The organism is Desulfobulbus oralis (assembly GCF_002952055.1).
Classification (GTDB): domain Bacteria; phylum Desulfobacterota; class Desulfobulbia; order Desulfobulbales; family Desulfobulbaceae; genus Desulfobulbus; species Desulfobulbus oralis.
Map to the genome: position 1 here is coordinate 2,523,407 of NZ_CP021255.1, position 57,671 is coordinate 2,581,077.

The 57,671-nt window shown below is 59.5% G+C and carries 43 protein-coding genes and 4 pseudogenes (1 of these 47 cut by a window edge); 8 read left to right on the forward strand and 39 right to left on the reverse strand.

All coding sequences use genetic code 11. The features are described from left to right. The 24 genes from CAY53_RS11310 to CAY53_RS14165 all read right to left on the reverse strand — a co-directional run. On the reverse strand, positions 1 to 314 hold the start of the coding sequence (locus tag CAY53_RS11310) for an ABC transporter ATP-binding protein (RefSeq protein WP_104937183.1). 1,426 nt of this gene lie to the left of the window's left edge; 314 of the gene's 1,740 nt are visible here — the first part of the coding sequence; its start codon is at positions 312 to 314; its stop codon lies off the left edge, out of view. Then, a complete protein-coding gene (locus tag CAY53_RS11315; RefSeq protein ID WP_104937184.1) occupies positions 311 to 2,140 on the reverse strand; it encodes an ABC transporter ATP-binding protein in 1,830 nt (609 codons plus the stop codon). Before CAY53_RS11315 ends, CAY53_RS11310 begins: the two co-directional genes overlap by 4 nt. A gap of 630 nt (positions 2,141 to 2,770) precedes the next feature. After that, positions 2,771 to 3,736: a tRNA dihydrouridine synthase DusB gene (dusB, locus tag CAY53_RS11320; protein ID WP_104937185.1), complete on the reverse strand. Its 966-nt coding sequence runs from the start codon at positions 3,734 to 3,736 to the stop codon at positions 2,771 to 2,773. Between the two features lie 11 nt (positions 3,737 to 3,747). After that, positions 3,748 to 4,305, reverse strand: a complete 558-nt coding sequence (gene lptE / locus CAY53_RS11325) for an LPS assembly lipoprotein LptE (RefSeq protein ID WP_104937186.1) — start codon at positions 4,303 to 4,305, stop codon at positions 3,748 to 3,750. Between the two features lie 36 nt (positions 4,306 to 4,341). After that, positions 4,342 to 6,792 carry a leucine--tRNA ligase gene (gene leuS, locus CAY53_RS11330; protein WP_104937187.1) on the reverse strand — a complete coding sequence of 817 codons (2,451 nt, stop codon included), beginning with the start codon at positions 6,790 to 6,792 and terminating at the stop codon, positions 4,342 to 4,344. 32 nt (positions 6,793 to 6,824) lie between these two features. Beyond that, positions 6,825 to 8,252, reverse strand: coding sequence for a replicative DNA helicase (dnaB, locus tag CAY53_RS11335; protein WP_104937188.1), 1,428 nt, complete (start codon positions 8,250 to 8,252; stop codon positions 6,825 to 6,827). 103 nt (positions 8,253 to 8,355) lie between these two features. Continuing rightward, complete coding sequence (gene rplI / locus CAY53_RS11340; protein WP_104937189.1) at positions 8,356 to 8,823, reverse strand: 50S ribosomal protein L9; 468 nt, start codon at positions 8,821 to 8,823, stop codon at positions 8,356 to 8,358. Between the two features lie 15 nt (positions 8,824 to 8,838). After that, positions 8,839 to 9,078, reverse strand: coding sequence for a 30S ribosomal protein S18 (gene rpsR, locus CAY53_RS11345; RefSeq protein WP_104937190.1), 240 nt, complete (start codon positions 9,076 to 9,078; stop codon positions 8,839 to 8,841). Positions 9,079 to 9,102: 24 nt separating this feature from the next. Then, positions 9,103 to 9,600 carry a 30S ribosomal protein S6 gene (gene rpsF, locus CAY53_RS11350; RefSeq protein ID WP_104937191.1) on the reverse strand — a complete coding sequence of 166 codons (498 nt, stop codon included), beginning with the start codon at positions 9,598 to 9,600 and terminating at the stop codon, positions 9,103 to 9,105. Positions 9,601 to 9,742: 142 nt separating this feature from the next. After that, a complete protein-coding gene (locus tag CAY53_RS11355; protein WP_104937192.1) occupies positions 9,743 to 10,144 on the reverse strand; it encodes a MazG nucleotide pyrophosphohydrolase domain-containing protein in 402 nt (133 codons plus the stop codon). A gap of 2 nt (positions 10,145 to 10,146) precedes the next feature. Beyond that, a complete protein-coding gene (locus CAY53_RS11360) occupies positions 10,147 to 11,388 on the reverse strand; it encodes a bifunctional nucleoside/nucleotide kinase/histidine phosphatase family protein (protein ID WP_104937193.1) in 1,242 nt (413 codons plus the stop codon). Next, a complete protein-coding gene (gene aroB, locus CAY53_RS11365) occupies positions 11,385 to 12,521 on the reverse strand; it encodes a 3-dehydroquinate synthase (protein WP_104937194.1) in 1,137 nt (378 codons plus the stop codon). Before aroB ends, CAY53_RS11360 begins: the two co-directional genes overlap by 4 nt. Positions 12,522 to 12,676: 155 nt before the next feature. Next, positions 12,677 to 13,957, reverse strand: coding sequence for a sulfate adenylyltransferase (gene sat, locus CAY53_RS11370; RefSeq protein ID WP_104937195.1), 1,281 nt, complete (start codon positions 13,955 to 13,957; stop codon positions 12,677 to 12,679). A gap of 239 nt (positions 13,958 to 14,196) precedes the next feature. After that, the gene (locus tag CAY53_RS11375) at positions 14,197 to 20,280 is read right to left on the reverse strand and encodes a pilus assembly protein (RefSeq protein WP_104937196.1); all 6,084 of its coding nucleotides are present in this window, start codon (positions 20,278 to 20,280) and stop codon (positions 14,197 to 14,199) included. Positions 20,281 to 20,462: 182 nt separating this feature from the next. Further along, complete coding sequence (locus CAY53_RS11380; protein ID WP_104937197.1) at positions 20,463 to 21,113, reverse strand: pilus assembly PilX family protein; 651 nt, start codon at positions 21,111 to 21,113, stop codon at positions 20,463 to 20,465. A 9-nt stretch (positions 21,114 to 21,122) separates the two neighbouring features. Next, positions 21,123 to 21,638 (reverse strand): type IV pilus modification PilV family protein, encoded by a 516-nt coding sequence (locus CAY53_RS11385; protein WP_219842670.1) that lies wholly within the window; start codon positions 21,636 to 21,638, stop codon positions 21,123 to 21,125. After that, positions 21,635 to 22,441 (reverse strand): prepilin-type N-terminal cleavage/methylation domain-containing protein, encoded by an 807-nt coding sequence (locus CAY53_RS11390; protein WP_104937198.1) that lies wholly within the window; start codon positions 22,439 to 22,441, stop codon positions 21,635 to 21,637. Before CAY53_RS11390 ends, CAY53_RS11385 begins: the two co-directional genes overlap by 4 nt. Before the next feature lie 12 nt (positions 22,442 to 22,453). After that, a complete protein-coding gene (locus tag CAY53_RS13055) occupies positions 22,454 to 22,972 on the reverse strand; it encodes a GspH/FimT family pseudopilin (protein ID WP_181040297.1) in 519 nt (172 codons plus the stop codon). A gap of 307 nt (positions 22,973 to 23,279) precedes the next feature. After that, a complete protein-coding gene (locus CAY53_RS11400; protein ID WP_104937199.1) occupies positions 23,280 to 24,722 on the reverse strand; it encodes a sigma-54-dependent transcriptional regulator in 1,443 nt (480 codons plus the stop codon). Continuing rightward, complete coding sequence (locus tag CAY53_RS11405; protein WP_104937200.1) at positions 24,719 to 26,230, reverse strand: sensor histidine kinase; 1,512 nt, start codon at positions 26,228 to 26,230, stop codon at positions 24,719 to 24,721. Before CAY53_RS11405 ends, CAY53_RS11400 begins: the two co-directional genes overlap by 4 nt. Positions 26,231 to 26,266: 36 nt before the next feature. Continuing rightward, entirely contained in the window at positions 26,267 to 27,187 is a 921-nt protein-coding gene (locus tag CAY53_RS11410) for a hypothetical protein (RefSeq protein ID WP_104937201.1), read from the reverse strand. Between the two features lie 6 nt (positions 27,188 to 27,193). Further along, positions 27,194 to 27,997 carry an ABC transporter permease gene (locus tag CAY53_RS11415; protein ID WP_104937202.1) on the reverse strand — a complete coding sequence of 268 codons (804 nt, stop codon included), beginning with the start codon at positions 27,995 to 27,997 and terminating at the stop codon, positions 27,194 to 27,196. Next, positions 27,994 to 28,734, reverse strand: a complete 741-nt coding sequence (locus CAY53_RS11420; protein ID WP_104937203.1) for an ABC transporter ATP-binding protein — start codon at positions 28,732 to 28,734, stop codon at positions 27,994 to 27,996. Before CAY53_RS11420 ends, CAY53_RS11415 begins: the two co-directional genes overlap by 4 nt. Before the next feature lie 339 nt (positions 28,735 to 29,073). Then, positions 29,074 to 29,706 carry a type IV pilin protein gene (locus tag CAY53_RS14165; RefSeq protein ID WP_281261029.1) on the reverse strand — a complete coding sequence of 211 codons (633 nt, stop codon included), beginning with the start codon at positions 29,704 to 29,706 and terminating at the stop codon, positions 29,074 to 29,076. Positions 29,707 to 30,081: 375 nt separating this feature from the next. Between CAY53_RS14165 and CAY53_RS11430 the strand changes: the two are divergent. Beyond that, a pseudogene (locus tag CAY53_RS11430) lies at positions 30,082 to 30,423 on the forward strand (transposase); the annotation flags it as partial. 11 nt (positions 30,424 to 30,434) lie between these two features. Here the strand turns inward: CAY53_RS11430 and CAY53_RS11435 are convergent. Next, a pseudogene (locus tag CAY53_RS11435) lies at positions 30,435 to 31,580 on the reverse strand (IS4 family transposase). Positions 31,581 to 31,780: 200 nt separating this feature from the next. Then, a pseudogene (locus tag CAY53_RS11445) lies at positions 31,781 to 32,774 on the reverse strand (IS30 family transposase). Between the two features lie 133 nt (positions 32,775 to 32,907). On the opposite strand from CAY53_RS11445, the gene CAY53_RS11450 reads away from it, so the two are divergent. Beyond that, positions 32,908 to 33,674, forward strand: a protein-coding gene (locus CAY53_RS11450; protein WP_245874819.1) for an IS5 family transposase whose coding sequence is annotated in 2 segments (ribosomal slippage) — positions 32,908 to 33,241 and positions 33,241 to 33,674 — 768 coding nt in all. Because the reading frame shifts where the segments join, the coding sequence is not laid out codon by codon here. A gap of 22 nt (positions 33,675 to 33,696) precedes the next feature. Continuing rightward, positions 33,697 to 34,445, forward strand: a protein-coding gene (locus tag CAY53_RS11455; RefSeq protein WP_425430768.1) for an IS5 family transposase whose coding sequence is annotated in 2 segments (ribosomal slippage) — positions 33,697 to 34,054 and positions 34,054 to 34,445 — 750 coding nt in all. Because the reading frame shifts where the segments join, the coding sequence is not laid out codon by codon here. 606 nt (positions 34,446 to 35,051) lie between these two features. On the opposite strand, the pseudogene CAY53_RS13065 reads toward CAY53_RS11455, so the two are convergent. Together CAY53_RS13065 and amrS are read right to left on the reverse strand one after the other, a co-directional pair. Further along, positions 35,052 to 35,157 (reverse strand): annotated as a pseudogene (locus tag CAY53_RS13065) (prepilin-type N-terminal cleavage/methylation domain-containing protein); the annotation flags it as partial. A gap of 283 nt (positions 35,158 to 35,440) precedes the next feature. After that, entirely contained in the window at positions 35,441 to 36,445 is a 1,005-nt protein-coding gene (gene amrS, locus CAY53_RS11465; protein WP_104937207.1) for an AmmeMemoRadiSam system radical SAM enzyme, read from the reverse strand. Positions 36,446 to 36,572: 127 nt separating this feature from the next. On the opposite strand from amrS, the gene CAY53_RS11470 reads away from it, so the two are divergent. Then, positions 36,573 to 39,134: a glycogen/starch/alpha-glucan phosphorylase gene (locus CAY53_RS11470; protein WP_219842672.1), complete on the forward strand. Its 2,562-nt coding sequence runs from the start codon at positions 36,573 to 36,575 to the stop codon at positions 39,132 to 39,134. Between the two features lie 70 nt (positions 39,135 to 39,204). On the opposite strand, the gene CAY53_RS11475 is transcribed toward CAY53_RS11470, so the two are convergent. From CAY53_RS11475 to CAY53_RS11500, 6 genes are all read right to left on the reverse strand, one after another. Beyond that, positions 39,205 to 40,749 carry a sulfatase-like hydrolase/transferase gene (locus CAY53_RS11475; protein ID WP_104937209.1) on the reverse strand — a complete coding sequence of 515 codons (1,545 nt, stop codon included), beginning with the start codon at positions 40,747 to 40,749 and terminating at the stop codon, positions 39,205 to 39,207. 206 nt (positions 40,750 to 40,955) lie between these two features. Next, positions 40,956 to 42,491, reverse strand: a complete 1,536-nt coding sequence (locus CAY53_RS11480) for a class I SAM-dependent methyltransferase (protein WP_104937210.1) — start codon at positions 42,489 to 42,491, stop codon at positions 40,956 to 40,958. 39 nt (positions 42,492 to 42,530) lie between these two features. Then, entirely contained in the window at positions 42,531 to 43,076 is a 546-nt protein-coding gene (gene orn, locus CAY53_RS11485) for an oligoribonuclease (RefSeq protein WP_104937554.1), read from the reverse strand. Between the two features lie 57 nt (positions 43,077 to 43,133). Next, positions 43,134 to 44,114 (reverse strand): class II fructose-bisphosphate aldolase, encoded by a 981-nt coding sequence (locus CAY53_RS11490; protein ID WP_104937211.1) that lies wholly within the window; start codon positions 44,112 to 44,114, stop codon positions 43,134 to 43,136. Positions 44,115 to 44,223: 109 nt separating this feature from the next. Then, positions 44,224 to 45,816 (reverse strand): imidazole glycerol phosphate synthase subunit HisF, encoded by a 1,593-nt coding sequence (gene hisF / locus CAY53_RS11495; protein WP_104937212.1) that lies wholly within the window; start codon positions 45,814 to 45,816, stop codon positions 44,224 to 44,226. A gap of 9 nt (positions 45,817 to 45,825) precedes the next feature. Continuing rightward, complete coding sequence (locus CAY53_RS11500) at positions 45,826 to 46,920, reverse strand: hypothetical protein (RefSeq protein ID WP_104937213.1); 1,095 nt, start codon at positions 46,918 to 46,920, stop codon at positions 45,826 to 45,828. A gap of 192 nt (positions 46,921 to 47,112) precedes the next feature. Here CAY53_RS11500 and CAY53_RS11505 point away from each other — a divergent pair, with 192 nt between their 5' ends. From CAY53_RS11505 to der, 3 genes are read left to right on the forward strand one after another with little or no spacing between them, the layout of a single operon-like run. Further along, the gene (locus tag CAY53_RS11505) at positions 47,113 to 47,991 is read left to right on the forward strand and encodes a nucleotidyltransferase family protein (RefSeq protein WP_104937214.1); all 879 of its coding nucleotides are present in this window, start codon (positions 47,113 to 47,115) and stop codon (positions 47,989 to 47,991) included. Then, positions 47,988 to 48,977 carry an aminoglycoside phosphotransferase family protein gene (locus CAY53_RS11510; protein ID WP_104937215.1) on the forward strand — a complete coding sequence of 330 codons (990 nt, stop codon included), beginning with the start codon at positions 47,988 to 47,990 and terminating at the stop codon, positions 48,975 to 48,977. The genes CAY53_RS11505 and CAY53_RS11510 overlap by 4 nt, the downstream gene beginning before the upstream one ends. Then, a complete protein-coding gene (der, locus tag CAY53_RS11515) occupies positions 48,974 to 50,308 on the forward strand; it encodes a ribosome biogenesis GTPase Der (protein ID WP_104937216.1) in 1,335 nt (444 codons plus the stop codon). The genes CAY53_RS11510 and der overlap by 4 nt, the downstream gene beginning before the upstream one ends. Before the next feature lie 113 nt (positions 50,309 to 50,421). Here the strand turns inward: der and CAY53_RS11520 are convergent, their stop codons facing one another. From CAY53_RS11520 to CAY53_RS11540, 5 genes are all read right to left on the reverse strand, one after another. Next, the gene (locus CAY53_RS11520; RefSeq protein ID WP_104937217.1) at positions 50,422 to 51,225 is read right to left on the reverse strand and encodes an inositol monophosphatase family protein; all 804 of its coding nucleotides are present in this window, start codon (positions 51,223 to 51,225) and stop codon (positions 50,422 to 50,424) included. A gap of 48 nt (positions 51,226 to 51,273) precedes the next feature. Beyond that, positions 51,274 to 52,134: a 16S rRNA (cytidine(1402)-2'-O)-methyltransferase gene (gene rsmI / locus CAY53_RS11525; protein WP_104937218.1), complete on the reverse strand. Its 861-nt coding sequence runs from the start codon at positions 52,132 to 52,134 to the stop codon at positions 51,274 to 51,276. Positions 52,135 to 52,137: 3 nt separating this feature from the next. Next, positions 52,138 to 52,464 carry a ribosome assembly RNA-binding protein YhbY gene (yhbY, locus tag CAY53_RS11530; protein WP_104937219.1) on the reverse strand — a complete coding sequence of 109 codons (327 nt, stop codon included), beginning with the start codon at positions 52,462 to 52,464 and terminating at the stop codon, positions 52,138 to 52,140. A 15-nt stretch (positions 52,465 to 52,479) separates the two neighbouring features. Then, complete coding sequence (locus CAY53_RS11535) at positions 52,480 to 53,676, reverse strand: TraB/GumN family protein (protein ID WP_104937220.1); 1,197 nt, start codon at positions 53,674 to 53,676, stop codon at positions 52,480 to 52,482. A 131-nt stretch (positions 53,677 to 53,807) separates the two neighbouring features. Further along, positions 53,808 to 55,706, reverse strand: coding sequence for a LysM peptidoglycan-binding domain-containing protein (locus CAY53_RS11540; RefSeq protein WP_104937221.1), 1,899 nt, complete (start codon positions 55,704 to 55,706; stop codon positions 53,808 to 53,810). A gap of 412 nt (positions 55,707 to 56,118) precedes the next feature. Between CAY53_RS11540 and CAY53_RS11545 the strand changes: the two genes are divergently transcribed. After that, the gene (locus CAY53_RS11545; protein ID WP_219842673.1) at positions 56,119 to 57,393 is read left to right on the forward strand and encodes a transposase; all 1,275 of its coding nucleotides are present in this window, start codon (positions 56,119 to 56,121) and stop codon (positions 57,391 to 57,393) included. Positions 57,394 to 57,671: the final 278 nt, after the last annotated feature.

Below are 57,671 nucleotides of genomic sequence, written 5' to 3' on the forward strand. Positions count from 1 at the left end.
TTGCGCAGCTTCTCCGCCAGCTCGACCCGCCCCCGGGCCGAGGCGCTGTAGGCGTCCCGGTAACAGGCCCGGTAGGCTGGCACCTCCGCGGCATACATCACAATCAGCCAGCCAAACAGCAAGGCGCACAGCCCCCACAGCTTCGCCATATCCGGCGCGCCGCCGGCCGACCAGGCTGCGAACACGATATGCACCACCTCGATGGAGATGCCGAAGGGAACGATGTTCACCAGATAGGAGAGGATCGTGTACCAGAGCGATTTGCGCAGTTTTTTGGGATGCCCTGCCGTTACTGCCCGCAACATGTCCTTCATGCCGCCCCCTCCTTCGTACTCCTGCCGAGCCGCCAGCTCTCCGCCCCGACATAGGCCCGCCACATGCGGGCGTAGAGCCCGTCTGCCGCCAGCAGCTCGTCGTGCCGCCCCCGTTCCTCGAGGCGCCCCTCCTGCAGCACCAGGATCTGCTCGGCCCTTCGGATCGAGGAGAGCCGGTGTGCGATCACCAGCACCGTCTTGCCCTTGATGAGCGCCGTCAGGGCCCTCTGGATCTCGAACTCGTTCTCCGGATCGGCAAAGGCCGTCGCCTCGTCCAGCACCAGGATGGGCGCGTTCTTCAGGACGGCCCGGGCGATGCAGACGCGCTGCTCCTCCCCGCCGGACAGGTAGACGCCGCCCGAGCCGATGAGGGTGCCGTAGCCCTGGGGCAGGCGCTCGATGAACTCGTGGCACTGGGCGGCCCGTGCCGCGGCGATCACCTCGTCGTCCGTCGCCTCCGGCCGCCCGAGCCGGATGTTGTTCATCACGGAGTCGAAGAACAGGAAGTTGTCCTGGAACACGAACGACACCGTGTCCATCAGCGTCTCGTTCGGGATGTCCCAGACGTCCACGCCCCCGATGAGGATCTCTCCTTCCCCCTCCCCCAGGTCCCAGAAGCGTGGGATCAGGCTGGCGACGGTGGATTTGCCCCCGCCCGATGGGCCCACGAGGGCAGTCACCCTCCCCTCCTCCGCATGAAAGGAAACGGACGACAGGGCCTGGGCCCGCGTGGAGAGGGCGCTCGCGTTTTCCGGTCCCTCCGCCTCGTAGGAAAAGCTCACGTCCCGGAACTCCACGTCGAAGCGCTCCGGAATCCTGGGCCTTGCGGGCTCAGACACGGGCCTGCGTGCCATCACGGCCTCGATGCGTTCCACGCCCTCGTCGATCTGGCGGCTCTGCATGGCCAGCATCGTCAGACTCATCATGGGCGAGGCCGCACCCGGGGCCATCACCACGAAGAACAGGAAGCTCAGCGCCAGTGCCCGGCTTCCCGGATCGTTTTGAATCATCAGGAGTCCCACGGGCAGCAGGAAGGTGAAGAAGGAGCTGGCTACGACCTTGAACAGGATATAGCCGCGCTCATAGCGGTCGGTGAACTGGAGACAGAAAGCGCTATAGGCCTGGATGTCGTCGCAAAGACCCCGAAAGGACTGCACGGTGCGGCCGAAGACCTTGACCACCTGCATGCCCCGGACATACTGCACCGCCGAGGCGTTGACCCGCTCCAGCGAATCGTAGTACTGTTTGAGGGCGTCCTTGCCCTGCGCGCCAAACCACAGCGAAGCCTGCATGAAAAGCGCTGCGGCAAACGCGCCCAGGCAGGCCAGAGCCAGGGGGAAGCTGAGCCAGAGCAGCGCTCCGGCCAGAATCAGCGTCGTAGCCAGCGCGTCGACCAGTTCCGGAATGCGGTGGGCCACGAAGAGCTCGATGTCCTCGACGTTCTGCTCCATCGTCTTCTTGACCGCGCCGATGGTGGTGCCCGAGAGGAAGCCCAGCGGCAGCCTGCCGATGTGGCGGGCGAGGCCCATTCGGATGCCGTACAGAATCCGGAACGCAGCCACGTGCGAGACTATCAGGGACGCATAGCGAACGACGAAGCCCAGCACCATGGCCCCAAAGGCGATCAAAGCCTGGCGGCCGAAGAAAGCGGCGTTCTCCGGGCCAGCTCCCCGCGCCAAAAGCTCGCCCAGGATGCGGTACACGCTCAGGAAGGGCACCAGCATCAGCGCCGCGCTGAGTGCCGAGAGCACGCAGGAGAGCATCACCAGTCCTCGTCGTTCCCCGGCAATTGCCAGCAGCCGGGTCATGCCGCTCTTTTTTTTCATGGATGCCTCCCCGGAAAAACAGGAGCGGATCTGCCAGGCATCATGGCCAGATGCGCCTGACCTTCAAGCTGCGCAAGGGCAGACCCAATCCCTTTATAGGCAGTATGATGACAGCCGGAAAAAATTACAATACCAAAACATAATTTTTCTTGCCTAAAAATTTCCCCTGTTCTTTTCGCTGGTTTTTCCGGAAGGGGATACCTTTGCCGTGCTCCATTGGGATGGAGCGCCCTGCCCCTTCGCGTCGTCCGGGGCGTTTGGTGCAGGAAGCCCAGAAGCAGCCGCCTCTGCACAGGGGCTTTGCGGGACGGCTCCCTTGCGCCGGTCTGCGTGGAAAGCTTGTTCCATGCCGGGTGACTGCGGGACTTGGCAGGATCCTCCGGCTCTCTGTTCGCGGCTGCACTCGGTTCTGCCGGAACGCTGCCTTGTACAGTACGGCTCGCCGCTGACCCTGCACTGGAGGGAGGTAGTGCCGCCTGCGCAACAGATCGATTTTTGGGGGCTGTTTGCAAGGGCAAGAGGGTATCCTGCGCGGCGCTGACTGTGCAACGGGCTCTGAGGGCGCCCATCCGCATGGCCGGCTGCCCGCTCAGGGGTGGCAGCCGCTTCCTGAAACTGCCGTGGCGGGCCTTAGGCCAAGGAGTCCAGGCAACGGCCGATATCTCCGGTCGTGGTGCAGGTCAGCACCTTTTGCCGGGCCGTGGCCGCACCGTTCAGGCCGGCGAGAAAACGGCAGACCTGGTTCCGGATGCGAAAGAGAACCCGCTCCACCGGCAGATAGGCCTCACACAGGGCCAGATAGCGATGCAGGAGCGGCAGGCGGCCGGCAAGCGTCTGCGGCCGCTCCCGGCCGGCAAAGAGCCAGGGGTTGCCGAGCGCTCCCCGGCCCACCATGACCGCCGCACAGGCACTGGCCTGAAGTCGTTCCTGCGCGGTGGCGAAGCTGTCGATATCACCATTGCCAATGACCGGGATGCGCACTGCCTCCCGCACGGCCCGTACCAGGCTCCAGTCTGCCTGACCGCCAAAGGCCTGGGCCCAGGTACGGCCATGAATCGTCAGAAAGGCCGCGCCCGCATCTTCGGCCATGCGGGCGAATGAGACGGCGTTCAGATGCGCCGCGTCCCTGCCGCTGCGGAACTTGACCGAGACCGGCAGGGAACTGGCCGCGCACACCGCCTGGATGATGGCGGCCGCCCGTTCCGGCTCGCTCATCAACGCTGCGCCCGCCCCCCGCCTCGTGACTTTGCGCACCGGGCAGCCCATGTTCAGATCGATGCCATCCACCGGCAACTCGCAGATCCGGGCAGCGGCAGCGGCCATGATGTCGGGCTCGGCGCCGAAGAGCTGCACGACAAGGGGACGCTCTTCCGGAACGCTCTGCAGCATGGCCGCGCTTTTCTTCTGCCCCTGATGCAGACCGTGGGAGCTGACCATTTCGGAGAAGACCAGCCCTGCCCCCAGCTCACGGCACAGGAGCCGGAAAGGCAGGTCGGTATAACCGGCCAGCGGGGCCAGCACTAGTCGGCTTTGCAGGTGCAGCCTGCCCACAACAGGAAAGGGCGCCGGAGAGGCGCCCTGAAGGATACGGAACATGGTGCTGCGGCCTATTCGGCAAACTGGCCCTTGCCGGATGTGGGTTCCTTTGCCTGCTGGCGGCGAATACGGTGCAGCGTGCCCATGTAGATGTCTTCGGCAATATCGTCCACGATCTCGCGCAGGGCCAGCTCATCGCCCGCGGCACTGATTTTTTTCTCCGTATAGTCGGCGGTGTAGAGCTTGCTCGGCACCTCCCAGACGATCTTGCCGCTCTTCAGATCCTTCAGCACGTAGCGCACCACCAGCTTGACGTTGACGCCCGAGGCCCGGGAGACGCCATCCCAGGAAACGCTGGGCAGATCGATGCCCACGATTTCGCCGGCCAGGATATAGTCGGCTCCGCCCCGTTCCTTGGTGAGCTGCACGGCTTCCGATTTCTGGAACCAGCGCGCCAGGACCTGATAGATGCGGTTGTCCAGCCCCAGTTTGCTGGTGCGGTTTTCCCAGTCAGGCATATACACCACCTGCTCCGGCCCGTCATACACATGGGGGAAATAGTAGCCGCAACCGGCAAGGGCCAGCAGGGCAATCAAAAGCAGTGCACAAGCAAAGCGGCCTGATTTCATGGCGATTCCTGTAGGTATGGCACAAAGAGGACAGATTCAGCACACAATGTTAACGAGTTTCCCCGGAACAACAACAATTTTTTTCGGCCGCTTGCCGGCCAGAAACTGTACGATTTTTTCGTCTGCCAGAGCCATGGCCTGCACAGCCTCGTTGTCCGTGCCCTCGGCAACCAGCACCTTGCCGCGCAGCTTGCCGTTGACCTGGATGACAATGGTGATTTCGTCTTCTCTGGCCGCCTCGGCGCTGTAGTCGGGCCAGGCGCAGTCGGCCAGCCGGGTCCTGTGGCCGCTCGCCTCCCAGAGTTCCTCACAGATGTGGGGCGCCATCGGGAAGAGCAGCGTCAGCACGGTTTCCAGCGCCTGGCGCAGCACGGCGCTATCCAGCTTGCCCGCCTCTTCCGGTACGCCTATGGCATTGACCAGCTCCATCACCCCGGCAATGGCGGTGTTGAAGTGGAAATTGCTCTCTATGCTCTCCGTGACCCGGTGGATGGTCTGGTGGGTTTTGCGGTATACCTTGCGGGATGCCGGATCCAGCCCCTCGGGCGCCAGTTCCGCCGTGTTCGCGAGGCAGTCCGTGTTCAGCGCGATCAGGTGGTGGATTTTGGCCAGAAAACGGGCCGCACCTTCCACGCCCTGGGGGTTCCAGTCCAGATCCCGTTCCGGCGGGGCGGCGAACATGGAGAAGAGCCGCACCGTGTCGGCCCCGTACTGTTCGATCAGAATGCTCGGGTCTTCCACGTTGCCCCTGGACTTGGACATCTTGGCGCCATTCTTCAGCACCATGCCCTGGGTGAGCAGGTTGGTAAAGGGTTCGTCGATGCCTACATAGCCCAGATCGCGCAGCATCTTGGCGAAAAAGCGCGAGTAGAGCAGGTGCAGAATGGCGTGCTCCACGCCCCCGATGTACTGATCCACCGGCAGCCAGCCGGCCGCGGCCTCTTTGTTCACCAGGCCGCCCCGGTAGTCCGGGCACAGGTAGCGCATGTAGTACCAGGATGATTCGACAAAGGTATCCAGGGTATCGCTCTCCCGCCGGGCCGGGCCGCCACAGACCGGGCAGGCGGTGGCGAGAAAGCTTTCCTGCTGGTGCAGGGGCTGGTAGCTGTCCGGCAGGACCACCGGCAACTGCTCCTCGGGCACCGGCACAATGCCGCAGTGCGGGCAGTGCACCACCGGAATCGGCGCACCCCAGTAGCGCTGGCGGGAAACGCCCCAGTCACGCAGGCGATACGTCACCATGGGGCGGCCAAAGCCCTGCTGCTCGGCGTGCCTGATAATGGCCTGCTTGGCCTCTTCGGAATCCAGACCACTGAAGGCGCCGGAATTGACCAGGCGGCCTGCCACGGTGCTGGCCGCTGTCATCGTTTCCGGACTCAGGGGCTCGCCTTCCGCCTGGATCACGATGCGGATGGGCAGACCATAGGCGCGGGCAAAGTCGAAGTCGCGCTGGTCGTGGGCTGGCACGGCCATGACCGCGCCGGTACCGTATTCCATGAGCACGAAGTTGGCCGCATAGATGGGCACCTGCTCCCCGCTGAAGGGATTGATGCAGTAGCGCCCGGTAAAGACGCCCCGTTTTTCCGGCTCCTGATCCGGAGTGGCCCGCTGCTTGGCAATCATGGTCTCCTGGATGAAGGCCTGCACGGCCTCGTGCTGCGGCAGGCCCTGGCTCAGGGTTTTCAGCAGCGGGTGCTCCACGGCCAGGGACATGAAGGTGACACCGAAGATGGTATCCGGGCGGGTGGTAAAAATGCTGATCCTGTCCTCGCTGCCTGCCACCTGAAAGTCGCAGGAAAGTCCGGTGCTCCTGCCGATCCAGTTGCGCTGCATGGCCACTACCCGCTCCGGCCAACCGCTGAGCCGGTCGAGATCGGCCAGGAGCTCCCCGGCATAACGGGTGATGTTGAAAAACCAGCCCGGCATTTTCCTGGGCATGACCGGCTGGCCGCAGCGCCAGCAGGCGCCCTCTTCCACCTGCTCCCGGGCCAGCACGGTCTGACAGCTCTCGCACCAGTTGAGCGTGGTTTCCCTGCGGTAGACCAGGCCTTCTTTCAGCATCTTCAGGAAAAGCTGCTGTTCCCAGCGATAGTAGTCCGGCTCGCAGGTGGCCAGCTCCCGCCGCCAGTCGTAGCTCAGGCCAATGGCCCTGAGCTGGCCCCGCATGTAGGCGATGTTGTCCTGCGTCCAGGCCGCCGGGTGGGTGCCGTGTTTCATGGCCGCATTTTCCGCCGGCAGGCCGAAGGCGTCCCAGCCCATGGGATGCATGACCTGAAAACCCCGCATCCGCTTGTAGCGGGCGATCACATCGCCGATGGTGTAGTTGCGCACGTGACCCATGTGAATCCGGCCCGAGGGGTAGGGAAACATCTCGAGCACGTAATACTTCCTGCCGGTCGGAACGTCAGGCACCCGGTCGGGCTCCTCTGCCAGCCAGCGCTGCTGCCACTTGCGTTCTATGGCCTTGAAATCGTAGCGGTCGTTCATCTTGACTCCTGCAGACAAAAAAGTTCACCCCATCAGGGCATCATATCCGGCGCCCAGCCGGGGTCGGGCATGGCATCCGGTGGTGGCCCGGGTGGTTCGTCGGCCCGCGGGGTGAAGGGTTCAAAGGAGGCGTACTGCCCCAGAAAAGACAGCTTCACCGTGCCGGTGGGGCCATTGCGCTGCTTGCCGATGATGATTTCGGCAATGCCTCTGTTCTTGTTGGTCTCGGACTTGTTGTACACTTCATCCCGGTAGATGAACAGAATGAGGTCCGCGTCCTGTTCGATGGCGCCGGATTCGCGCAGGTCGGAGAGCTGGGGCCTGCGGTCGTCCCGGTGTTCCAGGCTGCGGTTGAGCTGGGAGAGCGCCAGCACCGGCACGTCCAGCTCCTTGGCCATGGCCTTGAGGGAACGGGAAATTTCCGAAATTTCCTGCACCCGGCTTTCGCTGCCGCCCCGGCCCTGCATCAGTTGCAGATAGTCCACCACGATCAGGCCCAGCTCGTGTTCGGACTTCAGCCGCCTGGACTTGGCCCGCATTTCGAGCGCGGTCAGCCCGGAAGTGTCATCGATATAGATCGGCGCTTCGGAGAGCTGGGCCGTGGCCCGCTGCAAACGGGGCCAGTCGCTGTCCTGCAGATTGCCGGTGCGCAGACGCTGGGCGTCGACTTTGCCCACCGAGCAGAGCATGCGCATGGCCAGCGCCTGGGCGGACATTTCCAGACTGAAGACCGCAACCGGCGCCTTTTTCAGCAGGGCCACGTTCTGCACGATGTTCATGGCCAGCGCCGTTTTGCCCATGGAAGGCCGGGCCGCGAGCACGATCATGTCGGCCGGCTGCAGGCCCGCGGTCATGCGGTCCAGATCGGCATAGCCGGTGGCTGTGCCGGTGATGCCGCCGCCCAGTTTTGCCCTTTCGCTGATGCGGTCGAAGGCGGCCGGCACAATCTCACCCACGACCTGGAAGGCCTGGTCGCTCTTGGCGTGGGCGATCTCGAAGATCGTACGCTCGGCGTCGTCGATGAGCGCGTCAATGTCGCCCGGCGCGTCGTAGCAACGGGCAGCCAGCTCCGTACTGGTGCGGATGAGCTGGCGCAGTACGGATTTTTGCCGGATCAGACGGGCGTGGTGCGTCAGCGTGCCGGTGAAGGGAATGACATTGGTCAGCGAGGCCAGATAGGCGGTTCCGCCGGCGTTTTCCAGCTTGTGCTGATCGGTCAGGAACGAGGCGACGCTGATCAGATCCTGGGGTTCGCGCCGTTCGAACAGGCCAAGCATGGCGGCGAAGATGATCCGGTGGGCCTCACGGTAGAAATCCTCGGCCTTGAGAATTTCCACCACCTGCAGGATAGCGTCGGGCTGGAGCAGGATGGTGCCCAGCACCGCCTGTTCGGCCTCCAGACTCTGGGGGGGGAGCATGCGGGGATCGGGGCGGGGAGCCACATCTTCAAAGGCAGGCATGATGCATTAGGCTGTTTCGGAGCGGCCTGAAAAAAAGATGCCTTTTCCGGGCAAGAAAAGGCATCTTTTGGCAGGCAATGTGCCGGGCAGCGCCCGGTGGACTTCAGTTCTCTTCCGGCGTGGCCGCCTCTTCGGGCACAACCTGTACCACAAGCTGGGCCGTGGTCTGGTAGCCGGTTCTGACCTGCACGCGGTATTCTCCCAGCACCTTGATGGGCTCGGCGAGCACGATGACCTTGCGATCGAGGCTCAGCCCCGCAGTGCCCAGCGCCTCGGCAATGTCTGCGGTGGTCACAGAGCCGAACAGCCGGTTCTCGTCGCCGGCGCGGCGCGGGATCACCACAAGCTGACCGTCCAGTTTTTCGGCCAGAGTTCTGGCCTCGGCCTGCTGGGCGGCCAGACGCGCGGCAATGGCCTGCTTTTCCTGCTCCAGCCGGGCCAGAGAGGCCTTGGTGACAGGTACGGCCTTGCCGGTCGGGAACAGGTAGTTTCTGGCATAGCCGGGCTTGACTTTGACGATTTCGCCTTCCCGGCCCAGCGTATCGATGGTTTCTTTCAGTATGATTTCCATATCGCCTCCTGCTGCTTAGGGCTCGACCGCACCCGTGTAGGGCAGCAGGGCCAGATGACGGGCCCGCTTGACCGCCTCGTTCAGTTGGCGCTGGTGCCTGGCGCAGGTGCCGTAGATGCGGCGGGGAATGATCTTGCCCCGCTCGGTCACCAGATTTTTCAGGCTGCGGATATCCTTGTAGTCAATGACCAGTTCCTTGTCGGTGCAAAAACGGCAAACCCGGCGACGGGTAAAAACTTTTCTCGGTGCTGCCATGATCGTCTCCTTGTCTGTTCCGGGTTATTCCGCTGCTACGGCTGCCTGGGCGGCATCGTCACCGTCGTCGTCCTGAGTGTCGGCCATCCGCCTGTCAGCGCTGCCCGATTCATCGCGGCGGCGCCCCCGGCTCTGGGCCTCTTCCTCGGCCTCTGCGGCATCGCGGGCAATGCGGGCGGCACGAGCCTTTTCCAGTCGCTGCCGTTCCGCCTCCATGCCGGCCTCGTCGATACTGTCGGCCAGTTTGACGGTGAGATAGCGGAGCACCCCGTCGTCAATGCGGAAAACACGCTCAACCTCCGCCACGGCCTCGGCTGGCGCGGCGTAGTTGAGATAAAAATAGTAGCCCTGGCTTTCTTTTTTGATCATATAGGCCAGCTTGCGCAGGCCGATGCGCTCCAGCGCAATCACCGCGCCGCCAAAGGTACCGGTCACAGTGCCGGTGCAGCGTTCAATGACTTCGGTAAAGCCGGCTTCGCCCAGATTCGGGCGCAGAACACAGGTCGTCTCGTAGTGACGCATCGTTCCTCCTCGTGGACTTTGGCCCCAGGCTTTGGGAGCAAGAAGGTTGGCTCGCTGCCGGCTCGCTGCCGGCAAATGAAATATGAGAGGAAGATTCTATTCTTTTTGCAAAGCCCGTGTCAAGCAAAAATCAGGCTGCCCCTCAACTGCCTCCTGCCTGCCCCCGCTTTTCGGCAGCCTTGATCTCGGCCCACTGCCGCTGCAGTTCCTCTTCGGTTCTGGCGGTGGCATGGCCAAAGACATGCGGGTGTCTCCTGACCATCTTGGCGTGCAGCTCCGCGCAGACCTCCTGCCAGGTGAAGGCATTCTGCTGTTCATAGAGGCGCACGATAAAGGCCAGCGTGAAGAGCAAATCACCGCTTTCTTCCCGAACCGCGGCCGGGTCGCCCGATTCAATGGCAGCGACCAGTTCCTGGCATTCATCCAGCAGGTATCTGCTCATGCTTCGGGCCGTCTGCCGCTGGTCCCAGGGGCAGCCGCCCTCGCCCCGGAGCCGGTCGATCAGCGCCATCAGGGCGCTGAGGCTTTCCGTATCCCCTTGCATGCTCACCACCCCACCCAGGAAGCCGGCGCGCTCCTGTAGGGCACCAGCTCGAAGCTGCGTTTGTACGGGTCTATGCGAATGTGGTAGTAGCGATCCTGGGGAATGTAGATATAGGGAATTTCCTCTTCCTGCCGTGACAGGAAACGGGAGAGGATCATGCGGTTCACGGCCCTGTGGCCCACGATCATGATGTTTTCGTCATAGTTGCCCAGATAAAAAACCTTTTTCAGGCCCCGCACGACCCGCTCGGCCATGGTGGCATAGCCCTCGCCGCCGGGATACACGTAGCGGTACTTGTCGGCGGCACGTCCCCTCGCCACTTCCGGCATTTTCTGGCGCGCCTCCTCATAGGTCAGCCCTTCGCAGACCCCGGCATGGATCTCGTTGAGCTCGGGCAGGGCGATGATGGAACAGGGCTCCTGCCGGGCAGCGATGGGCCGGGCGGTTTGCAGGGTACGGCGGTGGTTGCTGGTAAAGATGATGGGAATCCGCACGGTGGCAAAGTGCTCGGCCAGGGCTTCGGCCTGTTCTTCGCCCCTGGGTGTCAGGCTGGAGTCGCCGCCGATGCGGTTTTCGGTATTGTACACGGTCTCGCCATGGCGCACCAGAAAGAGGTTGCGCACCACCCGGGTGGTGATGATGTCGCGGATACGGTCGTAATAGGGCAAAACCTCGCTGATCTGCTCCTGCAGGATGCACGAATCAAAGGAATCGACCAGAATACGGTTGGGTTCGTCGGACAGCGGTTCGTAGATCTGCTCGTAGTAGGCAATACGCTGGCCAAAGTTTTCGAGCGCCTTCTCCCGGGGCAGATCCTGAAACTCGGGCAGCGCGGCCTTGCGTTCCAGATTGGCGGCCAGGGCCTCTTCGTCGGCGTTCAGGCATTCGACAAAGCACAGGGGAACAGGGGCAAAGGCGGCCATGATGCCGGCCCGGCGCTCCCTGGTGATATTCGTGGCATCGAGGATGGCCACCTGGCCCTCGCCGGCCAGAAAGGCCTGGGCCGCCTCGATGTTTTGGCGTGCGATCTCTTCCCGCATCTGCAGGCCGAAACTGTTGGCCGGCGAGAAAAAATCGGCCGTGCTGCAGCTCGCCCCGGATGCCATCTGACGGCGCAGCTTGCCGTTGTTGAACACCTGCACCCTGACCCCATCCTGCTCCAGGGTGCGGCCCAGTTTACGGGCCATGGTGGATTTTCCGCGGGCCGGCAGACCCACCATGGCGATCACCAGTTTTGCCTTCATGTTGCCTCCTGCGTACGGGAGCGCATGCGCTGAGATGGCCCATCGGGATGCCGCCGGAGGCCCAGAATCTGCAGAAACGCCCTGGCATCGACCTGATCCGTCACCGTCACCTTGCCCAGTGCGCTCGGCATCACCCAGAAAAGCCGCTGGCCGGCCATTTTTTTATCTGCCTGCACAAAAGCGGCAATGCGTTCCGCCGCAATCGTTTTGGGGATGGCCGTGGGCAGGCCGTAGGCGCTCAGCAGGCCGGCGATTTCCTCGCGGAGCGCCGGCTGGGCAAAGCCCGTGCGGACTGCCAGGTCGGCAACCGCCACCATGCCGATGGCCACGGCAAAGCCGTGCAGCAGGGTAAAGCCCGAGGCCGCCTCCACCGCATGACCAATGGTGTGGCCGAAGTTGAGTACCCGCCGGAGGCCGCTTTCCCGCTCGTCCGCCGCCACGACCCCTGCCTTCAGCGTGCAACAGAGCCTGATCACATGCCTCAGGCAGCCTGCGTCCAGCGCCAGGATCTGTTCGCGCCGCTCTGCCAGGTAGTGAAAAAAACCGGCATCCAGGCTGACGCCGTACTTGATGACTTCCCCCAGACCGGCCAGCAGCTCATCGTGGGGCAGGGTCTGCAGCAGCTCCGTGTCGATCAGCACCAGGCGGGGCTGGTAAAAGGCGCCCAGGATGTTCTTGCCCAGGGCGATATCCACCCCGGTCTTGCCGCCCACCGAACTGTCCACCTGGGCCAGCAGTGAGGTTGGCACCTGCACAAAGGGGATGCCGCGCATGTAGATGGCGGCCAGAAAACCGGCCATATCGCCGCTCACGCCACCGCCCAGGGCCAGGATGGCGTGGCTGCGGTCAAAGCCTTTCTGGAGCATATGGCCGGCCAGCGCTTCTATGGTCGCAAGGCGCTTGCCGGCCTCGCCCGCCGGAAAGGTGAAGAGCTCGCCGGAGAGCCCGGCCGCCTGCAAGGCGGCCAGCACTTTCCCGCCGTAGAGGGCTGCCACCTGATCGTCGCTGATGACAGCATAGCGCAGGGACTGGAGCCGGGCGCGCAGGTAGGCCCCCAGCCTGGGCAGAATGCCGCTGCCAATATGAATGGGATAGGCCCTCTCCTGAAGGCCCACGGTAAGCGTCTCTTCCATAGCTCCTCCCAATGCCTGCCGGATCAGGCCCTGGAGCCCAAACCGGCGCGCTGTTCCGCACGATGCGCAGGTCACGTCATCCGGTCTGGAAAGTACACAAAAAAAAGGGATTCCGCCAGATGGCGGAATCCCTTTTGTTCTCGGGACAGGAACACTTACTGCATCTTGTCGCCGGAAGCGGCATGCTGCATCTTGATCTCGACCTTCTCGGTCAGGCCTTCATAGTACTTGCGCAGAATGACCAGAACTTCGTCGCGGCCAAAGTGATCCGGCACTTCCAGACCTTCGGAGAGCATCTTGCGCAGCTTGGTGCCCGACAGGATGACCCGATCTTCCTTGGTATGCGGGCAGGTGCGCATGGAGGCCATGCCGTCGCATTTCTTGCAGTAGAAGGTCCAGTCGATCTTCAGCGGCTCGCAGAGCAGATCCTGACCCGGCTTGCCGGTTTTCGGAATGCGATCGAAGATTTCCTGCGCCTCGAACAGGCCGTAGAAGTCGCCGACTCCGGCATGGTCACGACCGATGATCATCTTGTTGACGCCGTAGTTCTGACGGAAGGTGGCGTGGAGCAGGGCCTCGCGCGGGCCGGCATAGCGCATGTCCAGAGGATAGCCGGCGCTGTACACGTTTTCCTTGACAAAATAGTGATCGATCAGGGTTTCAATGGCCTGGATGCGCACTTTGGCCGGGATGTCGCCTTTTTTCAGGTTGCCGATCAGGGAGTGAATCAGCACGCCGTCGCAGACCTCCACCGCAATCTTGGCCAGGAACTCGTGGGAACGGTGCATCGGGTTGCGGAGCTGCAGGGCGGCGACATTGGCCCAGCCGCGCTCGTCGAACATCTTGCGGGTCTCGGCAGGCCGCAGATACACGCCCGGATACTCTTTCGGGTACTCGCCTTCGGACAAAACCTTGACCGGGCCGGCCAGATTGACGTCCTTCTGGGCCATGACCATCTTGACGCCAGGATGATCTTCCAGGGCAACCTTCCAGAACTTGTCGTCAGCGGAATCTTCACCATGACCCTTGAAGACCTGCTCGCATTCCCATTTCTTGTCGGCCTCGGTCATTTCATACTTCTCTTCGACCTTCATGGTGGCGTAGGTCTCGCCTTCGCGAACCAGGGCGATCTCGTCGCCGACCTTGATGGCATCGGCGTCGGCTTTGGAGACATCCAGTGTAATGGGCACCGGCCAGAAGGTTCCGTCGTCCATCTGGAATTTTTCGCAAACGCCCTTCCAGTCGGCCTTGCCCATGAAGCCGGTCAGCGGGGAAAAACCGCCGATGCCCATCATGATCAGGTCGCCCTTGGCGCGCGGGCTGATCTCCACCTGCTTCAGACCCTTGGCCTTCTTCAGTTCGGCCTCGCGGGCGCTGCCCTCAAGCAATGCGCAAACCAGACCCTTTCCCCCGTGTGGTGCAACCAACTTGCTCATGTGATGTCCTCTCTAGTGGTGAGTTTGTGAGAGCCGCCTCCAGTGGCCCCAAAGGCAGCCGATAAACACAAATCGCATAATGGGGGGAGAGGCTAGTCTGAGCCGGAAATAAAGTCAAGCAGAAAAACCAATGGCATGCATCAGTCTTTCTGATGCATGCCATTGGTCAGCTTGCGCTGCGGGCAAAAAGGCGGCTTCGACAGAGCTGTGCCCCTGGCGGGTCGCTGCTCAGGACACCGCTAGTCCATATTGTCTTCCTCCCAGGAAATACGCCCGGAGCGTACTCCCTCCGTAGTCTTTGCCTTGACGGCCTCGATGCTGCCGGTTGAAAGTTGGGTGTTGACTGTAACCGTGTTGTTACCGCCATCCTTGCCGGCAGAGATCGATATGCCTCCTGCGCTACCCGAGCCCAGCAGTACAAAGGTTTTCGCCAAATAACGCACCACCCCGTGTACATTAACAGTCTTGGCACCCAATGTGAGTGTTTTCGGGTTGGCGGTGCCGGTACGGTAATCCAGACCGTACAGTGCGCTCTGGCCCAGACCTTTGCAGGGGTCACTACTTGGCTGAAAGACTGTGGAGAAGAGCACGCCGCCGGCCAGCGCCGAGCGGGTCAGATTTCTGGTACTTGGCGCCCCGGCTGCATGGCTGATCAGGCCTGGAATTTTGCGTTTCCATCCCGCCGCCTTGTTCACCGCTTCACCCAGCAGCTCGTTAAAGGTAGTCAGTGTGCCGGATGAACCCACGACTGTCGAAGTCAGTGCACCGTCGCTGTAGACATCGACCCCGGAAACATCCAGCAGATCGGCATCCAGTACCGGCAGCGCAGCGCCAGTGCTAGCCGCGTTGGCTTTGTCTTCCGCCGTGGCCAGCGGGTCCTTGATGCCATAGAGATAATGCTCGTCTGCCGTCAGCTTGTCCAGCATATTCCAGTAACGGCCTGTGCCGAAGTAGATCCACTTGTGGCGCTTCTTGTCGATGCCGGCCAAAGGCTGAGCAGATACGGGCAGGTTCGTTTTCAGGAAAGTGTTCAGCGTCCAGCCCGACATGTCGGCCCTGTTGTTGAAGTCCAGCTTCAGCAGTGCGCCGCTGTCCGCGCTGTTGTTGGTTGCATTCTTTTTGCTGGCGTCAGAGGCCACCACACCTATATAGGCTGCATCGCTCTTGAAATCGAGCTGCCAGTCCACGACCGAGGGATTGCCGACAAAGCTGTTGGCAATCCGGGTATCGCAAGCCAGTACCTTGAAGTCGGCTCCGTTCCTGATGGGCTGCACCGAACAGCCGTTGGGCACTGTCGAAGGCGTCACTCCGGTCTGCGTGCGGAGCTGACTCAAATCAAACAGATACACATGGGCATTCTGGCTGCTGGTATAGTCAATTCCGGTCGGCCCACTGCCCAGAAGCAGATACCAATCGTTGCAGGCCGAGCCGTTGCAGGTGGTGGCGCTGCCCCGATCCTGGAAAGCTACCGCTGCCGGATACATCGTGGTAAAGGTGGCGTCGGGCAGAGGGATCTCGCCCAGCAGGACCGGTGGCTTTTCCGGATTGGTCACGTCAAAGACTACATAGGCCGAATGGGTATAGTACGAGGGCGAAAAGCCGGTCAGCTCCATGCTGCCTCCGCCCCGCCCCATGCCCACGACCAGCAGCGTGCCCCAGCCATTAGGGTGATCCGTATCTTCGGAGAAAATCCGGGCGTCAAAGATACGCGGCTGGCCATCCACATACGAAACATGGGTAGTGTTGGCACCGTACTCAGGGGCTTTCAACCACTGCAGGTGCGGCAGCAGATTGCCCGGCGCATAGGCCCAGAGCTCGGCACCCAGCGGGTGCTCGACCGCTGCCGTGCCGTCAGGCGTAGTGCCGCTGACCGAATACTTCATCAACGTCTGTTCCTTATCAGTGCCTGCCTCAAGGGTCTCGGTCGTATAGAAACCACCGTTGAAGGCATGCAGCAGGCCGTCGTTCGCCCCTGCATAGACCACCGTACGCCGGTCCAGGTAACGGGTGCGGAAGGCGCGGTATGTCCTGTCACCGTAAATGATGTCAATATTTTCCCGCGGCGTACCGACAACCGCCGGTGAGGAGTGCATAACGTCGCCCAATCTCAGGATGTGGCTGGGGCTGGTACCGTCCGCCGCAGCTGGTATGGTTCTGGTTCTGGTGCCACTGATCTCCTCGCCGCGCACATAGTTGATAACGTCTTTGGCTTCCTGCAGATCAGCCACATCGAAGAACTTGAGCGCGTCTGAGGCGCTAGTCAGCAGTCCGGTTTCAAAAGGCAGGTACTCGCCGCTGTCCACCTTGCCGTTCCTGTTGCTGTCCACCCAGGTCATGATGTAACGGCCCGTTTTGGCGGTGGTATTCCATGTGCGGTTGGTGGTCACGGTCACGCCATCCAGGTAGAGCTGTTTCTCGGCGTTCCAGATGTAGCTGACATTCTCAGAATTGATGGGTATGGATTCATAGCTGGCAGCCTGCACCACATCGCCTGCCGCCAACCAGGCCAGTTTCGGCGTGACCGTAAACGTCTTGCTGCCCGAATTGGCCAGCGTCAGTGGCGTGTTGCTGGTCCCCGTCCTTCCTTGGCTCAGGTTGGTCACACTCCAGGAATCAATGTTTGTACCTGCCGTCCCCTGCATATTGTAGGAAGAAAAGCGCGCCATCGTGCATCCGGTCAGTTCTGAACCAGGTTCCGAGCTCACAACAATGTCGCTTTGGGATGTAAAGTTGTCCAAGGTGAGATCAATGCCTGAGATAGCGCCGCTGCCACTGCCAGCCAGGCATTCCACCTGCCAGGATTTGAACACACTGCCATTTGGGCCCACCCGCCGCTTGGTTTCCAAGGTGATGGTGGTCGGAGCAATGGTGCCAGCAGCAGTGATGTTACCATCTGCATCGTAGGTGGGTGCCACCTTCCAGTTGACCAGCCAGTCGCCCGCAGGTTCTAGGGTAATCGTCGCGCTCGCGCCACTGGTAAAAGCCAGGCTTGAGCTGGTGGTGCCCCGGCCCGCACCGGCTGCCGTGGTCACATACCACTCCGAGGCTGTGACCCCGGCCGGGCCTTTGCTCACGTCGTCGATGGTGATATTGGCCACGCCGGTTTCTGGGTTGTAATCCGTCACCGTGGCGCTCAAGCTGTAGGGTTCCAGGGTCAGTGTCCCTTCGTTGGCGTCATAGGTGATGTTACCTTCCATGGAGTTCGGCACCATCAGCACCTGACCGGTGCTGGCGTCAAAGGACTCGACCACGCCCTGCATGGAGTAGGACGTGAAGGCATCAGGAGTGGTACTGGCCAGAATTCTGCTTGTCAGTTTTTCGCCGTTATAGGTGGTCTCCACTATCTGGTCCACACAGTAGTCATCCAAGCGGCCATTGGGCACGCAGATGTCCGCCAGGTTTGTCGGGGTTTTCAGGCACAGCCCTGTGCTAGGATCAACGCCCAGTTGTCCTGCGATTGGTGTGCAGTCCTGCCGGTTGTGGCCGGCGCCATCCGACCACAGGGCCTGCACGGTGCCAAACCAACGCAGCTCCTGATCATTGCCCACACTTTTTCGGGGCTGATAGTGCGACTGGTAAATCGCGCCCTCACCGCTACTGCTGCTGGGCGCCACCGCCGCAGAGGTTCCTGAGGCGACCTGATCCAGCAAGGCGTCAAAAACTCGGGTCAACGAGTTTTCCAGCTCCTGCGGGTTGGTCGCGTAGAAATAGTTGTCCGGAATGCCATCGCTGCCAGTGCCACCGGTGGCGTTGTTCTGTGTATCCCACTTGCTGCTGTTGTCCGGCACCCGGCTGTCCTGCGGGTTGTTCTTATCATACTTGAATCCGCCGTACTTGGCCGCATACCATAAAGGTGACTCCAACTTTTTGGTCGCAGAGGTCCTCACTCTGTAGGTCTTGCGGGATGGGCCCTGCACAGAGCAGGTCGCAAAGGCTCCGTTTTTGGGGGTGCATTTACAACCGCCAATACCGTTTCCGGCACTGCAGTTTGGGTACCCGGCATCAACCCTTTCCTCGCGTACATACTGATTCATACCGCTGTGGGCATGGAAACCGTCCTCCGTGGTGCCACTGATGACATAGCCCAGGGCCATCTGGGGGCTGCCGGTCTGGCCATGCACCTGGGTGGTCATGGCAATGGTGCCGGCATCGGCATCGTACTCGTAGTTCATGGTGCCCCACATGTCCATGTCGTAGTCACCGCCCTGCTCGCTATCCTCCCAGTTGACATAGGTCTTACCCATTACCTTGTTGCCCACGATCTCCTCGGACACAATCTTGAAGTCCACAATAGCGCAGTTGCCCGTTCTCTCGCCGTAGATCATGCGGCAGGCTGGCATAATGGTAATGCCCGATTTACCGCTGGCACTACCGTGCAGCGGCTGGGGTACCTCCACAATGGGCAGGCCCGAGGCCAGGGCCACGCCGTAGGTGTTGACGTTCTGCTCATCCGGGATGTTTTGATTGACATCTGCCACGTGGGCGTAGTAGGCGAGACCTGCCAGGCGGTAGGAACCAAAGAGCCGCGGGGCCTCCGGGCAGAGACCACCGGCGCTGCCCAGTGAGGTCAGGGTTTTGGAGGTACAGAGCTGGTTGTTGTCGCCGACATCCGGGTTGCTGGGGTTGTAGGGCGTTTCCACGCTCCGCTGGCCAAAAAAGTAGTCAATATTGTACAGACCCTCGTGCGTGCCGACTTCATCGCTCATGGCGACCGTGTTTTTGTTGAAGGCCGACCCCCAAAGATCTGTGGGTTTGAAGGCAGTGCTACCCTCGGTATCCAGGTTGTCAGCGTCGTAGGAAAGCACGCTGGAGTTGAAGGCCAGAACATGCAACTGAGCGCAGTAGTCCTCCTGCGGCAGCCAGTTGCGGTCATAGCTTTCTGGCGCGGGCAAGCCTGGGATAACGCCTGCGTCCTTTGTCGTCGTATATTCGTTGATTACGCCTTTGTCACCCATGTAGCTGATGGCCTGGGCAAAAATTTCCGCAAAGGGGTTGCCCCAGTTGCGGCAGCGGCCATCCGCAGCAATCTCCCCCTTGGCGGTCAGCAAATAGGTACAGTTGTCCCCACTGCCGTAGGAGTTGCCGTAGTTGTAGAGAAAGCCCACTGGACGGTAAAGACTCCAGGCATTGATGATGCCCTCTCCGGTGCTCGGATTGCCCGGCCGGGTGCTGGCAAAGCTGGCCACCTTGGGAAAGGAGCCATCCGTATTGACATTCACTTCACTCTTCAGGCTCTTGATGTTGCGCACCAGCGTCCCGCCCTTGGTGTGCTTGTGATAGGAACCAGCGATCATGCCAAAGAAGATGCTGTCACTATCGCCGTAGCGCTGCAGGAGGCCAACGGGCTTGTAGTTGTCGTCACTGGTACCGTTCAGGCCGTCCAGACCGGGGTAGAGCTTGCACTTCTCCTTGGTACTGCCGGAGATCGCCGCCACCTCGTCACTGTCGATCAGATTGGGCACACAGGCCTGCACCCGCACGGTGTAATCGCCCTGCCCCAGTCTTTCCTCCCACTTCGGGGCATCGCGGTAGGCGTAAATGCCCGATCTTGACTCATCGTTATAATTGGACGTATTCTTTTGATTGTGGTAAGGCGAGCCATCGTACCAAACGAGCTGTACCAGCGAGCCGGATGCCCAGAGGGAGTAATTGCCGACCACAGTCTTCAGAACCGGTGGATCCTCCACCTTTTCCGAATATCCGCTATAGCTGGGCGGCACATCTGTGGTATTGCCGAAGGTGACGCCAAGCCGCTTTGACTTCTTCGTATTGCCGCAGGCGGACAAGTGTTCGTCATCACAGTAGTAGTACAGACCGCCAGCGCTCACAGGATGCGTGCTGCTTGCCAGCTTGAAGGGCGTCAACTTGGGCAGGTCGGCTCCGGAGTAGTGCTTGGCCCAGCTGTGCGCGTCATAGGGTAGATAGGTCCGCTCCAGCACGGTTTCGGTGGGGCTGTCGACGCGGCGGTGACCGCCAAAGAGGATCTTGCGCACAACATCGATCCTCGCCATGGTGGCCCAGTTCAAAAAGTTACCACTCCAGTAGTTGTCCGCAGCGCCGGTACAGTACTTGTCGGTGGTAAAGCTTTTCGGCACAAAGCGACCCTTGCCTGTATCATAGTCGTAGCACTTGTAGCTGTCAAAATAACCGTAGTAGTTAAGAGCGTTCTTGTAGGTGGTGTCGTTGCTGCCATCCTTGTCCAGATCGTTGAAGTCGTTGTAGGCCTTGAAAAAGAGCTGGTGGTCGTTGGATGTCGCGATCATCAACCTTGGCACTGCACCTTGCTGCACCAGATTGACCGGCATGGTGTTGAACTCAGTCATGCTGTGTTTGGCACTGGCCTGTACTGCAGTGGATGACAGGACACAGAGCGTCAGAGCACCGAGCAGTCCGAGCACTGCTTTTGCCAAGCCAGGACGCAAGGGGCTGTCGCACGAGGCAGCGCCCGAAGCTCCAGTCAGAATATTTGATTGTTTTCCGAAGAGTTGCATGATTTCCTCACTGGTTATTGTGCATATGGGGCCAACTTCGTACAATCAGGTTTGCCTATGGTCTGAAGCACGGAGCTGTTCAAGCGCCAGTGCGTGGTGATCTCCGACCTGCTGCCCTGCAGCCCTCTGTGCTGTGACTTGATGGTGTAAATGCGGTGTTGGGCTCCGGCACTCCCTACCCCAAAGCCTTCATAGCCGGAAAGCTGCAACATACCGGTTCCTGCACTGGTCTTGGTTGTATAGTAGGCCAGAATGTTCGTGTGCGGCCTGCCCAAGTCGCCCAAATCGCCCTCGGGAAAATACTGGATGGCATAGTTTGTATCCGAAACGGCTTTTTCTTTTTCGGTCTTGAGTTCGTCTTCGTGCACATCGAAAAAGCTCTTGCTGGAAAACCTGAGCAGTTGCCCCACCCTGTTGCTGCTGAATCCGCCAGAGGTGGTGGTGCAGACGGCGTTGGCATAGAGGAGACGCTCGGCAAGCTGGGTGCCGCTGTCCGCTTCGTAAAAAGTTTTTTTGTGCGTGCGGTCATTGCTGGCGATGTGCACATCGAAAATACTGGTTTGCGAGGCCCAGACGCCCAGAATGGTCAAGAGAATCAGCATCACCAGAGCCAAGACCAGCACAAAACCCTGTTCTGATCGATGGATTGCAGAAAATCCTGTCATGTCTCCCACCTAGATATTGTCATTCTTCAGCAGATCAAAGACCACCGGCCGCCGCGATCCGGGGGCATTGTCCTGGGTGTGCGCCCGGATTTTTTTGATGCCCTTGATGGGAAAATCCTCGACCACGTTGTACGTCATCGTGAACCGGCGATCCTCGGTTTTTCGCCAGTGGTCGGCCGTATTCTCGGCAACATTATCCAGGCCAAAGTTATCGGCAGACACGCCATAGTTGGGGTCTGTAGCGCTGGCATTTTTGTACTTCCTGATAGGCTTACCGTCTTTTCTCTTCGATATCAGTTCATCGTTGTAGATCAACTGCAACAGCGTCTCCAACTGGGAGGAGGAGTAGTTGGCCGCCTGGCTGAGACTGCCGGCAAAATAATTGGTGCGTACAGATGAAATTTGCATACTGTACAGGGCAAAAATACCGATGGACAAGATGACCATGGCCACCAGCACTTCGATCAGCGTAAATCCCCCATGATCGGTAAAGTGATAATTGTTTTGCATATTCACGTTCTTCATAGATTCATATTCCTCAACTGTATCGTTGCAATGGCTACTCGCCTGCGGTAATGGCCTTGCCTCTTATCTGCCTTGATTTTGTTGACATATTTCGTCCATTCGTTGTTTTTGTCGTGTACCTTAAAGGTAGAAAGCTTCGAAGCAGGGAGAAGCGTATCCATATCACCGTTAAAATCCGGATCCGGAAAGGGGGCCCGCATCAAAAGTGAAACGGTTACTGCCTTTATCCTGGCAAGATTTTTGCCTGCGTGTGCGGGATCGACATACCATCGATCGTCTATCAGATACATGAACTCCAGCGCTTCTATGTTGTTGGCCACCGGCTGCGGCCCGCCGCCGGCACCGCTCTCTCGGGCCAGGGCAGGCGGAGGAGCATCGGGGGGATACGCGGTCACCACCCCCACCCGGTTGGGATCGTACTTGGCGGCGATGCAGTAGGTCAGATCCTCGTCCAGCGTGGTGTCATCCGCCCCGGAAGCGGTTTTATACTTGCGGTTCAGGGTAAACTGCAACAGGCCCGGCTGCGCCTTGACGATACCGGCGCCCGCTTCGCCGGTAGGATCAAAACCCGCCATGCGCACCTCAGAGGTGATCGTGACCATGGCAGCGCGCACATTTTCCTGCAGTTCGACCAGTTGCTCCTGCGCGTTCTGCGTCCGCGACTGTGTCCGGTAGGCGAGAAAAATGGCCGCGCCAACAAAGGAGGAAATCAGGAGCGCCATAAGCAGTTCCACCAGGGTAAAGCCGGCCCGGCCAGTCAGCAGCATCCGCACGCCCTTTTCTGTTGTTCTCTTCTTTCTCATAGTCTTCCTCGCTCACTCGCCGCTTCCTGTAGAGCAGTTATACTTGTCGGCCAGCCGTATCCGGCCCGTCATGGCCAGCACGGCATAGACATCGCGTTCCTTTGTATTCGTCAGAGCAATGCACCCGCCCTTAGCCTTGGGCATGCCATTGGGTTTGAAAACCACCTCTTCCAGACTACTCCTGCCCTTACACATGGCCACAAAAGGCGGAAAGTCACCTTGGAGGATATTTATTTCCCCACCACCATCCGTATCGACGTAAGATACCCGAAAGCTGCCGCCCTGGCCGTGGCCTCCTGCCGGTATAGAACTCCCACAGGTCACCGGCGTCAATCTGACCGTCACCGCAGTGTTGCGCTTGACAGCTTCCATTTTCGCCTGCATGAGCGCCTGGTACACTGTCCGCGCCCCTTCCCGCAGACGGACATTGGGCAACACGGCCATTAAGGCGGGCGTGGCAATCGCTGCTATAATGCCTATAATGGCAATGACCGTAATCAGCTCAACCAGCGTAAACCCTTTTCTGTTCATCCCGATGCGTCCTCGCCTGTTCATGTCTCTTGCCTCTCCTCGTCAATTCTGTACGAATTTCGCATCAATATATGATTTCTAAGCAAGATGCGTTCCTGTTGGAAATCCCTCCTCGAGAAACGACACAACCCCCGAAAAATACATTATTTCTGCACTACAAAAACTGGGACGCCATCGCCTTGCCCCCTCAATGGCAATATGAAACTCTGCGCTGAATGACACTTATTTTATAAACTAAGTTAATAATGGGCAGGTCCATGCATTGCCGCAAACCGCATACCAGCATGGCAAATTTCCCCGTGCAGGCTTACTCCGACAGCACTTCCTGCCCGGCGCCGGTGCCAAGCCCATAGAGCTTGATCTTGCTCAGGAGCGCCGGATAGCTCAGATCCAGCAACTCGGCGGCCCGGCTCTTGTTGCCGCCGCAGACATCCAGGGCCCGGCCGATCAGGCGCTTTTCCACTGCCCTTTTGGCCTCTTTCAGAGAAAATGTGCCGAGCACGTCTTCCACCCGGCGCTCCCGGTTCTGCGCACCCAACTGGGCCGGCAGGTGTTCCGGCAGAATGGCGTGGCCATCGGCCAGAATGATCGCCCGTTCCAGAGCGCTTTTGAGTTCGCGCACGTTGCCGGGCCAGTTGTACGCCATCAGCCGGGACTGCGCGGCGGGCGAAAGGAACATGTCTTTCCTCTCCATGCTCCGGCCCAGGTGCCCCACGAAATGCACACTCAGGGGCAGAATATCCTCAGGGCGCTCGCGCAGGGGCGGGATGTGAATGCTGAACACGTTCAGGCGGTAAAAGAGGTCCTCCCGAAAGCGGCCCAACCGCAACAGCTCCGCCATGTCGCGGTTGGTGGCGGCCAGTACGCGCACCTGCACCCTGCGCGGCCGCACCGCGCCCAGCCGCCGCACCTCGCCCTCCTGGAGCACGCGCAGCAGCTTGACCTGCAGCTCCATGGGCATTTCGCCGATTTCGTCCAGAAACAGGGTACCGCCGTCCGCTGACTCGAAGAGGCCTTTCTTGTCCCGGTCCGCACCGGTGAAGGCCCCTTTCACGTGGCCGAAAAACTCGCTCTCCAGCAGATCCGCCGGCACGCCGCCGCAGTTGACCGCCACAAAGGGCGCTTCCTCGCCCCTGCCCAGGCTGTGGATGCCCCGTGCCACCAGCTCCTTGCCGGTGCCGCTCTCGCCGGTGATCAGCACAGTGGCCTCAAAACGGGCCACCCTGGCAGCCATCTGAAAAACAGCCCGCATGGCCCCGCTCACCCCCACCATGCCGGCAAAGGCGCTGTCGCTGTCCAGGGCCTGCAGTTTTTCCCTGAGGCGGCGGTTTTCCTGCCGCAGGCGCTCCCGCTCCTGCGCCTTGCGCAGCACGAGCAGCACTTCTTCCAGCCTGAAGGGCTTGGAGATATAATCGTAGGCCCCTTTTTGCATGGCCTCTATGGCCAGATCGGCCGTGCCGTAGGCCGACATGACGATCACCGTGGCTGCGCTGCCGTTTTCGGCAATATGGTCCAGCAGTTCCAGCCCATCCATGCCGGGCATGCGCACATCGGAGAGGATGTAGTCGAAATCGCGGCGGGCCATGGCCTCCAGCGCTGCGCTGCCCTCGGCCGCACAGGTCACGGCATAGCCGTTGCGGGTGAGCAGGGCGCCCAGCATGTGGCGCATGTGGGCTTCGTCATCAACCACCAGAATACTGGCCTGCTCTGCCGTCTTCTGTCTCGCCGCGGTGTCGCTGCCGGTGTTCATGGCTCCCCCTGCCCGGCCACTTCGGGAATATCCTCTGCCGCCCCACTGGCTGTCCTGGCCAGCGGCAGCATAATGTGCAGCGCCATGCCGCCCTGCTCGCGGTTTTCGGCCGCCATGCTGCCACCCATGGCCTCGACCAGCGAGAGGGAAACCGAGAGTCCCAGCCCGGTGCCGGCCCCGGGTGCCTTGGTGCTGAAAAAGGGATCGAAGATCTTGCCGGCATGCTCGGGCGCAAGCCCAGGGCCACTGTCTGCCACACAAATATCCAGCCAGTTCCTGCCCTCCCGCTCCACATTGCGGGTGCCGATCTCGATGCTGCCGCTGTCCGCGGCGGTGGCGCGGATGGCGTCCACGGCGTTTAGCAGGCCGTTCAGAAGGATCTGGCGCAGCGTGTCTCCGGAGGCCTCCACGCTGTCCTCTTCCGCCTCCACATGCAGAACGAGCGCAATGCCCCTGAGCATGGCCTGGGGCCGCATGGCCCTGGCAAATTCCGTCACCAGGGGGTTGACCGCCACCGGCGCCAGCACCAGATCGCCGTGGCTGCGGGCAGTCTGGAGCAGGGTGCTGATCAGAACGTGCATGCGCCTTGTTTCCTGCAGGGCATTGGTCAGATACTCTGCCCGCTCCTCAGGGCTGCAGTCCCCTGCCTGCAAAAGCTCCAGATAACCCTGCACCACACCTAAGGGATTGCCGATTTCGTGGGCCAGCCCGGCTGCCAGCCGACCCGTGGCCGCCAGCTTTTCGGTACGGATCATCTCCTGCTGGTTGGCCAGCAACTGCCTGTTTTTCCGGGCCAGTTCGGCTGCCGCTGCCCGCAGGGCGGCCCTGTCCTGTTCCAGACGCCGCAGCATGCGGTTCAGATTGAAGGAGAGCCGGTGCAGTTCGCCCAGTTGCTGCTCTTCGGGAAAAGGGTGCGGCTCCAGCTCGCCTGCACACTCGGCCGTGGCCACCAGCTTTTCCAGGGGCCGCCGGATGCGGCGGGAATAGCTGAGCCAGGCCAGGGTCGTGAGGATCAGCGTGTAGAGGCCAATATAGGCCAGCACAAAGTACTGGGCCCGCAGCACCTGCCGAAACACGGTCCGCGAACCCTCCCGCTCGGTGATGATCAGTTGCTTCGGGAGTTGATCAGCTCTGTCCCGCAGCAAGTGCACCGCGAAAAGGCCGTTATGAGATGCGAGCCTCAGGGGCGAGAGGCTGCCTTCCGGAGATGGGGCCAGGTGGGCAGGCAGGGGACAGCTTTGCGCCAGAACGCGCTGGCTGACTTCGTCCAGCAGATAGAGACAAAAGGCGCCATCAGGCGACACACGCTCCAGCAGCGGCCCGGCGCTCTGCCCGCCTGCCAGAGGAACGGCAAAACTGTTCAGGATGTCCTGCATTCGGGCAAGACGGGCCTGTGTCGCCTGATAGTACCAGAGCGAGGAGACGAAAAAATCGACCAACAGCATGGCCAGCAGGAGCAGGGTGCCGGTCATCAGGGTCGCCTGGGCGCTCATGCTGCGCAGCCACATCTTTCCTTCACAGGTTAAGGTGAAAAGAGGCGGGAATCAGGGTGTATTCGTTGTATCCTGCTGGAGGGGTGGAGGTTGGGATTCCTTACCCTGTCCCTCGTTTTTTCTCACATGCGCTCCCTTGCTGGGGAAGGGATCGAAGCGCACCACACCATCTTTGTAAAAATAGGTGTCGTAATAAGGGTTGGCTGGCATAACGGCAAGATGGCCGGTCAGCAACAGAGTTTCCAGCATAGGTGGATTTTTGCCAAATTCGCTTCGGTAACGCGCCATGGCTTTTTCCAAAACCAGCACGCCCTCAAGGGCAGCGATCCGCTTCTGATACATCTTTTTTTCCGATTCCTTGTCTGTTGTGGCCATCATGCGCTGCAAAAAGTCTATGCCTGCGGCTGCATTTCCAGCCTCCGCCTCCAGGCGCGCGGCCAGAGTCGCCAACAGTGCAGGTCCTGCCGGCCGTTCCGCCGCTTGCTGGAAATAGCGGGACGCAGCGGCATTGTCTTTCAGAAAAAAGTAGTAATCAAAACCGATGAAAAAGGTGGGCATCCAGTGCCAGTTGCGCTTTGCATGCACTGGCTCCAGCAGGGCAATGGCCTCTTGCGGCCGGTTTGCAGTCCAGGGCAAATAGGCCTGAATGGCGCGAAAGGTCGGCTCAAAATACACATCCAGGGCAGTCGCCACGGCAAAGGCCTTTTGCACCCGATCCCATTCCTGGGTACTGAGCGCATCCGCCCGTCCCCCAAGGGAAGCAGCAATATCCAGATAGAGGAAATCGGCACTCAGGCCGGAAAATTCACCGGCTGCCACCTGGTAGAAACCCACCGGCAAGGGTAGCGAGCGCATGGCAAGGCCAGCCCTTTCCGGGCTGCGCAGATCCCGCAACTGCCGGTTGGCCCAAACATAGGCAGTCAGCGACAAAATGAGCGTCAGAGCAAAAACAAGGGCGCTTTTCACTTGCATGGCATCTCACGACAGTTCCTTGCGGGAAAAAACGAAAGTAGTCAGGAGCAGCACCAGAACCGTGTAGGCCAAGCCGTATAACAGTGTACAGCCGGCCAGCGACGGCGCGAGCGTCAGGCCGTAGGCAGCGTGTTGCTTCAGGTCAAAGGCGGCCAGATTGGGCAGCAGCCAGGCCGCCCACTTCAAAAATACCAGCACCGGACTGGAGCTGTCGGCACCGATCGTGAGCAGGGTGATGACCCGCTCCAGATACTGGCCGGCAAAGTAGACACCCAGCGTAAAGAGTACGGCCAAAAATGTCGAGGTGGACAGAACGGCAAAGAGCATGGCGCAGGCCAAAAGCATCAGGCAGCCGGTAAAGTGAAAGAGCAACGCCAGCGCAAACATGCCCCAGCCGAAGTTCACTGCCACATAGGCTGGCCGAAAATGGGCAATGATCCACACCGACATGGCTCCGCCCCCCCCCAGAATGAATTCGGTCAGCAGCAGCAATGCGGCAAAGCCGCAGAACTTGCCTAATATGTATTCGTACCGGGCCAGAGGCCTGGCCAGAAAGAGAAAGACGATGCGGCGGTCGATGTCCCGGCCCAACTGGTTGATGCAGAGAATAAAAATGATGAGCAGGGAACAGAGGGCAATGGCCGACATGCTGATATCCACCGCCACCTTGCTCAACTCGAAGTTGAAGGAATCGGCCAGGGTGAAGTTCAAACCAAAAATCGCGGCGGCGAAGCAGAGGATACTGAGCAGAATGCGGTTGCGCAGGGCTTCCTTGAAGGTAATGCCGGCAATCAGGGCAATGTTTTTCATGCCAGTTCCTCCTCCCGCTTTTGCACCACGGCCAGAAAGGCTGCCTCCAGATCTGCATGACCCCGCATGAGTTCGTGCACCGAACCATGAAAACAGAGTTTACTTTTGTAGACAATGCCCACCCGGTCGCAGAGCCGTTCAATGTCGCTCAAAATGTGGGAACTCATGAAAATCGTCTTGCCCCGTTTTTTCAGATCGCCCAGAAGGGTGGCCACCAGATGCCGGCCCAGGGGATCCAGGCCGCTCATGGGTTCGTCCAGAATGAGGATGTCCGGGTCGTGCACCAGGGCCGCGGCCAGACCCAGCCTTTGGCTCATGCCCTTGGAAAAGGAGCGTACCGGCCGGCTTGCAGCCTCCGTCAACTCGAGCACCTCAAGCAGCTCCGCGCCCCGCTCCCTTACCTGCCTTTTCTCCATGCCCGAAGCCTGCCCGCAGAAGAGAAGGGTATCCCAGCCAGAAAGATAGTGATAAAAATACGGATTTTCAGGCAGATATCCAATGGGCCGCCGCGCCGGCGGCTGGCGGTTCGAGAGTCCTCGAATGCTGATGCTGCCGCTGTCCGGCCGGATGAGATCCAGGAGCAGCTTGATGCTGGTACTCTTGCCTGCGCCGTTCGGCCCCAGAAGGCCGTAAAATTCGCCGCTGGCCACGGAAAGTGTCAGGCTTTCCAGTACCGTGCGCTGTTTATGGCCAGTGCGGTATTTTTTATGCACCGCCTTATAGGAAATATCGCTCATAAAATTCCTGGTTCAGAAAGGTAAAAAAGAAAGACAGCCAGATGATCGCTGTGGACGCTGCAATTAGTATAGTCGGAGGAACAGGCAAAGACAAGCAGGGTACAGAAAAAAGCTGGGCTAAGGCCGGTAGGGCCTTCCACGTTTTTTGGAGGATCATGGGAAGGCCGCACGATACTCAAGACAATGCAATGTTTTCGCAGAGTACTGTGAGCAAGCGGATTGCGGGAGACAAGGCTTCCAATGACTGGTTGGTGCCGCCAGGCCTCAAAACATCAAACCCTGCCAGCAGAGGCTGGCAGGGTTTGTTCAAACGGGTGCTGAATATTCAGCAGGAATGGCTCACAGTGCGGTCCACTTGCTCACCACATCACCGCCGCACTTAGCATTGGTAAATTCAACGGTGCCGGAAGTCGGGGCGGGAGCTGCTGTAGCGCCGCCCAGCGGGCCTTTCTTGCTGACGAAGAGCTTGTCGCCCTGGCAGTAGTAGAGAGCGGTGGAATCGCCCTCGGTGCCAAAGGCGCGATTGCCCTGGAAGTGGTGGGTGTAGGCATTGTAGGCACCGAATTCATTGTTCGTCACCGCAGCAGCGGTCACGCCGTTGCCAATGCCGAAGCCGACTGCCATTTTTACAGTTTTGTCCTGATTCTCACCGGCAATGGTTGCGCCATCGACATCAACCGTACCGCCATTCAACGGGCCAACCAGACCATTCGTGGTCTCGCCCTTATTGCCTCCACTCACGGTGCCGCTCTTGCCTTTGACCGTGCCGCCGTAGAACTGATGATCACCCATCAGTACCTCTTCCGCAGTCTTCAGGTTCCGCAGATCAGACTCGGCGGAGGAGTTGAAGGCGCGCATACGGTACTGGGCAAACTGCGGGATGGCAATAGCAGCCAGAATACCGATGATGGCAACGACGATCATCAACTCGATCAGGGTGAAGCCTTTGGCATTACGTACAATCTTTTTCATGGTATTTCCCTCCTGTGGGATTTTGGGGTAGGCCTTCCGTCTCTCTTCCGGCCCGGGTATTGTGGGCACCGTGTTCGCCATGAACCCGTAGCCCTGTTTTTTGCTAGATGCCCTTTTAACTCATGATCCGTGCCATTTGCAGAAACGAAATCTTTATTTTTAAAAAATATTGTAAATTCAATGTATAATCAAGGAAAGTTCAAACTGCGCCGCTCATCCGCATGGCCTCTGTCAGAGAAACGCTGGCTCTGCGGACACTTTATGTCAGCTCTTTTGCGACATTCACTGACACTTTTCGGCATAGCAGCCCGTTGAAAAACTCTTCAGGCAAGGCATAATGGTGCACAGGCGATCAAATTGTGTCGAGGAGGCAGTATGAGTCTTGGCCGGAGACAGGCCGAGCAGAAGAGCATGTGGCTGATCTATGATCAGCTGCCCCAGAGTCAGGGGCATGTCTTTTACGAGCGGCTGCAGAAGCTCCTGCGCCAGAAAGCATTTGACGCCTTCCTCGAAAAGCTCTGTGCACCCTTCTACGCCGAAAAGCTCGGCCGCAGGTCCATCCCGCCGGGCCGCTATTTCCGCATGCTTTTGATCGGCTATTTCGAGGGCATCGACTCTGAACGTGGCATTTGCTGGCGCTGTGCCGATTCCCTTTCTCTGCGCGAATTCCTCCAGCTCGGCCCCACCGAATCCGTGCCTGACCACTCCTCTTTGTCACTGCTGTCCCACTAAATTTGGAATAGCGATAACTGGTTGTTGTGTAATGGTATTTTTTGTTTTTCCGGACAAAAAAGTTCGTCTAAATCCCGCCGTTCAAACAAATTGAGCTGAACAAGCCGTAAAACCTGCAGGATAGATTGCCCCAGGCGACTGCGAAATTTGATGAAGGCCACCAGAAGATACGCGCACAACGCGATCCACAGCTGCGTCCGAACCGCGTTCATGCTACCGCCCACGAAGCTCTTCACCTTCAGGTGCTGTTTGATCCACTTGAAGAACAGCTCCACTTGCCACCGCTCCTTGTACAGTGCCGCCACCGTGGTTGCCGCAATATCCAGGGCGTTGGTCACAAACTCGTCTTCCTCACCTCTCGCTTCATCCAGAAAGCGGACTGTCCGGAACACGCCCTCCACTCCTCTGAACCGGATTTCCCGGTCTTCCAGGATACCCGCGCTTTTGCACCCCCGGCGTTTCGCGCCAGACTGCACCGCAGCACCACGCTTCAGGCGTGTGACGAAATGCACACCATCCTTCGTCAAGTCCTGATACCACTGGTAATCCGTGTAGCCCCGGTCAAAGACCACCCAGGAACCTCGGGGAAGACGCAGTTCACGCGCCTTGTTGATCTCGTGGACTCGCCCTGCCGTCATATCCACGAAGCTGGGCAAATAGCCGTCCGCCGCAAGCCCCACATGCAACTGCATCGCCCCCTTGCTGGCGCGGTACGTGGCCCGGCGAAACAGCGAGAGCGGCAGCTCAATCACCGTGGCATCAAGGAGATAGACCTTGCCGCCGTCTTTGAAGCGGAACTTTTGGTTGGGAGGCGCAAGCGATTGACAACGAGCCAAAAGCGCTACGAACACCTTTTCGAACAGCTAGGCGGCTGTCTTTTCATTAGCCCGCGCCAGACTGGAACGACTGAATGAGCCGAGGCCCAGATGATACAGTTTGCGACTTTGCGGTGAAAAGGCATCCACAATGCCGCGTAAACTGTCGCGTCCAGCGAGTTGCCCCACCAGCATGGCCACAAACTGCGTCCACGCAGAAAGGGCGCGGCGGTGTTTCTTTGGTTGAACCGCCCGGCGGACTTGCTCAAATTCATGTCTCGGAAAAACTCTAAGCAATTGGCCGACAACCGTGCTACAATATCCCATGGCTTGGACCTCTTTGGTTTTAATGAACTTTTTGTCAAATCCATTATACCACACCAGGGGCTCCAAGCCTTTATTTTATCCCGAAATCATTGATATTTTGTGGGACAGCAGTGATTTAATGGTATTTTTTGTTTTTCCGGACAAAAAGTTCGTCTAACAGCCCGTTGAAGAAAGGTTGATTTTTCGAAGGGGAGATGAATTCAAATTGCAAATGCACCGGTGAGGGCCTGGTTAAAAACCTCAGTGGGAGTCTGGTAGTGTAAACATTTGCGCGGCCGGTTGTTCAGTTGTTCTGCCGCCTTAACGACCATTGCTTCCGTGATCTTGTGAAAGCTGATGCCCCTTGGAAAATACTGCCGCAAAAGCCCGTTGCTGTTTTCGTTCGTCCCACGCTGCCACGGCGCATGTGGTTTACAAAAATACGTGCGCAGGCCAGTGGCCCGCTCCAGCGCCCTGAAGCCTGCCATTTCCGAACCGTTATCCAGCGTCAGGGTCTGCCGCAGCTTTGGCGGCACAGCACGCAGGCAGGGAATGAGTGCCGCATTGAAGGACGCGGCTGTCTTGTCCTGGACCCTGGCCAGCAAGAGAAAGCGGCTTTTCCGTTCGGTACAGCTGAGCAGCGGCTGCTTTTCCTTTGGAGGCACAGACAAGGTCGGCTTCCCAGTCACCAAAGCGGGTTCTGAGTTCCACAATCCCCGGGCGGCAGCTGATATCAATACGCCCGGGAAACAGGCGCCGGCCCTGGCCATACCTGCTTTGCCGCCTCCGGCCTTTGTGGGCGCGGCGTAAATGGCGGCAACTGGTATCGCCGAATTGTGCCGCTGCATAGACCCAGCGGTAGATAGTCTCTGTACTGATACGCATGCTCTGGTCCTCTGGATACTCCAGACGGATGCGGCCCGCAATCTGTTCGGGAGACCAGTTTGCGCGTAACTTTTCATCGACCCAGGCAAGCAGTTCGGGCCGATTCATACAACGGTAATGCCTTGGTCTCTTTCGTCGTTTCCGGGCACGCCGCTCTGCGCTCTGCGCACAATAGCCTCGTTTTGCGGAGCCCACGTTGCGGCGCAGTTCCCGGGAAAGCGTGCTGTGACTCCTGCCCAGGCGTCTGGCCATTTCCCGGCAGCTCAGGCCCATGGACACAAATATTTCGATACTGATGCGTTCTTCCAGAGTAAGATGGCTATGGGACATGGCGGGCTCCTTCTGGCTGAGTGGTTGTTGGTGCTGCCAACTCTACCAGAATCCCGCCTTGTCCTTCTAGGCTCAGGCCTCATTACTTGCCAAAAAGCAGCAAATCTGGTTGGTTGTGCTCAAGGAGGACGCCATGAGCCAACTTTTCTACCTTTCTGCCGAACAACTCGAACGTATCAAGCCCTTCTTTCCACGTTCACATGGTATTCCGCGGGTCGATGACCGGAAAGTCATCAGCGGCATCATTTATGTCATCAAACATGGCCTGCAGTGGAAAGACGCGCCGCGCGAGTATGGCCCGTACAAGACGCTGTACAATCGTTTTTTGCGCTGGAGCCGGATGGGCGTCTTCAACAATATTTTTACCGAATTGGCAAAAACAGCGGGACAGGATGGCCAGGTGATGATCGATGCGACCCACCTCAAGGCTCATCGTACCGCCGCCAGTTTGCTCAAAAAAGGGCTCTTTCCCGCTGTATCGGCCGCACAAAGGGTGGGCTGAACTCCAAACTCCATGCCCTTTGCGACGGCCACGGCAGGCCTTTGGCCATGAAGCTCACGGCAGGCCAGGTGAGCGACTACAAGGGAGCCGCCCTGCTTATGGATGCCATGGATGCTTTGCCTGAGACCAGGGCGCTGCTGGCGGACCGTGCTTATGACGCCGACTGGTTCCGTGATGCCCTGCGTGCCAGAGGCATTACGCCCTGCATCCCTCCCAGAAGGAGCCGAAAGAGACCTTGCTCGTACGATCAAGATCTGTATAAACAGCGGCACAAGATCGAGATCATGTTTGGCAGGATCAAGGACTGGCGGAGAATAGTCATGCGTTATGACCGCTGCGCACATACCTTCTTTTCAGCTCTGTGCCTCGCGGCTTCCGTCATATTCTATCTCGATTAATGAGGCCTGAGCCTAACTCTTCATGCCCCTACCACGTGGTGCATTTGGAATGAGAATCTACCAGGCGCATCTCCCCGGCAAAAAGGGGAGCGTTGGTCGCCCAGCCGGAGACAACAGACTGTTTATCAACGCGGTGTTCTGGATATTGCGGACAGGAGCGCCATGGCGCGATCTGCCTCCTGACCTTGGGGACTGGAAAAATACCCATCGCCGGTTTTGCCGTTGGCGTGACCGGGGTGTTTGGGAAAAACTCCTTGAAGTGCTCATGGTTGAGCCTGACTATGAGTGGCTGATGATTGATGCGAGCCATTGCAAGGTGCATCCCCATGCTGCCGGAGCGGTTGGCGGCAACCAGGCGATGAGTCGCACAAAAGGGGGCTCAACACCAAAATACATCTGGCCGTGGATGCGCATGGTATGCCGCTCGGAGTTGCTGTTACAGAAGGCACCAGAGCTGATTGCAAGGAAGCGTGCGCATTGATTGACGGTTTGAGCGCGGAGATACTTTTGGCTGATCGCGGATATGACAGCAATGAACTTATAGACAAGGCTGTTGAGTCCGACTGCCAGCCCGTCATCCCGCCCAGAAAAAATCGCAAGGAACAGCACGATTATGACAGAGAACTGTACCGTGTACGGCACCTGGTCGAGAACGCCTTTCTTCACCTCAAGAGATGGCGTGGCATCGCCACGCGTTATGCAAAACGAAGCCTCTCCTTCCTTGCCGCCGTGCAAATCAGATGTATCTCATTGTGGGCAGAAATCATTTGACGACACCATCTAACGTCATTCTGGAAGCCAAACAAAAAAGGCCATTGACCGGAACAATCCGGCCAATGGCCTGTGCGTAAAGATGGCGAGGCTGAGCTTACAGAATCAACCAGGTGGACCAGTTACCATGACCGCCGCAGGGTTGTCCGTACAGATCCTGGACAGCGACCTGGACTGCAACAGTGCTTGCCATAATGCCGGCCCGTGCCACCCAGGTGTCATTTTCACAGACCAGCACAGCAGTCGTTTCCGCCTCGCTTGCAAAGGCACGATTTCCCTGAGCATGGCGTGCATAGATGTTGAAGCTGGCATCGTTCACCATGGTATCGGCTCGTAAATAGACGCCGTTGCTGATGCCAAAGCCCACGGCATGGGGCTCGCCCTTTTGATCCATTCCACTTAAAACGACTCCGCTCACAGCTAGAGTGCCGCCCGATTTGGGGCCGAACAACTCAACGCCCTTCCCGTGTGCCCCGCCGGTGCCGGGCAGTATGCCTATCTCACTGGAACCGTAAACCTGTCCGTCCGTCATGAGTAGTTCCTCGGCACTTTTCAAATTACGTACATCGGATTCTGCTGCGGTGTTGAATGCCCGCATACGGTAGGCGACCACCTGGGGAATGGCAATGGCTGCCAGGATGCCGATAATGGCGACTACGATCATGAGCTCTATCAGGGTAAAGCCCTGAGCACGGCGAATTAGGCGTTTCATAATGATTTGCGGATGCTGGAAAAAGTATCAACCCCGCCGTCCGGGCAGGGGTTGTGTATCACAGCCGGGGATTCATAATGTGTGCCATTTTGCAAAAAAATGTTCGTTCTGGCCGATACGGACACGGAGGCAGGCTGGGACAGGGCCAGAGGCCTGTTCTTAACACCATTGGATCGTCAGACCCTGACGGCAGGGCCGCGTGCAGGTAGAGTCGTTTCCCATAAAAGGTGACATTTTTTTGCCATGAGCGCGAAATGTTGCCAAAATGCGGCAGAGCCGCCCTTTACTGCCAACGACCGGCCAGCAGCAGGCCGCAGTGGGGGCAGCGGCCAGGCTCGGCCGGAAACTCCGCGCAGTAGCCCTGCCGCCGGATGACCAGGCTGCCGCAGGCCGGACACAAGGTGTCGCCCGCGCCGTCCAGCCGCACGTTGCCCAGATAGACGTGGCGCAGCCCAACGGCCCGGCCGATGTCCCGGGCGCGGAGCAGGGTGGCTGTGGGCGTGGGGGGAACATTCTGCAGGCGGCAGGCCGGATGAAAGGCGGAGAGATGCCAGGGCAGATCCGGCGACAGCCCGGCCAGGAACCGCGCCAGGGCCTGGAGTTCCGCCGCATCGTCGTTCAGACCGGGAATGATGAGAGTGGTCACCTCCAGCCAGATGCCCTGGGCGAAGAGCCGGCCGATGGTGTCCAGCACCGGTTGGAGCCGGGCCCCGCAGACGCGGCGGTAGAAGTCATCTGAAAAGGCCTTGAGGTCGATATTGGCCGCATCCAGCCAGGCTCCGGCGCTTTGGGCGGCGGCTTCGCTCATGAAGCCGTTGCTCACCAGAATGTTCGCCAGCCCCGCCTCGTGAGCCGCAAGGCCGCAGTCTTCGGCAAATTCCAGAAAGACCGTGGGCTCCGAGTAGGTGTAGCTGACGCTTTTGCAGCCAGCGGCCAAGGCCATGGCCGCCACGTCCCCGGGGCGGCGCCGCACCGTCGCCGGCATGGGTCTGTCGCCGACCTGGGAAAGGCGGTGGTTCTGGCAGTGCAGGCAGCGGAAGTTGCAGCCCGGGGTGGCAATGGACCAGGTGCGGGTCCTGGACAGAAAATGGTACAGCGGCTTTTTTTCCACCGGATCCACCGCCTCCGCCGCCACCTGGCCGTAGACCAGGGAATACAGTCTGCCGGCCCGGTTTTCCCGGACCCGGCACAGGCCGCGCCCATCCGGCCCGATCCGGCAGCCCTGGGCGCAGAGACCGCAACGCACCATATCGCCTGCCGCCTTTTCGTACCAACGCGCCTCCATCATGTCGCCTCCTGTCGTCACTCCGGGTCCTGCCGCCCTGTTTCCGCTTTGCCTCTGACGCTGCAATACGGTACACTGCAAAAAACAGGAAAAACTCCTTTACCTTTCATTGTATATGCAGGAGCAGCACATGGCACGAGAAAGCAAGGCCAAAACGGCGACCAAAGGCGGGAGCAGGCCTGAAAGCGGGGGCAAAAGCACCGGCAAGACCCCAGCACCATCGCAGCAGGCGCCGGGCGGCTACGACATCCTCTTCAAGGGCGACAATATCGAACTCCTGCGCGGCACCATCCGCCACCACATCATGAGCTTTCAGGGCCGCGATCCCGACCGCGCCGGCAATGAGGACAGCTACCGCGCCCTGTCCTATACCCTGCGCGACGCGCTCATGTACAAGTGGATCAAGGGGCAGAAGAGCCTCTATGCCCAGGCCAGGAAGCGGGTCTACTATCTGTCGATGGAATTTCTGGTGGGCCGCTCGCTCACCAACGCGGTCATCAATCTGGGCATGCAGGAGCCGCTGCATCAGGCCCTGAAAACGCTGGGCACCGATCTCGAGGAACTGCAGAGCTGCGAGGAAGACGCGGCCCTGGGCAACGGCGGTCTGGGCCGGCTCGCGGCCTGCTTCCTCGATTCCATCGCCACCATGGGCATTCCGGCCTATGGCTATGGCATCCTCTACGATTACGGCATATTCCACCAAAGCATCGTGGACGGCTGTCAGGTGGAGACCCCGGACAGTTGGCTCCGCACCGGCTCGCCCTGGCTCTACGAACGCAGCCACTTCATGTATCCGGTGCAGTTTGGCGGCCGCGTGCACAGCTATATCGACCAGGAAGGCCGCTACCGCTCGCGCTGGGTGGATACCAACATTGTCATGGCCATGGCCTGCGACATGCTTGTGCCCGGCTTTCGCAACGACCACGTCATCAACATGCGGCTGTGGCGGGCCAAGGCCTCCCGGGAACTCGACCTGGAGAGCTTCAACGCGGGCGACTATGTGAGCGCTGTGGAAAGCAAGGTCCAGTCCGAGACCATTTCCAAGGTGCTGTATCCCAGCGACGACATTGCCGAAGGCCAGTTGCTGCGGCTCAGGCAGCAGTACTTCTTCGTGGCCGCCACGCTGCAGGACGTGATGCGGCGTTACCGCAAGACCAACGTGCACTTCGAGGATTTTCCGAATCAGGTGGCGATCCAGCTCAACGACACCCACCCGGCCATTGCCATTCCGGAGCTGATGCGCCTGCTCCTGGACGTTGAGGGCCAGAGCTGGGAGCTGGCCTGGGATGTGTGCGTGAAGACCTTTGCCTACACCAACCACACCCTCATGCCCGAGGCCCTGGAGACCTGGAGCGTGGACATGTTCGGCAGCCTCTTGCCCCGGCATCTGGAGATCATCTACGAGATCAACCGCCGCTTTCTCCTGGAGGTGGCGGAGCGCTATCCGGGCAACCTGCGCCGCATTCAGGAGATGTCGCTTATCGAGGAGGGGCCGGTGCGCAAGATCCGCATGGCCAATCTGGCCATCATCGGCAGCCATTCCATCAACGGCGTGGCCGAGCTGCACACCAAGCTGCTGACCGAGCATCTCTTCCGCAACTTCTATGAGATGTATCCGGAGCGCTTCAACGCCAAAACCAACGGGATCACGCCCCGGCGCTGGCTGCTCTGCTGCAATCAGGAGCTGGCCCGGCTGATCGGCGAGAAAATCGGCATGGACTGGGCCACCGATCTGGACAAACTGCGGGCATTGGAAGCTTTTGCGGATGATCCGGAGTTCCGGCAGCGCTGGCGCGAGATCAAGCGCCTCAACAAGGAGAAACTGGCCGCCATCATCAAAAAACGCTGCAACGGCCTGGAGGTGGATCCGGATTCCCTGTTCGACATCCAGGTGAAGCGCATCCACCAGTACAAGCGGCAGCTTCTGAACGTGCTGCACGTCATTCGCCTGTACCAGCACTTCGTCGCGCACCCGGAAAGCACGCGGCCGGCGCGCACCGTCATCTTTGCCGGCAAGGCCGCGCCATCCTACCAGCGCGCCAAGCTGATCGTGCGGCTGATCAACTCGGTGGCCGGGGTCATCAACCGGGACCCGCGGGTGGCCGGCCGGCTCAGGGTGGCCTTTATTCCGAACTACGGGGTCTCGCTGGCGGAACGCATCATTCCGGCGGCTGACCTCTCCGAACAGATTTCCACCGCCGGCACCGAGGCGTCGGGCACGGGCAACATGAAGTTTGCCCTGAACGGCGCCCTTACCATTGGCACCCTGGACGGCGCCAATGTGGAGATCCGGCAGGAGGTGGGGGCGGAGAATATCTTCATTTTCGGCATGACGGCCCAGGAAGTGGAGAGCGAGAAACGGATCAAATCACGGAAGCCCATCCAGATTTACGAACAGAACCCGACCGTGCGGGCAATCGTGGACGCCATTGCCCAGGGCGCTTTCAGCGATGGGGACAGGGAACTGTTCCGGCCCCTGGTGGATGATCTGATGAGTGAAAACGACCCCTACCTGCTGCTGCTGGATCTGGAATCCTACCTGACCTGCCAGGATATGGTAGGCGAGATATACGGCGATCAGGATGCCTGGACGAAAAAATCCATCCTCAATGTGGCGCGCATGGGTAAATTCTCCAGCGACCGCACCATCCGCCAGTATGCGGAGGAAATCTGGGGTATCAGGGTGGAGTGAACGGGATAGTGGAGCTCAAAAAGCGCACAGGCCCCTTGCGAATACTTATGCAAGGGGCTTGTGCGGCACCTTAAAAATGCTCCATGATAAATTTAATGGGTGCAGCATAGCGGGGATCATCCTGGGCAATGGGATGAACCCCGTTTTTGCTGGTTTCGTAAAAATTAAAATCTATATTTGATATATGAGAGAATTCGGAATTATTGTCTTTTACAAAGATGGAATTACCTAGAAAATTGGCGTTAACATTGGTCACAGAGATCATATCAAGCAGTGTGGGCGCGAATGAGAGAGAATTCCTGTATTGACCATCAATGATTTTATTTTTTACTCCTTTATAATGGATAATAAAGGGAACTGTATTGACACCATAGTTATTGTCAAAGGAAAACGTTTTACTCATTTCAGGAGATGGTAAGGAAGCATGATCTGTAGTTATCACAAGAATTGTATTCTCATAAAGTGAGCTGTGTGAGAATTCCTTAAAGAAATCTCCAAACCAGAAGTCATGGTTATAAAATTTATTCAAATATGTCTTCTGACCATCACCATATTTTTTGTCAGAGCTATCCATTCCATGATGAGTTCCTAAGAAATAAGCACAAGCGAAAAAAGGCTTACCTAATTTAGATATCTCTTTGATCTTCTCATAGAGAAATGAATACATCTCTCGATCTGTCAAATCCTTATTCTTTTTGAGGGAATATATCTTGTTAAATTCTATGCTTTTTATCCATGTATTGAATTTACTTTGTTGTGCATGAGGAGACACAAACACGCTATTATATCCAAGGGTATTCATAATATATGCGAGCGAATTTGCCTTTGGCAATTTATCATCAGCACCTACTGCAAGTTGATAGGTTGATGTCAACTGTCCGCGAATGCCCCTGAAAGTAGGCAAAGTGTGATTATAATAATTTATAATATTAATTGATTCATTTTGTATTTTACATAAATTTGACGTTAAATCATTACGCAATATTTGGTAGCTTGTACCTTCAATAAACAAAACAATTATATTGTATTTTTTATTTTTATCGAGGTTGATACCAAATAGTTCATGCGCATTTGCTATTTTACTATTCGTTATGATACTTTCTTTATTAATATGTTGATATGAGCAAATATCTATTACTTTTGATGTAGTATCTATAAAATTATGCACAGGGAAATTAATAAAGGAGTATTCAATAAACAAGTAGATAGCCATTAGGGGAATGAATGATATTTTCTGATATTTTTTATAGATGAATCTTTTATTAAAAATAATGAAATCAATAACAAATAACAAGATATAAAATATTGAAATAAATATCAATATAAAAATTTGATTTCCTATATCTCTAAAATATTGTATATTTAATAATACAAGTGGAACTATATATTCTCCCGTGCTGTATATGCTTGATATTTGCAAGGAATTTATTATAATCAAAGGGAAAATAAAGAAAGCAATAATGGTTTTATTCTTGCAAAAATACATAAAAATAAATAACATCATTGATTCAGGGATTACTGAAAAAATCAACCCTGTTCCTTGCGTGGCAAGCCAGCATAATCCAATTTTTAATAGTAAACTTGTTAAGATGATATATTCGTGTATTGTTTTCATACGTGTAGAATGATAGGAAGAAATTCGGTCCAGCGCTTTGACAGCCTGCTTATTTTACAATAAAATCAAGATAGTACCAACAACTAGCTGGATTTATCCCAATTAATTCACAGGTCGTTCAACGAAAATATATATCCTCCTCCTCGCTGCTTTCGCACCCCACATTTCATCTCCTACATTTTGCTAGATGACTGTTTTTCTTCGGCTCAGACGATACCCAATACCCGCAACATGGGGAGACGTTCTTTGGCGAAGCGGGCAGCCAAAGAATGCAGTTCTGCAAGATTTTCTTCGGGCGAGTTCAGTATATGACCTTCCTTGACAACTTTACTGCCCCCTGCTGAGAGCTGTTGCCAAGCATATTCTACCCACTGCTGCGTTTCGCGCTGTCCTTGTCTGAAGTTTTGCAAAAAAAGCTGTTCGACCCGGCTGACAGCAATGCCGCCACCCGTCAATGGACTGGACAGGAAGGCGATGTCATTACTCGCCTTGGACTGATTGCATAAAAAGGCATTGAGTCCTTCAGTTTGAGCCTTTGTTTGATGCATACTCTCTTCAGCCTGCACCGGCTCCATGCAGCCCTTGCCCAGCAGAACCACAATTCCCTGATAGAGTTGTTTGAATTTCAGGGTTTTTCCCTGCAGTTCCTCTTCGATCTGGCGCAGGGTTCGAGGCTGATAATCGGACATCAGCTCAAGGATGGGCTTGTAAATTTCCGGTTCCAGATCCACCTTGCCCAGCGCCTCTGTTACCTGGAGCGAGACTTCCGAGACCGGCATCGTTAGAATATATTGCTGATTCTGCAAGATAGATTCTCGTTCTTTTTTGTTCATCTCTCTGGGTTCTTTAACCCAGTAATCCCAGCGGAACTGCCGGTTGATCATGAAATCATTGACTGATTCTCTGAAGACAGGATCAGTGATACTTTGCAGAAAGGCCTCCTGCTCACTGCTGATGTTGAATCCGTTGATATGATAAAGATATCTGGCAGAACAGATATACTCGAGTTGAGTACTTTGAAACCACTGCACTATATCGGTAAAGTGCATAGGATACCAGTCACGGTTAAAGTATTCATGAGCAAGATAGTGGGCATCCTTTTTGTGCATGCTCTTTAAGCGATTGCGGATATTGGGATTAACCAAGGCAAAACCAGGATTGGTCGCCAGGAATCTGTCAAGAAAAGCAATACATTCTCTAACTTGCTCAAGCCGGTGCTGTCTGGGGTCTGCCGTGCTGACCATATATTGGGTCATCAGGTGGCGCAGGGAGAGAAAATCCGCCCAGCCGGGCAACGTGTTGTAGCTGATGTAGAGCACGCCGCCCGGCTTGAGTTTCTTTTTCAGAAAATCAACGATAACGCGCCGGTTGTTGTTGGAGATCCAGCTCCAGATGCCGTGCAGGCCGATAAAATCGAAGTCAGGCAGGTCCTTGCGTTTGGCGAAGCTTTCAAAGGAATCGTTGCAAAGCTGGACATGAACCCCGGATGCCGCCGCCATTTTCTGGGCAAAGGCTGTCTGTTCCGGCATGAAGTCTGTGCCATACCACTGCACAGTCGAGGCCGCTGCATGAATATTGACGCTCAGGCCCTGACCAAAGCCCAGTTCGCAGGCGCTTCGCACCTCCGGGCAGGCCACATTGTAGTCCTGCAGGGCAATTTTGGCGTGAAGGGGGTTCAATTCACGGTAATAGCCAAAGGTATAACCCACATCGGTGAAATAGCCTTCCGTCCAGTCGCTCATGCTGTTGTTCCTGGCTTAGATAGTGTTAGATTTGGGGATTCAGCCCGCCTGCACGAGCAGATGCTCCCGGTAATAGCGCAGTTCGGCGATGGATTCCCGGATATCTGGCAGGGCCAGATGCCGGTGGTCCTTCCCGAAATGCGGCAGATCGGGCCGCCAGCGGGAGGCCAGTTCTTTCAGCGCGCTGACATCGATATTGCGGTAGTGGAACCAGTGTTCCAGTTCCGGCATCCGGGCCAGAAGAAAGCAGCGGTCGTGCCAGATGGTGTTGCCGCAGAGCGGCGATTTGCCGGGATTGACCCAGGTCCGCACAAAGTCAAGCGTCGCCACCTCGGCCTCTCGGCAGTCGACTTTGCTCTGCCTGACCCGCTCAATCAGACCGGAGGCCGCATGATGGCGCTGGCACCAGTCGTTCATGCCCGCGAGCACGCTTTCCGTCTGGTGAATGGCGATAATCGGCCCCTGGGCCAGTTCATTCAAATCGCTGTCGGTGACGATCGTGGCCACCTCGAGGATAACATCCGTCTCGGGCTTCAGTCCGGTCATCTCCAGATCCATCCACACCAGATTGCTGTCCCTGTCCATGTCCATGCCTCAGGAAAAATCCAGCCCTTCCAAAGAAAAACGGGCAGTTGCCGGCAATCAGCGTACCCGGCCCGCGCTGCCCAGCACTTCGGTATTCTTGTGCACGATCAACTCGATCAGAGCATCCCGGGCCGGGCCCAGATATTTCCTCGGATCGAACTCGCCCGGTTTTTCGGCAAAGACCTTGCGGATGATCGCGGTCATGGCGAGCCTGCCGTCGCTGTCGATATTGATCTTGCAGACCGCGGAGGCTGCGGCCCGGCGGAGCTGTTCTTCCGGGATGCCGGCAGCGTTTTCCATTTTGCCGCCGTACCGGTTGACGAGCGCCACATACTCGGGCAGGACCGAGGAGGCGCCGTGCAGCACGATCGGGAAGCCGGGCACGCGCCTTTCGATTTCATCGAGAATGTCGAAGCGCAGGGGAGGAGGCTGCTCCCCGGGTTTGAGCCTGAACTTGTAGGCCCCGTGGGAGGTGCCGATGGAAATGGCCAGACTGTCTACGCCGGTTGCGTTCAGAAATTCCTCCACCTCCTGCGGCCTGGTGTAGGAAGAGTGCTCGGCGCTCACCTCGTCCTCGATGCCGGCCAGAACCCCCAGCTCCGACTCCACGCTCACCCCGTGGTCGTGGGCATAGGCCACCACCTCCCTGGTGATGCGGATGTTCTCCTGAAAGGATTCATGGGAGGCGTCGATCATGACCGAGGAAAAGCCGCTGTCCACACACTCCTTGGCCAGCTCGGCGGAGCCGCCATGATCCAGGTGCAGGGCAATGGGAATCGGCCGGCCCAACTCTTCGGCCAGATCCACGGCGGCCCTGGCCATATGGGGCAGGAAGGCGGTGCCGATGTACTTTCTGGCGCTGCCGGAAACCTGCAGAATGAGTGGCGAGGCACTCTGCACGCAGCCCGTGACAATAGCCTGCAACTGCTCCATATTGTTGAAATTGTAGGCAGGAACCGCGAATTGCTCTTCCATGGCCTGGGCAAACATGGCTCTGGTGTTGACCAGACCCAGCTCGGTATAGTGCAGTTTTTTCATGGCAATCCTCCGAAAGTGTCAGAAAGGAAGGGGGCCGCCACTGGCATCCGGCAAACCCTGCAACAGCGGCAGTGTACCCCAGGCCTGAGGGTATCGCCAAGCGAAAAGCTTAGAGCTGCCGCACCGGAACCCGGTCCAGCAGGGCGGTTTTCACCGCGGCAATGGGCACTTCCCTGCGGTGGAAAATGCCGGCGGCCAGGGCCGCGTCCGCATTCGTTGTCGTGAAAAGCGCCACAAAATGATCCGTGCAGCCAGCGCCACTGGAGGCAATGACCGGAATGCCCACCGCGTGCCTGACCGCGCGGACCAGTTCCAGGTCAAAACCCGCACCTGTGCCGTCGCGGTCGATGCAGTTGAGCAGAATTTCCCCGGCGCCCAGGTGCTCGCAGACGGCAGCCACGGTGAGCGCATCCACCGGCCGGCCCTCGCGTCCCCCCTGCACCGTGCACTGGTACCAGCAGAAGCGCTCGCCCTCCGGCCCGGGCTCGGCGGTCTCGATGCACTGGATATGCGCTGCCGGCACTTTTGCGGGATCGTGCACATAGACCCGGCGCGGGTCTATGGAAATCACCACCGCCTGATTGCCGTAAACCCGGGCGATCTGCTCGATGGACGAAAGACCGCTGGCCTTGCCGCTTTGCAGGTACTGTTCCACAATGGCAACCGCGTCGGAGCCGATGGAAACCTTGTCCGCTCCGGCCCGGAAGTAGCGGGCCGCCACCTCGAGCGCGGAGCTGAACACGCCGTTTCGGTCCGTGAAGTCCCGAATGCCGCCGCCAATGGTCAGGGGCACGAAGACCAGCTTCGCGGTCTCTTCCAGAACCCGCAGCATGGGTTGGTCGTGCAAGGGAAAGTCCCGGAAGCCGGTGATGTTCAGAAAGGTGATCTCGTCCGCGCCCTGCCGGTAATAGTCTGCGGCCAGGGCCACGGGCTTGCCCAGATTGCGCACCCTGCCCGCCTCGCGCACGTCGTACCGGTCGCCCTTGGTGACCACCAGATCGCCCCGATCGTTGGCCCGCACGTCCAGACAGGCGATGATGCGTTTGGCCAGGGCCGTCTTTTCCGGGCAACGCGGCGGCAGGATGGCTTCCGCTGCGCGATCCGCCTTCAGAAAATTCTCCAGCAGCCGCAAACCGGCCTGCCCGCTTTTTTCCGGATGAAACTGGGTGGCGATGCGCTGGCCGTCTGCAATCGCACTCACAAAGGCCGTGCCGTAATCGGTCAGGGTCAGCGCCTCCGGGCCGCTGCCTGCTGCCGGGACATGGTAGGAATGGACAAAGTAGAGTTTCTCGCTGCCGTCAAAACCGGCCAGAAACGGGGAGGCCTTGCAGGCCCGGATGCCGTTCCAGCCGATATGCGGCACCGGCAGTTCGCCCGCAAAGCGCCGCACCCTGCCGGGATACAGGCCCAGCCCCGCTTCGTCCGGGGCCTCCTCGCTGCCCTCGTAAAGGGCCTGCAGGGCCACACAGATGCCGAAAAAGGGCCGGCCGGATCTGAGATGGCGGATCAGCGGCTCCCGCAGGCCCTTTTCCCGCAGGACCCGCATGAGTTCGCCGTAATGGCCCACCCCGGGAAACACCAGCTTCTCGGCACTGGCAAGGTCCTCCGGACTGCTCACCAGCCGGACCTGTTCCCCCAGATGCTCAATGGCGTTGACGACCGAGCGCACATTGCCCGCGCCGTAATCAAGCAGGCTTATCATCGGATCCTCTCAGAAATTCATTTGCAGGCCCAACCCGAAGGCCCACTGGCTTTCCCTGTCGGCTTCCGGCTTTTCCCGGTGCCAGTAGTGACCGGCCGTGACCTCGCCAAAGAGCCATTCGCGCCAGACCGGCTGCCGCCACTTCATCAAAATGCCATAGTCCGCCACAGCCACGGGCGCGCCGGTTTCGCCATCCAGCAGAAATTCGCCCGAAAGCTGCCGATTGCCTTCGAAACGCCGATGCAGCCCGATGGAACTGTACCAGTCCAGCCCATCGTCTTCTTCGGAAAGTGTGCCGGAGTTCAGCCAGCGCAGGCTCAAATCCGAGGTCAGGGCGTGCTCGAATTCCAGAACCGTGGTTTCGCCCAGGCCATCGTTCAGAGCCCAGTACGGCGTTTCCTGAAAGAACAGGCGGCACTTTTCGGCGAAAGTCCACTCCTGCTCGTAGCGCAGCTTGAGATAGGGCTTGTACAGATCCCGCAGGCCCATGTGAAAACTCACATGGTCAAAGAAGCGCAGGCGCATCCCGGCGAACAGGGTTTCATCGTCCTTCTTGCTTTCCCGGAACACGCGCTTCTGGTCCATGAGCGTATCCGGCCGGCTGCGCACCAGGTCTTTTTCATTTTCGCTGCCGATAAAGAAATCGGCCCGCTCTTCCAGATTGGGCAGCCTGAGCTTCACCCGGAAGCGGACATGCGCATCCGCCCTGTCGTGTTCGCGCCAGACCAAACGCATCCGGATCCGGCCATTGGAGACGCGGCCGCCCTGCTCGAAGGGCTTGTCGCCGAACCAGCTGTCTATGCCCCGGGCCACCCATTCGGTGGCCTCGCGCACCTGGGAGCGGGAATCTTCCCAGGTATAGCCCTCTTCCTCTTCCGCCTGGACAGCGTCTCCAGCGCCCACAGGCTCCGCCGTTTCGGCCTCGTTCCGGGCCTGGGCCGCTGCAGGCGGCGAAACCCTGCCCTTGCCGCCCGCCAGCGCCGGGGTTGCGGTGCCCTGGTCAGCCATTTCCGCCCAGGCCGGAGGCAGGGCCGCAGGCAGGAGCGTGCCGCTCAGCAGGAGCAGGCCTGCCCGGATTGGGACGGAGCGAAAAAGGCGATTCATTGTGGTGCACACCTGAAGGCAATGGGTCCATTCCGGCATAGCCGCATCTCTTTGTGCAACTGCGGGCGGCGTTTTCGTGGCAAAGCCGGCTGCAATATTGCATATTCATCCCGGCAGACCAAAGAGGTCTCTCCGATATGTACCCAGCTTCCTGGCCAGCGTCAATTTTTCCGTCAGAATCACCACGTTTTTATGCAAGCCATGCTCCTGGCCGCGGGCTTCGGCACCCGGCTCAAACCCTATACCGATATCCGCCCCAAGCCGCTTTTTCCGGTGCTGAACCGGCCCCTGCTGCTTTGGCATCTGGAGCGCCTGCGTCAGACCGGCTTTGCGCGCGTGCTCGTCAACGCCCACCATCTGGCCGGGCAGATAGAGCGGGCTGTGGCCGGCCTGCCCGGCGTGCAGTTGCAAGTGGAGCCGGAAATTCTGGGCACGGGCGGCAGTCTGCGCGAGGCCCTGCCCCGGCTCGCCGCCGAGCCGCTTTTGGTGCTCAACGGCGACGTGTATCACGAGCTGGATCTGGCAGCGCTCTGGACGCAGCACCAGCAAAGTACTCATGCGGTCACCATGGCCCTGCATGACCTGCCCCGCTTCAATACCGTACAGGTGCGGGGCAGGACTGTCAGCGGCTTCGGCCGGGCAGCGGGCGCCCTGGCCTTTACCGGCATTCAGGTGGTGAATCCGGAGATCATCGCCCGGATTCCGGCGGCCCGCTTTTTTCACATCATCGATCTGTACCGGCAGATGGCGCCCCTGGGCTGCATCGGCTATGCGCGGGTGGACGGCGTCTTCTGGCAGGACATGGGCACGCCCGCCGATTATCTGGACCTGCACCGTCGGCTTCTGGGGCCGGGAGCATGGCGCATTGCCGAAACGGCCCTGGTGGCCGGAAGCGCCAGACTGGCCGGCTTCGGCTGCATTGGGGAAAGGGCCGTCATCGCCCCCGGCGCGACGCTCTCGGACTGTGTGGTCTGGGACGGTGCCTCCATTCCGCAGGGCTGTTACCGGCAGCGCATCCTGACCGGCGATCCGCGCCTCGACAGCCAGACACAGGGAGCTATCCAGCCATGAATCACAGGGAAATCGAGCGCCTTTTGCAGCATCCGGAGAGCATCCTGCAGGCCGACGGCTCTTCCCGCCGCTTCTTCCGCCTGAAGAGCGGCCGGCGCCCGCTGCTGGCCATTCTGCCGCCTGAACAGGCCGGGCCGAAGGAGCTGGCCGAAGCCCGAAGCGTGGCCTGCATTGGCCGCCATCTGCACGCCAGGGGTGCGGCCACGCCGGAGATTTTCGCCTGGGATGCGGAGAGCGGGCTCGTGCTCTGCGAGGATTTCGGCGACACCAGGCTGCACGACATCGGCCCTGGCCATCCAGAACGCCTGCGGCTCTACGAGGAAACGGTCGTGGCTCTGGCCTGCATGCAGGTCAGGGCCGCAGAGGGCTTTGACCCGGCCTGGTGCTGGGACACGCCCCGCTATAACGAACAGCTCATGCAGGAGCGGGAATCCGGCTACTTCCTCCAGGCCTGCTGCCGGGATCTTTTGGGCCTCTCCTTTGACGGGGCCGGGCTGGCCCACGAGTGCCGCCTCCTGGCCGCGAGCGCCGCTCAGGCGCCTGCCTGCTATTTTCTGCACCGGGACTGCCAGAGCAGAAACATCATGCTGCCGGCCGGCCGGCCGGCCTTCATCGACTTTCAGGGCGGCCGGCTTGGCCCTCTGGCCTATGATCTGGCCTCGCTCCTGATCGATCCCTATGCCGCGCTGCCGGAGGCAATGCAGGCCCATCTGCTCGAACACTACCTCGCGGCCCTGCTGCGGCTCACCCCCTATGACCCGGAGCGCTTCCGCCACGAATACCGGCTCCTGGCCGTGCAGCGCAACCTGCAGATCATGGGCGCCTTCGCCTTTCTGAGCCAGGTCAGGGGCAAGCCCTTCTTCGCCGCTTTTCTCGCGCCCGCGGCCGCCTCGCTTGCCACCCTGCTTGCGCACGAAGCCTTTGCCCGGTATGCTGGCCTCCGCACCTTGGCCTGCCTTTGTCATCAGCATTTCAGCGCACCATGAACACCATCCCCCTTGTCGCCCTGATCGGCCGCCCCAACGTGGGCAAATCCACCCTGTTCAACCGCCTGACCCGTCGCCGCGACGCCCTGGTCGATCCCAGCCCGGGGGTCACCCGCGACCGGCACTATGCCAAAATCGACTGGGAAGGGCATGCCTTCAGCCTCGTGGACACCGGCGGCATCGAGGAGGACGATGGTCTGGGCGGGCATATCCGCGAGCAGGCGCTTGTGGCGGTGGAGGAGGCGGACATCATCTTCTTCCTCCTGGACGGCCGCGAGGGCCTGACGCCGGGCGACCTGGAGATTGCAGGCCTGCTCAGGCGCTCGCAGAAGCCCGTGTTCCCTGTCGTGAACAAAATCGACGACGCGGACCTGGAGAACGAACTCCTGCCGCCCTTCTGGGAGCTGGGCGTGGACAAGGTCTGGCCGCTTTCCGCTGATCACGGCTATGGCTTTGCCGAACTCATGAGCGCCTTGCTGCCGCTTTTGAACAGCGAAGCCCGCCATGAGGAACTGCCGGAAAACACGCTCAGAGTGGCCTTTCTGGGCCGGCCCAATGTCGGCAAGAGTTCGCTCATCAATGCCATCACCGGCGAGTCGCGGATGCTGGTTTCGGAAGTGGCCGGCACCACGAGGGACGCCGTGGACACCCGGCTCAGTTGCGGCCAGTACGCCTACCTCCTGATCGACACGGCGGGCATCCGCCGCCGGGGCAAGACCACGGACAAGCTGGAAAAGTTTTCGGTGCTGAAAACACTTGGCGCCATCGGCCGCTGCGATATTGCCCTGGTGCTGCTGGACGCGGGCGAGGGCATCACCGAGCAGGATACGAAAATCATCAGCTATGCGCAGGAACAGGGCCGGGCGCTCATGGTGCTGATCAACAAGTGGGATCTCCTGGAGCGGGAGCGCAAGCGCCAGCTCCAGCTTCTGGAGGAGGTGCGGGAAGCGGTGAAATTCGTCTCCTTTGCGCCGATTCTGAAAGTCTCGGCCAAAAACGGCAGGGGCATCAAACGGCTTTTCCCGGAGATGGGCAAGATTCAGCGCCAGTTCCACAGCCGCTTTCCGACCTCGGCCCTGAACCGCCTGCTGGCCGATGCCGTAGCCCAGCACGAACCACCCCTGCACAGGGGCCGCCGCCTGAAGTTCTACTACACGGTCCAGTTGGCCACTGCCCCACCGCGCTTTGTGGTGGTGAGCAATGCCCCCAGGGCCGTGCATTTTTCCTATCAGCGCTATCTGGTCAACTGCTTCCGCGACGGCCTGGGGCTCGACCGTGTGCCGGTGCAGATCTTTTTCCGGGAAAGAAGCGGGAGAAGGGCAAAAAAATAGCGGTGCCAGAGAGTGTGCGGGCAGAAAACGGGCATCCTGCCATGGGCGGGATGCCCGTTTTTCCTGCCAAGCGGCATGCAGGGCCAACGCACAAAGCGCGGCGGCAGATCAGCTCAAGCCATGAGCGGCAGCAGGGCCTCGTGGAGATGGCCGTTGCTGGCCAGAATGTGGGGGATGAAGGGCGAATAGGCGGCCCCATTCATGCCGGTGACCCGGCCGCCCGCCTCCAGCACCAGCAGCCAGCCGGCCGCGCTGTCCCAGGGGCTGAGCTGGACTTCATAGTAGGCATCCAGCCGGCCGCAGGCGACATAGGCCAGATCCATGGCGGCGGAACCACCCCGGCGTATATCCTGCACCTGCGTAAGCACCCGGCCCAGCCGCTGCACAATGCCGGGCAGACCATGCTCCCGTTCGTAGGGAAAGCCGGTTGCCACCAGCGCTGCAATCAGGCTGGCGTTTGCCGTGACCTGAATGGCCCTGCCGTTCAGCGCCGCGCCGCCGCCCCGGGCGGCTGTGAACAGCTCGTTCAGAAAGGGCGCGTACACCACGCCCACGAGGGGCCGGCCCTCCTGCAGGAGGGCGATGGACACGGCAAAAAACGGGAAGCCATGGGCAAAACTGGTCGTGCCATCCAGGGGATCGACCAGCCACAGGCTCTGATGGCGCGCGAGCTCGTGGGAGGCGCTCTGTTCTTCGCTCATGATGGCAATGTCCGGCGTTTTTTCCCGCAGCAGGCTGCAAACCGCCTGCTCGGAGGCCAGATCAGCCTCGGTCACCAGATTGACTTGGCCTTTGTGGACAATGTCGTGGTTTTGGCCGTAGCGGGCCAGCAGGATATCGCCGCCCGCCCGGGCAGCCTCGGTGGCAATGCGCAACAGCGCAGCCAGTCTCTTGTGGTCAGTGGCAATCGGGGACATGGGAAAGGTGAGGAGGAAGTGAACGGAAAAGAGACCGCCGCAGCGCCCTCAGGAACTTGTTGTTTCCTGCCAGAGGGCGAGTGCGGCCCGGTACACCGGGGTTCGGGGCAGAGCGAGGGCCTGGGCGGTGGCGTTGACCGCCTCTTTCAGGGAGGCGCCGCATTCGTCCCGGTGCCAGCGGAGCATGGCCGCCAGATCCTCGGCGCCGGCCGTGGGCTGGCCCTCATGACCGGCAATCACGAGCACCAGTTCGCCCTTGACGCCGGCCGCCACCCGGTCCCGCAGTTCGGGCAAGGCGCCGGCGAGCCGCTCTTCGTGCAGCTTGGTCAATTCGCGGAAGAGCTGCGCCTGGCGCTCGCCAAAAACGGTGCACAGATCCTGAAGGCAGGCGTGGATGCGGTGCGGGGCTTCGTAAAAGACGAGTGGACAGGGCAAGGGGGCCAACCTGCGCAGGCATTGCTGTCTGGCCGCAGAGGTGGCGGGCAGGAAGCCGCCGAAATAGAAATCGTGGCTCTCGAGCCCGGCCAGGGCCAGGGCTGTCATCAGGGCGCTGGCGCCTGGCACGGCCGTAACCGTGATGCCCGCCGCTCTGGCCAGCCGGACCAGTACCGCGCCGGGATCGGAAAGGCCCGGTGTGCCCGCATCGGTGATCAGGGCGATATTCCGGCCGGCCCGCAGCAGTTGCACAAGCTGGGCCCCGCGTTCCCGCTCCTTTTCCCGGTAATAGCTGATCAGCCGGGCGCTGATGCCGTAATGGGCGCAGAGCCTGCGGCTGTGGCGGGTATCTTCGCAGGCGATGCAGTCTGCCTTTTTCAGGGCCTCCACAGCGCGGAAACTCATATCGGCCAGGTTGCCGATAGGCGTGGCCACCAGCGTGAGGGTGCCGGCCTGGGGATCGGGGCTGGGCATGGCTCAGAGGGCAATGCGCTTTTCGGCGGGCAGCTCCGGATTGGGCCGGTACAGGAGCAGAACCCGGCCGACCACCTGGACGAGTGCCGAACCGCTTTCCCGGGCCAGCTCTGCTGCCGCCTCTTCCCGCTGGATGGGAGCATTCTGTCCGATTTTGATTTTAATCAGCTCCCGGGTTTTGAAGGCGGCTCTGGTTGCGGCAATCAGGTTGGCGCTCAGGCCTTCCCTGCCGGCCAGCACCACCGGGGCCAGTTCGTGCCCCAGGCTGCGCAACTGTTTTTTTTGCGGGTTGGTCAATACTGGAGGCTTTGCTGCTTTTGTTTTCGTCATGGCAATCAGCCCGAATCAGCCGAAGAGGCTGGTAAAGATACGGTAGCCGCCTACAAAGGTGCCCAGTGCAGAACCCAGGGTACTGAAGAAGAAGACCAGAAAAATGCGGAGCAGCCGGTTGCGCCACCAGCCCATGACGGTGCAGATGTCCTGGTGGATCCGCTCGAATTCCCGGACAATGGGCGGGCGGCACATGACCTGGGCAAAGGCGCAGACATAGCCCACGCCAATCAGGGGCGTCAGGCTGGTGAAGGGGGCGCCGCAGAAGGCCGCGGCCACGGTGACGGGGTGTGCCCAGGCCAGGGCCGCGCCAATGGCTGCCGGAATGCTGTTGACCAGAATCCAGTAGAGCGCGTTGGCCTCGAATTGCCCGGCGCCGTGACGGAAGCCGGTTGCCGCCAGCGCCGCCAGAATGAGCAGGGGAATCATCCAGGCCGCCACTTTCCAGCCCCTGGAGACCGGCAGAACCGTGGTCATTTCCGGGATGGCCGCGCTGTTGTCTCTGGCCATTTGGCGGCAGAGTCCATCCAGATGGCCGGCGCCCACCACCGCCACGATGCGGCTGCCCTGTGCCTGCCGGATCTGCTCGGACATGTAGATGTCCCGCTCGTCGATCAATACCCTTTTGGCCTGGGGCAGGGCCTCGCCCAGCTCGGCCATCAGCCCGGCCATGACATCCTGCCTGCGCATGGCGGCCAGCTTGTCCTCGTCCAGCTCGGTTTTTTCAAAGAACGAGGCGATGAGCGCGGCCAGCAGGTAGCCCTTTTTGAGCCATGGCGTGTTGTGCCAGGCCCGGCGCAGGGTGATGCGCACGTCGCGGTCGCAGAGCACCAGGGGAATGTCCAGGGCTTTGGCGCTTTGCGTGGCCTGCAAGAGCTCTGCTCCGGGCGACATGCCGGTCTGGTCGCCCAGCCGCTTTTGGTACGAGGCGAGAATCAGGTTGGCCAGAAGGGTGCAGAGCTGTTTGCTGCGAATGAGCTGCTTCAGATCCAGCTTTTCCCAGGCCTGGCGGTTGGCCAGTGCCTGATAGCGGTGCTGATCGAGCTCGACGCAGACACAGTCCGGCCGCTCTGTGGCAATGACCTGCTCGACCAGTTCCCGGGACTGTCTGGACAGATGGGCCGTGCCGACCAGTAAAACGCTTTTGCCCGGAATGGCGACGACACGGACATCATCGCCGTATTGCCGGGACGGAAAAGGGGGCTGTGTCATGGCTGCTGTATGGAAAAGCGGGAAAGGACGCCGGGCATCAGAGCTTCGGGAGAAAAGGCAAACTGCCGTGGCCCGGGTGGTCACGGCAGTTGAAAAAAATTCAAGACTGCCAAAACGGACAGGAGTCCGGCTCAGCTCTTTCTGACCAGCAGACGGTTGCCCACCTCGATCTTGCTGGAAGACAGCTTGTTCCACTTTTTGAGCTGCTCCACGCTGATGCCGCTCTTGCGGGCAATGGCCTGCATGGAGTCGCCCTTCTGCACCACATACCAGGATTTGGGCGCCGCTTTCTTGCCGGCGACCGGCTGCTTGACCGCGGTTTTGCTGGCCACGGTAACGGCGACTGCCTGTTTGCCGGCTGTCTTGTGCTGGCTCACCAGGGCCTTTGTCGTCTCGGGGCCTTGCTGCGTTTGGATCTTGCTAGCCAGCTGAGTCGCCGCGGCTTTGGCCCAACCCTGCACGGCCACAGGCTTTGCAGGAGCGGCGCTGGTTTTGGCTGCACTGGTCAGGGCGAGTGTGACGCCTCTGGCCGCCGGGGCGGCGCCCTGCCCCTTGTACAGGGCGAGTTGCTGGCCAATCCGAAGATCGTTCTTCTGACCGAGCCCGTTCCATTTTCTGAGCTGTTCGACGCTGACCCCGTGCCTGCTGGCAATGGCGTGCAGGGTGTCGCCCTTTTTCACATGATAGCTCTGCCGGGCGCCCGGGCGGATGCCGGCCACCCTGGCCGGACCCGCCTGCCTCTTGTTTTTGGCCAGGAGCACGCTGCTCGCCGCCACTGGAATCTGCAGACGCTGGCCAACCTGCAGGCTGGAGACCCGCAGCCGGTTCGCCTGCAACAGCTCGGTCATGCGAATCTTGTACTGCCGGCTGATGGCGTTCAATGTCTCGCCTTTTTTGACAACATGGGTGGCGTAAGCAGCCGCGTGACGCGGGGCGGATGCCGGGGCCGGACGGCGCTGCAGCCTGTCTATATTGGCCAGCACAACCTTGCTGCTGCCTACGGGCACCCTAAGCGCATATTTCTGCCGGGGCGGAGTCTGGCTCCGCAGCAGCTCGTTGTTCAGAGCGCGCAGGTGCCGAAGCGGGGCGCCGGTCGTCTCGGCCACCGCGCCCAGGCTGGTGTTGCCGGGCACATGGACCACCTCGTAGCTGGGAGACGCTTCGTAATCGATGTCGTCAAAGCCGTAGGCCGTGGGGTTGCGGGCAATGATGATGGCGGCAATGAGTTTCGGCACGTAGCGTTTGGTTTCGGCGTACAGCGCATCCGTGGCTGCGAGTTCCCAGAAATTGTTGGTACCGCCATCCCGAATCGCCTGCTCGACCTTGCCTTCCCCGGTGTTGTAGGCTGCCACGGCCAGGTGCCAGTCGCCAAACTGACGGTAGAGCTTGTCCAGGTAACGCACCGCCGCCCTGGTGGCCTTGGCCGGCTCCCGGCGCTCATCCACCCAGGAGTTGATAGCCAGATTGTAGCGCCGGCCCGTGGCTGGCATAAACTGCCACAGACCTCCGGCTCCGGCTCGGGAGACGGCGGAGGGGTTGCAGCCCGATTCGATCATGGCGAGGTAGGCCAGTTCCCGGGGCAAACCCGCCGCGCTCAGTTCCTTTTCAATCACCGGCATATAGCGGGCGGAGCGGGCCAGCCAGCGGGCGAACATGTCGTGCTGCCGGCCCTGAAACAGGTCCAGGTAATAACTGACCTGCCGGTTGACCAGCACGGGAAAATCATAATCAGACAGGACGTAGCCGCTTGGGATGGCCGTGCCGGAGCCGGGCTCGCCGACACTTTGCCAGGCGCCCAGACGGTCGAGTTCGGCGATTTCCTCACCCGCGCTTTCTTCTGGTTCGGACAGGGTGGATTCGACCTCTTCCTCATCGTCGGCGGGCAGGGCATAGGCCTTGCTGTGCTTGAATGCTTCCCCCTGCAGCGGGCTGGGCTGGCCTGCCGTTTTGTGATGGGAGGAGCAGGAGGTCAGAAGAAAAAACGAGCAGAGCACAGCTGTGCAGCACAGATTTCTTCGCGAAAGTCTCATGGGAAGCAGCTTGCTGATGATATTGTATAACGTGTTAAAATAATTACACTTGTTTATAAACAATCAGGATAATGACAGCAACATGGCGGTAAACTGAACATTTGTATCATATCAGCAGAGGGAAATGCAAGAAAAAGCGGCTGAAAGAGACTCGGCGGGAGCTTTTTCAGGAGGGTCTGATTTCGGAGCCTGTACGCAGCCGCCCTGCCGGCCGTGCCTGGCGTGCTCTGTACGCACAGGGCTGTTCACGCTTCCCAACTCGGCGCGATCAGCGTAATTGTGGAACGAGGCAACGCCGGGCTTGCCGGAAGGGCCCCAGTTTTTCGTGTCCCCTGGCTTATCAGCCCGTTGAAAAAGTCTTCAGGCAAGGCATAATGATGCACAGGCGATCAAACTTTGTCGAGGAGGCAGTATGAGTCCTGGTCGGAGGCAGGCAGAGCAGAAGAGCATGTGGCTGACCTATGATCAGCTGCCCCAGAGTCAGGGGCATGTCTTTTACGAGCGGCTGCAGAAGCTCCTGCACCAGAAAGCATTTGACGCCTTCCTCGAACAGCTCTGTGCGCCCTTTTACGCCGAAAAGCTCGGCCGCCGGTCCATCCCGCCGGGCCGCTATTTCCGCATGCTTTTGATCGGCTACTTCGAGGGCATCGACTCTGAACGCGGCATCTGCTGGCGCTGTAGCGATTCCCTTTCTCTGCGCGAATTCCTCGGGCTCGGCCCCACCGAATCCGTGCCTGATCACTCCTCCCTGTGCCGCATCCGGGGGCGTCTGCCGCTGGAAGTGCATCACGAAATGTTTGTCTTTGTGCTGCGGATTTTGGAGCAGGCCAAGCTGCTCAACGGGAAATACCTGGGGATCGACGCCTCTAGCATGGAGGCGAATGCTGCCATGAAGAGCATTGTCCGTCGGGATACGGGTGAAACGTATCAGGAAATGCTTGAACGCCTGGCTGAAGAGAGCGGCATCAGGACGCCAACCAGGGCGGAGTTGATCGCCTTTGACCGCAAGCGCCAGGGCAGAAAGACCTCCAACAAGGACTGGCAATCGAGCACCGATGAGGATGCGCGCATAGCCAAACTCAAGGATGGCCGCACCCACATGGCGTACAGACCTGAGCATGTGGTTGATCTGGAATCCGGGGCGGTAGTTTCTGCGGTGATACACCCTGCGGATCAGGGCGATACCACAACGCTTGCCACCACACTTGACGACGCCCAGGCCAAGCTGTGCGCGGTCAGGGACAAGGAAGGAGCGCCCGGCATTGACGAGCCCTTTGCTCTGGTGGCGGACAAGGGCTATCACAGCCGGAACGTGCTGAAGGATTTGCCGGATTCCTGCACAAGCCAGATCATTGAAGCGGCGCACAAGGGGCGATTGCGCTGGAAAGGCGACATGGATGCCCGGGATGCGGTGTACGGGAACCGTGGCCGGCTGAAATTCGAAAAGGGCAAGGCGCTTTTGCGGGCGCGGGGCGAGTGGGTGGAGCGCAGCTTTGCCCACTGTCTTGAGCGGGGCGGCATGCGGCGGGTGCATCTTCGCGGGCTGGCCAATGTGGAGAAGCGCTACATTATTCATGTTGCGGGGTTCAATTTGGGGATTCTGTTGCGGGCCCTGTTTGGTTTTGGCAGCCCCAGGGCTGGGCCGATGCCCCTGCAGCACTGCTTTTTGCCCGAATCGGCAACCTGAACCTGCTTATATTGGTCATTTGGCTGCCGAATACGGCTGATGCTCCGGATTGTGCCATGATGGTCATTTCGAGATGGCACAACTGACACGCAGAGGCACAATCGCCAACTTTGTGTCCCCTTCGAAAAATTAACCTTTCTTTAACGGGCTGCTGGAGCAGGTCCGCTGTTCCGACTTCTCGAAGCCCATCGGCCAGTTCCCGCAAATCCTCCCGTGGGCGCCTCCTGTCTGCCGCCGCCTCCGCAGGAGAGCCCTCCCAGGGGCCAGCTCGCGCCCCG

Bases quoted from the DNA above. Each gene is read 5' to 3' on its own strand.
- CAY53_RS11315 (WP_104937184.1), bottom strand. From the start codon at position 2,140: ATGAAAAAAAAGAGCGGCATGACCCGGCTGCTGGCAATTGCCGGGGAA.
- dusB (WP_104937185.1), bottom strand. From the start codon at position 3,736: ATGTTCCGTATCCTTCAGGGCGCCTCTCCGGCGCCCTTTCCTGTTGTG.
- lptE (WP_104937186.1), bottom strand. From the start codon at position 4,305: ATGAAATCAGGCCGCTTTGCTTGTGCACTGCTTTTGATTGCCCTGCTG.
- leuS (WP_104937187.1), bottom strand. From the start codon at position 6,792: ATGAACGACCGCTACGATTTCAAGGCCATAGAACGCAAGTGGCAGCAG.
- dnaB (WP_104937188.1), bottom strand. From the start codon at position 8,252: ATGCCTGCCTTTGAAGATGTGGCTCCCCGCCCCGATCCCCGCATGCTC.
- rplI (WP_104937189.1), bottom strand. From the start codon at position 8,823: ATGGAAATCATACTGAAAGAAACCATCGATACGCTGGGCCGGGAAGGC.
- rpsR (WP_104937190.1), bottom strand. From the start codon at position 9,078: ATGGCAGCACCGAGAAAAGTTTTTACCCGTCGCCGGGTTTGCCGTTTT.
- rpsF (WP_104937191.1), bottom strand. From the start codon at position 9,600: ATGCGTCACTACGAGACGACCTGTGTTCTGCGCCCGAATCTGGGCGAA.
- CAY53_RS11355 (WP_104937192.1), bottom strand. From the start codon at position 10,144: ATGCAAGGGGATACGGAAAGCCTCAGCGCCCTGATGGCGCTGATCGAC.
- CAY53_RS11360 (WP_104937193.1), bottom strand. From the start codon at position 11,388: ATGAAGGCAAAACTGGTGATCGCCATGGTGGGTCTGCCGGCCCGCGGA.
- aroB (WP_104937194.1), bottom strand. From the start codon at position 12,521: ATGGAAGAGACGCTTACCGTGGGCCTTCAGGAGAGGGCCTATCCCATT.
- sat (WP_104937195.1), bottom strand. From the start codon at position 13,957: ATGAGCAAGTTGGTTGCACCACACGGGGGAAAGGGTCTGGTTTGCGCA.
- CAY53_RS11375 (WP_104937196.1), bottom strand. From the start codon at position 20,280: ATGACTGAGTTCAACACCATGCCGGTCAATCTGGTGCAGCAAGGTGCA.
- CAY53_RS11380 (WP_104937197.1), bottom strand. From the start codon at position 21,113: ATGACAGGATTTTCTGCAATCCATCGATCAGAACAGGGTTTTGTGCTG.
- CAY53_RS11385 (WP_219842670.1), bottom strand. From the start codon at position 21,638: ATGAAGAACGTGAATATGCAAAACAATTATCACTTTACCGATCATGGG.
- CAY53_RS11390 (WP_104937198.1), bottom strand. From the start codon at position 22,441: ATGAGAAAGAAGAGAACAACAGAAAAGGGCGTGCGGATGCTGCTGACT.
- CAY53_RS13055 (WP_181040297.1), bottom strand. From the start codon at position 22,972: ATGAACAGAAAAGGGTTTACGCTGGTTGAGCTGATTACGGTCATTGCC.
- CAY53_RS11400 (WP_104937199.1), bottom strand. From the start codon at position 24,722: ATGAACACCGGCAGCGACACCGCGGCGAGACAGAAGACGGCAGAGCAG.
- CAY53_RS11405 (WP_104937200.1), bottom strand. From the start codon at position 26,230: ATGTGGCTGCGCAGCATGAGCGCCCAGGCGACCCTGATGACCGGCACC.
- CAY53_RS11410 (WP_104937201.1), bottom strand. From the start codon at position 27,187: ATGCAAGTGAAAAGCGCCCTTGTTTTTGCTCTGACGCTCATTTTGTCG.
- CAY53_RS11415 (WP_104937202.1), bottom strand. From the start codon at position 27,997: ATGAAAAACATTGCCCTGATTGCCGGCATTACCTTCAAGGAAGCCCTG.
- CAY53_RS11420 (WP_104937203.1), bottom strand. From the start codon at position 28,734: ATGAGCGATATTTCCTATAAGGCGGTGCATAAAAAATACCGCACTGGC.
- CAY53_RS14165 (WP_281261029.1), bottom strand. From the start codon at position 29,706: ATGAAAAAGATTGTACGTAATGCCAAAGGCTTCACCCTGATCGAGTTG.
- amrS (WP_104937207.1), bottom strand. From the start codon at position 36,445: ATGATGGAGGCGCGTTGGTACGAAAAGGCGGCAGGCGATATGGTGCGT.
- CAY53_RS11470 (WP_219842672.1), top strand. From the start codon at position 36,573: ATGGCACGAGAAAGCAAGGCCAAAACGGCGACCAAAGGCGGGAGCAGG.
- CAY53_RS11475 (WP_104937209.1), bottom strand. From the start codon at position 40,749: ATGAAAACAATACACGAATATATCATCTTAACAAGTTTACTATTAAAA.
- CAY53_RS11480 (WP_104937210.1), bottom strand. From the start codon at position 42,491: ATGAGCGACTGGACGGAAGGCTATTTCACCGATGTGGGTTATACCTTT.
- orn (WP_104937554.1), bottom strand. From the start codon at position 43,076: ATGGACAGGGACAGCAATCTGGTGTGGATGGATCTGGAGATGACCGGA.
- CAY53_RS11490 (WP_104937211.1), bottom strand. From the start codon at position 44,114: ATGAAAAAACTGCACTATACCGAGCTGGGTCTGGTCAACACCAGAGCC.
- hisF (WP_104937212.1), bottom strand. From the start codon at position 45,816: ATGATAAGCCTGCTTGATTACGGCGCGGGCAATGTGCGCTCGGTCGTC.
- CAY53_RS11500 (WP_104937213.1), bottom strand. From the start codon at position 46,920: ATGAATCGCCTTTTTCGCTCCGTCCCAATCCGGGCAGGCCTGCTCCTG.
- CAY53_RS11505 (WP_104937214.1), top strand. From the start codon at position 47,113: ATGCAAGCCATGCTCCTGGCCGCGGGCTTCGGCACCCGGCTCAAACCC.
- CAY53_RS11510 (WP_104937215.1), top strand. From the start codon at position 47,988: ATGAATCACAGGGAAATCGAGCGCCTTTTGCAGCATCCGGAGAGCATC.
- der (WP_104937216.1), top strand. From the start codon at position 48,974: ATGAACACCATCCCCCTTGTCGCCCTGATCGGCCGCCCCAACGTGGGC.
- CAY53_RS11520 (WP_104937217.1), bottom strand. From the start codon at position 51,225: ATGTCCCCGATTGCCACTGACCACAAGAGACTGGCTGCGCTGTTGCGC.
- rsmI (WP_104937218.1), bottom strand. From the start codon at position 52,134: ATGCCCAGCCCCGATCCCCAGGCCGGCACCCTCACGCTGGTGGCCACG.
- yhbY (WP_104937219.1), bottom strand. From the start codon at position 52,464: ATGACGAAAACAAAAGCAGCAAAGCCTCCAGTATTGACCAACCCGCAA.
- CAY53_RS11535 (WP_104937220.1), bottom strand. From the start codon at position 53,676: ATGACACAGCCCCCTTTTCCGTCCCGGCAATACGGCGATGATGTCCGT.
- CAY53_RS11540 (WP_104937221.1), bottom strand. From the start codon at position 55,706: ATGAGACTTTCGCGAAGAAATCTGTGCTGCACAGCTGTGCTCTGCTCG.
- CAY53_RS11545 (WP_219842673.1), top strand. From the start codon at position 56,119: ATGAGTCCTGGTCGGAGGCAGGCAGAGCAGAAGAGCATGTGGCTGACC.